49 protein-coding genes and 1 pseudogene are annotated in these 55825 nt (G+C 70.3%); 32 read left to right on the top strand and 18 right to left on the bottom strand.

Annotation, left to right across the window (positions count from 1 at the left end; all coding sequences use genetic code 11):
• The first annotated feature begins 35 nt into the window (after positions 1 to 35).
• Positions 36 to 1736: an NAD(P)/FAD-dependent oxidoreductase gene (locus tag ACFVWD_RS35265; RefSeq protein WP_168509688.1), complete on the top strand. Its 1701-nt coding sequence runs from the start codon at positions 36 to 38 to the stop codon at positions 1734 to 1736.
• 213 nt (positions 1737 to 1949) lie between these two features.
• Positions 1950 to 3461 (top strand): FAD-binding oxidoreductase, encoded by a 1512-nt coding sequence (locus tag ACFVWD_RS35260; RefSeq protein WP_389602052.1) that lies wholly within the window; start codon positions 1950 to 1952, stop codon positions 3459 to 3461.
• 118 nt (positions 3462 to 3579) lie between these two features.
• On the opposite strand, the gene ACFVWD_RS35255 is transcribed toward ACFVWD_RS35260, so the two are convergent.
• The gene (locus ACFVWD_RS35255; RefSeq protein WP_385376464.1) at positions 3580 to 4182 is read right to left on the bottom strand and encodes a TIGR03086 family metal-binding protein; all 603 of its coding nucleotides are present in this window, start codon (positions 4180 to 4182) and stop codon (positions 3580 to 3582) included.
• A gap of 155 nt (positions 4183 to 4337) precedes the next feature.
• Between ACFVWD_RS35255 and ACFVWD_RS35250 the strand changes: the two genes are divergently transcribed.
• Together ACFVWD_RS35250 and ACFVWD_RS35245 are read left to right on the top strand one after the other, a co-directional pair.
• Positions 4338 to 5372: a helix-turn-helix transcriptional regulator gene (locus ACFVWD_RS35250; RefSeq protein ID WP_389602049.1), complete on the top strand. Its 1035-nt coding sequence runs from the start codon at positions 4338 to 4340 to the stop codon at positions 5370 to 5372.
• A 125-nt stretch (positions 5373 to 5497) separates the two neighbouring features.
• Positions 5498 to 6340, top strand: coding sequence for an NAD(P)H-binding protein (locus ACFVWD_RS35245; protein WP_389602047.1), 843 nt, complete (start codon positions 5498 to 5500; stop codon positions 6338 to 6340).
• Between the two features lie 213 nt (positions 6341 to 6553).
• On the opposite strand, the gene ACFVWD_RS35240 is transcribed toward ACFVWD_RS35245, so the two are convergent.
• A complete protein-coding gene (locus tag ACFVWD_RS35240) occupies positions 6554 to 7207 on the bottom strand; it encodes an FMN-dependent NADH-azoreductase (RefSeq protein ID WP_168493642.1) in 654 nt (217 codons plus the stop codon).
• A 104-nt stretch (positions 7208 to 7311) separates the two neighbouring features.
• Here ACFVWD_RS35240 and ACFVWD_RS35235 point away from each other — a divergent pair, with 104 nt between their 5' ends.
• From ACFVWD_RS35235 to ACFVWD_RS35220, 4 genes are all read left to right on the top strand, one after another.
• The gene (locus tag ACFVWD_RS35235; protein ID WP_389602045.1) at positions 7312 to 7683 is read left to right on the top strand and encodes a winged helix-turn-helix transcriptional regulator; all 372 of its coding nucleotides are present in this window, start codon (positions 7312 to 7314) and stop codon (positions 7681 to 7683) included.
• Positions 7684 to 7819: 136 nt separating this feature from the next.
• Positions 7820 to 9322, top strand: coding sequence for a DUF2252 domain-containing protein (locus ACFVWD_RS35230; protein ID WP_389602043.1), 1503 nt, complete (start codon positions 7820 to 7822; stop codon positions 9320 to 9322).
• A gap of 58 nt (positions 9323 to 9380) precedes the next feature.
• Positions 9381 to 10280 (top strand): hypothetical protein, encoded by a 900-nt coding sequence (locus ACFVWD_RS35225; protein ID WP_389602042.1) that lies wholly within the window; start codon positions 9381 to 9383, stop codon positions 10278 to 10280.
• 155 nt (positions 10281 to 10435) lie between these two features.
• Positions 10436 to 10765 carry a rhodanese-like domain-containing protein gene (locus ACFVWD_RS35220; protein ID WP_054237233.1) on the top strand — a complete coding sequence of 110 codons (330 nt, stop codon included), beginning with the start codon at positions 10436 to 10438 and terminating at the stop codon, positions 10763 to 10765.
• A gap of 186 nt (positions 10766 to 10951) precedes the next feature.
• Here ACFVWD_RS35220 and ACFVWD_RS35215 read toward each other — a convergent pair whose 3' ends face one another.
• Positions 10952 to 12085 (bottom strand): acyl-CoA dehydrogenase family protein, encoded by a 1134-nt coding sequence (locus tag ACFVWD_RS35215; protein ID WP_389602040.1) that lies wholly within the window; start codon positions 12083 to 12085, stop codon positions 10952 to 10954.
• 366 nt (positions 12086 to 12451) lie between these two features.
• Between ACFVWD_RS35215 and ACFVWD_RS35210 the strand changes: the two genes are divergently transcribed.
• The 3 genes from ACFVWD_RS35210 to ACFVWD_RS35200 are packed head-to-tail and all read left to right on the top strand — an operon-like array spanning position 12452 to position 15293.
• Positions 12452 to 13327: a DUF5819 family protein gene (locus tag ACFVWD_RS35210; RefSeq protein WP_389602038.1), complete on the top strand. Its 876-nt coding sequence runs from the start codon at positions 12452 to 12454 to the stop codon at positions 13325 to 13327.
• Positions 13324 to 14553, top strand: coding sequence for an HTTM domain-containing protein (locus ACFVWD_RS35205; protein ID WP_389602036.1), 1230 nt, complete (start codon positions 13324 to 13326; stop codon positions 14551 to 14553). The genes ACFVWD_RS35210 and ACFVWD_RS35205 overlap by 4 nt, the downstream gene beginning before the upstream one ends.
• The gene (locus ACFVWD_RS35200) at positions 14550 to 15293 is read left to right on the top strand and encodes a TrmH family RNA methyltransferase (RefSeq protein WP_389602034.1); all 744 of its coding nucleotides are present in this window, start codon (positions 14550 to 14552) and stop codon (positions 15291 to 15293) included. Before ACFVWD_RS35205 ends, ACFVWD_RS35200 begins: the two co-directional genes overlap by 4 nt.
• Positions 15294 to 15315: 22 nt before the next feature.
• On the opposite strand, the gene paaN is transcribed toward ACFVWD_RS35200, so the two are convergent.
• Positions 15316 to 17016: a phenylacetic acid degradation protein PaaN gene (gene paaN, locus ACFVWD_RS35195; protein ID WP_389602032.1), complete on the bottom strand. Its 1701-nt coding sequence runs from the start codon at positions 17014 to 17016 to the stop codon at positions 15316 to 15318.
• 148 nt (positions 17017 to 17164) lie between these two features.
• Here paaN and ACFVWD_RS35190 point away from each other — a divergent pair, with 148 nt between their 5' ends.
• Together ACFVWD_RS35190 and ACFVWD_RS35185 are read left to right on the top strand one after the other, a co-directional pair.
• A complete protein-coding gene (locus ACFVWD_RS35190) occupies positions 17165 to 18679 on the top strand; it encodes a 3-hydroxyacyl-CoA dehydrogenase (protein ID WP_389602030.1) in 1515 nt (504 codons plus the stop codon).
• Entirely contained in the window at positions 18676 to 19266 is a 591-nt protein-coding gene (locus ACFVWD_RS35185; RefSeq protein WP_389602028.1) for a TetR/AcrR family transcriptional regulator, read from the top strand. Before ACFVWD_RS35190 ends, ACFVWD_RS35185 begins: the two co-directional genes overlap by 4 nt.
• A gap of 43 nt (positions 19267 to 19309) precedes the next feature.
• Here the strand turns inward: ACFVWD_RS35185 and ACFVWD_RS35180 are convergent, their stop codons facing one another.
• Positions 19310 to 19810 carry an Lrp/AsnC family transcriptional regulator gene (locus ACFVWD_RS35180; protein WP_373558965.1) on the bottom strand — a complete coding sequence of 167 codons (501 nt, stop codon included), beginning with the start codon at positions 19808 to 19810 and terminating at the stop codon, positions 19310 to 19312.
• 173 nt (positions 19811 to 19983) lie between these two features.
• Between ACFVWD_RS35180 and pdhA (ACFVWD_RS35175) the strand changes: the two genes are divergently transcribed.
• Genes pdhA (ACFVWD_RS35175) through ACFVWD_RS35155 form a run of 5 tightly spaced genes read left to right on the top strand, consistent with a single transcriptional unit; the run spans position 19984 to position 25864 of the window.
• Positions 19984 to 21126, top strand: coding sequence for a pyruvate dehydrogenase (acetyl-transferring) E1 component subunit alpha (pdhA, locus tag ACFVWD_RS35175; RefSeq protein WP_389602026.1), 1143 nt, complete (start codon positions 19984 to 19986; stop codon positions 21124 to 21126).
• A complete protein-coding gene (locus ACFVWD_RS35170) occupies positions 21123 to 22127 on the top strand; it encodes an alpha-ketoacid dehydrogenase subunit beta (RefSeq protein WP_101399209.1) in 1005 nt (334 codons plus the stop codon). The genes pdhA (ACFVWD_RS35175) and ACFVWD_RS35170 overlap by 4 nt, the downstream gene beginning before the upstream one ends.
• On the top strand, positions 22127 to 23512 hold the full coding sequence (locus ACFVWD_RS35165; RefSeq protein ID WP_389602024.1) for a dihydrolipoamide acetyltransferase family protein: 1386 nt from the start codon (positions 22127 to 22129) through the stop codon (positions 23510 to 23512). The genes ACFVWD_RS35170 and ACFVWD_RS35165 overlap by 1 nt, the downstream gene beginning before the upstream one ends.
• A gap of 25 nt (positions 23513 to 23537) precedes the next feature.
• Complete coding sequence (locus ACFVWD_RS35160) at positions 23538 to 24473, top strand: NTP transferase domain-containing protein (RefSeq protein ID WP_389602022.1); 936 nt, start codon at positions 23538 to 23540, stop codon at positions 24471 to 24473.
• Positions 24470 to 25864, top strand: a complete 1395-nt coding sequence (locus ACFVWD_RS35155) for a molybdopterin molybdotransferase MoeA (protein WP_389602020.1) — start codon at positions 24470 to 24472, stop codon at positions 25862 to 25864. The genes ACFVWD_RS35160 and ACFVWD_RS35155 overlap by 4 nt, the downstream gene beginning before the upstream one ends.
• A 59-nt stretch (positions 25865 to 25923) precedes the next feature.
• On the opposite strand, the gene ACFVWD_RS35150 is transcribed toward ACFVWD_RS35155, so the two are convergent.
• Positions 25924 to 26520, bottom strand: coding sequence for a hypothetical protein (locus tag ACFVWD_RS35150; protein WP_389602018.1), 597 nt, complete (start codon positions 26518 to 26520; stop codon positions 25924 to 25926).
• Positions 26521 to 26571: 51 nt separating this feature from the next.
• Positions 26572 to 27564, bottom strand: coding sequence for a potassium channel family protein (locus ACFVWD_RS35145; protein ID WP_389602016.1), 993 nt, complete (start codon positions 27562 to 27564; stop codon positions 26572 to 26574).
• A 455-nt stretch (positions 27565 to 28019) separates the two neighbouring features.
• Here ACFVWD_RS35145 and ACFVWD_RS35140 point away from each other — a divergent pair.
• Positions 28020 to 28709, top strand: a pseudogene (locus ACFVWD_RS35140) (potassium channel family protein); the annotation flags it as partial.
• Positions 28710 to 28869: 160 nt separating this feature from the next.
• Positions 28870 to 29859, top strand: coding sequence for an NAD(P)H-quinone oxidoreductase (locus ACFVWD_RS35135; RefSeq protein WP_389602014.1), 990 nt, complete (start codon positions 28870 to 28872; stop codon positions 29857 to 29859).
• 101 nt (positions 29860 to 29960) lie between these two features.
• Here ACFVWD_RS35135 and ACFVWD_RS35130 read toward each other — a convergent pair whose 3' ends face one another.
• The gene (locus ACFVWD_RS35130; RefSeq protein WP_389602013.1) at positions 29961 to 30440 is read right to left on the bottom strand and encodes a hypothetical protein; all 480 of its coding nucleotides are present in this window, start codon (positions 30438 to 30440) and stop codon (positions 29961 to 29963) included.
• A gap of 156 nt (positions 30441 to 30596) precedes the next feature.
• On the opposite strand from ACFVWD_RS35130, the gene ACFVWD_RS35125 reads away from it, so the two are divergent.
• A complete protein-coding gene (locus ACFVWD_RS35125) occupies positions 30597 to 31139 on the top strand; it encodes a bacterial proteasome activator family protein (protein ID WP_389602011.1) in 543 nt (180 codons plus the stop codon).
• A gap of 117 nt (positions 31140 to 31256) precedes the next feature.
• On the opposite strand, the gene ACFVWD_RS35120 is transcribed toward ACFVWD_RS35125, so the two are convergent.
• The gene (locus ACFVWD_RS35120; RefSeq protein ID WP_389602010.1) at positions 31257 to 32894 is read right to left on the bottom strand and encodes a protein kinase; all 1638 of its coding nucleotides are present in this window, start codon (positions 32892 to 32894) and stop codon (positions 31257 to 31259) included.
• A gap of 457 nt (positions 32895 to 33351) precedes the next feature.
• On the opposite strand from ACFVWD_RS35120, the gene ACFVWD_RS35115 reads away from it, so the two are divergent.
• The gene (locus ACFVWD_RS35115; protein WP_389602009.1) at positions 33352 to 34923 is read left to right on the top strand and encodes a protein kinase; all 1572 of its coding nucleotides are present in this window, start codon (positions 33352 to 33354) and stop codon (positions 34921 to 34923) included.
• Positions 34924 to 35056: 133 nt separating this feature from the next.
• On the opposite strand, the gene ACFVWD_RS35110 is transcribed toward ACFVWD_RS35115, so the two are convergent.
• From ACFVWD_RS35110 to ACFVWD_RS35100, 3 genes are all read right to left on the bottom strand, one after another.
• On the bottom strand, positions 35057 to 36193 hold the full coding sequence (locus ACFVWD_RS35110; RefSeq protein ID WP_389602007.1) for a phosphotransferase: 1137 nt from the start codon (positions 36191 to 36193) through the stop codon (positions 35057 to 35059).
• Positions 36194 to 36296: 103 nt separating this feature from the next.
• On the bottom strand, positions 36297 to 36719 hold the full coding sequence (locus tag ACFVWD_RS35105; protein WP_389602005.1) for a pyridoxamine 5'-phosphate oxidase family protein: 423 nt from the start codon (positions 36717 to 36719) through the stop codon (positions 36297 to 36299).
• A 183-nt stretch (positions 36720 to 36902) separates the two neighbouring features.
• A complete protein-coding gene (locus tag ACFVWD_RS35100; protein WP_389602004.1) occupies positions 36903 to 37571 on the bottom strand; it encodes a response regulator in 669 nt (222 codons plus the stop codon).
• 380 nt (positions 37572 to 37951) lie between these two features.
• Between ACFVWD_RS35100 and pdhA (ACFVWD_RS35095) the strand changes: the two genes are divergently transcribed.
• Genes pdhA (ACFVWD_RS35095) through ACFVWD_RS35085 form a run of 3 tightly spaced genes read left to right on the top strand, consistent with a single transcriptional unit; the run spans position 37952 to position 41653 of the window.
• Entirely contained in the window at positions 37952 to 39202 is a 1251-nt protein-coding gene (pdhA, locus tag ACFVWD_RS35095; RefSeq protein ID WP_389602003.1) for a pyruvate dehydrogenase (acetyl-transferring) E1 component subunit alpha, read from the top strand.
• Between the two features lie 2 nt (positions 39203 to 39204).
• Complete coding sequence (locus ACFVWD_RS35090) at positions 39205 to 40185, top strand: alpha-ketoacid dehydrogenase subunit beta (protein WP_168509709.1); 981 nt, start codon at positions 39205 to 39207, stop codon at positions 40183 to 40185.
• 10 nt (positions 40186 to 40195) lie between these two features.
• Positions 40196 to 41653 (top strand): dihydrolipoamide acetyltransferase family protein, encoded by a 1458-nt coding sequence (locus ACFVWD_RS35085; RefSeq protein ID WP_389602001.1) that lies wholly within the window; start codon positions 40196 to 40198, stop codon positions 41651 to 41653.
• Positions 41654 to 41769: 116 nt separating this feature from the next.
• Here ACFVWD_RS35085 and ACFVWD_RS35080 read toward each other — a convergent pair whose 3' ends face one another.
• On the bottom strand, positions 41770 to 42666 hold the full coding sequence (locus tag ACFVWD_RS35080; RefSeq protein WP_389602000.1) for a D-alanyl-D-alanine carboxypeptidase family protein: 897 nt from the start codon (positions 42664 to 42666) through the stop codon (positions 41770 to 41772).
• 222 nt (positions 42667 to 42888) lie between these two features.
• Here ACFVWD_RS35080 and ACFVWD_RS35075 point away from each other — a divergent pair, with 222 nt between their 5' ends.
• Together ACFVWD_RS35075 and ACFVWD_RS35070 are read left to right on the top strand one after the other, a co-directional pair.
• Positions 42889 to 43563 (top strand): GntR family transcriptional regulator, encoded by a 675-nt coding sequence (locus ACFVWD_RS35075; RefSeq protein WP_099921647.1) that lies wholly within the window; start codon positions 42889 to 42891, stop codon positions 43561 to 43563.
• Positions 43560 to 44864 carry a nitrate/nitrite transporter gene (locus ACFVWD_RS35070; RefSeq protein WP_389601998.1) on the top strand — a complete coding sequence of 435 codons (1305 nt, stop codon included), beginning with the start codon at positions 43560 to 43562 and terminating at the stop codon, positions 44862 to 44864. The genes ACFVWD_RS35075 and ACFVWD_RS35070 overlap by 4 nt, the downstream gene beginning before the upstream one ends.
• An 85-nt stretch (positions 44865 to 44949) precedes the next feature.
• Here ACFVWD_RS35070 and ACFVWD_RS35065 read toward each other — a convergent pair whose 3' ends face one another.
• A complete protein-coding gene (locus ACFVWD_RS35065; protein ID WP_389601996.1) occupies positions 44950 to 45774 on the bottom strand; it encodes a maleylpyruvate isomerase family mycothiol-dependent enzyme in 825 nt (274 codons plus the stop codon).
• Between the two features lie 154 nt (positions 45775 to 45928).
• On the opposite strand from ACFVWD_RS35065, the gene ACFVWD_RS35060 reads away from it, so the two are divergent.
• A complete protein-coding gene (locus tag ACFVWD_RS35060; RefSeq protein ID WP_389601994.1) occupies positions 45929 to 46723 on the top strand; it encodes a carbon-nitrogen family hydrolase in 795 nt (264 codons plus the stop codon).
• A gap of 67 nt (positions 46724 to 46790) precedes the next feature.
• Here ACFVWD_RS35060 and ACFVWD_RS35055 read toward each other — a convergent pair whose 3' ends face one another.
• The gene (locus ACFVWD_RS35055; protein ID WP_389601992.1) at positions 46791 to 47285 is read right to left on the bottom strand and encodes an LURP-one-related/scramblase family protein; all 495 of its coding nucleotides are present in this window, start codon (positions 47283 to 47285) and stop codon (positions 46791 to 46793) included.
• A gap of 178 nt (positions 47286 to 47463) precedes the next feature.
• On the opposite strand from ACFVWD_RS35055, the gene ACFVWD_RS35050 reads away from it, so the two are divergent.
• Both ACFVWD_RS35050 and ACFVWD_RS35045 read left to right on the top strand, forming a co-directional pair.
• Complete coding sequence (locus ACFVWD_RS35050) at positions 47464 to 47931, top strand: hypothetical protein (protein WP_389601990.1); 468 nt, start codon at positions 47464 to 47466, stop codon at positions 47929 to 47931.
• Between the two features lie 195 nt (positions 47932 to 48126).
• Positions 48127 to 49932 (top strand): NHL domain-containing thioredoxin family protein, encoded by a 1806-nt coding sequence (locus tag ACFVWD_RS35045; RefSeq protein WP_389601989.1) that lies wholly within the window; start codon positions 48127 to 48129, stop codon positions 49930 to 49932.
• Positions 49933 to 49988: 56 nt separating this feature from the next.
• Here ACFVWD_RS35045 and ACFVWD_RS35040 read toward each other — a convergent pair whose 3' ends face one another.
• From ACFVWD_RS35040 to ACFVWD_RS35030, 3 genes are all read right to left on the bottom strand, one after another.
• Positions 49989 to 50222, bottom strand: a complete 234-nt coding sequence (locus ACFVWD_RS35040; protein ID WP_095853611.1) for a hypothetical protein — start codon at positions 50220 to 50222, stop codon at positions 49989 to 49991.
• Positions 50223 to 50300: 78 nt separating this feature from the next.
• Entirely contained in the window at positions 50301 to 51671 is a 1371-nt protein-coding gene (locus ACFVWD_RS35035; protein ID WP_389601987.1) for a M18 family aminopeptidase, read from the bottom strand.
• 394 nt (positions 51672 to 52065) lie between these two features.
• Positions 52066 to 53892 carry an acyl-CoA dehydrogenase gene (locus ACFVWD_RS35030; RefSeq protein ID WP_168493702.1) on the bottom strand — a complete coding sequence of 609 codons (1827 nt, stop codon included), beginning with the start codon at positions 53890 to 53892 and terminating at the stop codon, positions 52066 to 52068.
• 143 nt (positions 53893 to 54035) lie between these two features.
• On the opposite strand from ACFVWD_RS35030, the gene ACFVWD_RS35025 reads away from it, so the two are divergent.
• Both ACFVWD_RS35025 and ACFVWD_RS35020 read left to right on the top strand, forming a co-directional pair.
• Positions 54036 to 54500, top strand: coding sequence for an SseB family protein (locus ACFVWD_RS35025; RefSeq protein WP_054234175.1), 465 nt, complete (start codon positions 54036 to 54038; stop codon positions 54498 to 54500).
• Positions 54501 to 54633: 133 nt separating this feature from the next.
• A complete protein-coding gene (locus ACFVWD_RS35020; RefSeq protein ID WP_389601986.1) occupies positions 54634 to 55605 on the top strand; it encodes a pirin family protein in 972 nt (323 codons plus the stop codon).
• Positions 55606 to 55825: the final 220 nt, after the last annotated feature.

Below are 55825 nucleotides of genomic sequence, written 5' to 3'. Positions count from 1 at the left end.
GACCCGTCCGTGAAACGAGAAAGAGGAGTGCGGTCTTGCCCACCAAGGCTGAGGAAGCGAAGAAGGCCGACAAGGCCGCCGAGTGGACCGAATGCGACGTAGCCATCCTGGGGTCGGGCCTCGCGGGCTCGATCATGGGAGCGATCCTGGCCCGTCAGGGCGCGAACGTGGTGCTCATCGACGCCGGTCAGCACCCCAGGTTCGCCGTCGGCGAGTCCCAGAACCCGCAGCTCGTCGAGTGGCTGCACATTCTGGCCGTGCGCTACGACGTCCCCGAGATCAAGCACATGCTGGACGTGAAGGCGGTGACCGAGCACATCGGTCCGACGCACGGCCGCAAGCAGAGCTTCGGCTTCGTCACGCACCGGCCGAACCGCGAGCCGGACCCGCACGAGGCGACGATGTTCGTCATCCCGAAGATGCTCACCGAGGCGGTGCACCTCTTCCGCCAGGACACGGACTCGCACTACCTGAACGTCGCCGCCAAGTACGGCTGCACGCTCCGCCAGAACTGGTTCGCCACCGACCTCGACGTCGACGACGACGGCGTCACGATCACCGGCAGGAACGGCGAGGTCTTCCGGGCCAAGTACCTGATCGACGCGAGCGGTTTCCGCTCCCCACTCGCGCAGAAGTTCGACCTGCGCGAGAACCCGCCCCGGCACAAGCACCACGCGCGCTCACTGTTCACGCACTACGTCGGCATCAAGCCGTACGACGACGTGTGCAACTACCCGGAGGCGCTGCGCCCGCCCGCCGAGTCGCCCTTCCACGGCGGCACCCTGCACCACCTCATCGAGCGGGGCTGGTTCTGGATCATCCCGTTCGACAACTACAAGGACTCCAAGAACCCGGCCTGCAGTGTCGGCCTGACCTTCGACGAGCGGCTGTACCCCAAGCCGAAGGACATGACGCCGGACCAGGAGTTCAACCACTACCTCGACATGTACCCGGCGGTGAAGCGGCAGTTCGAGGGCGCCAAGCGGATCCGCGAGTGGGTCTCCACCGACCGCCTCCAGTACTCCTCCAAGCGCACCATCGGCGCCCGCTGGTGCCTGATGTCGCACGCGGCCGGTTTCATCGACCCGCTGTACTCGCGCGGTCTGTCCAACACCTTCGAGGTCGTCGACGCCCTCGCCTACCGGATCCTGGACGCCCTGCGCGAGAACGACTTCACGGAGGAGCGCTTCGAGTACGTGGAGCGTCTGGAGCAGGGGCTCCTGGAGTACAACGACAAGATCGTCAACAGCTCGTACATCGCCTTCAGCCACTTCCGGCTGTGGAACGCGGTGTTCCGGGTGTGGGCCTGCTTCACCACGCCGGCCACCATGCGCCAGATCATGGCGCGCCAGAACTTCCAGTTCGACGGTGACGACCGGCACTTCAAGGAGATGGAGAAGGCGCCCTACACCGGCCTGTGGTGGCCGGACAGCCACGCCTTCAAGGTCCTCTTCGACACCACCGCCGAGACCTGCGAGCGGTACGAGGCGGGTGAGATCGACGGTGACAAGGCCGCGGACATCGTCTTCGAGGCGATCCGCGACTGCGAGTCCGTCAACACGCCCTTCGGCTGGAAGGGCCCCGAGGACCTCCGGTTCTTCCGGGCCACCACCCCCACGATGATGAAGTTCATGTGGTGGGCCAGCACCTCCGGACCCAAGGAGATGCGCGACCTCGGCCGTTCGATGCTGGCCGGCGTCGTCAAGCAGGGGGTGCGCGGCCGCAAGGTGTCCTGACCTCGGCCCCATCTCGAAGGCACCGCCTCGAAGGCACCCCCTCGAAGGTCCCGCCTCCCGGGCCCGCCTTCACAGAGCCACTTTCCCCCCGGATCCGGCGCCGGGCCCACCTTCCCCCCGTGGGCCCGGCGCCGGCCCCCTTGCTCCTCCCTTTACGTCTCCCCCCACTGACTTCCACCTACATCCACCGTTTCCTAGAACCTTGGGACATCCGTGATCACTCGTAGAGCACTGATCGGTGCGGGAACGGCCGCCGTCGGTCTGGCCGTCCTGCCCAACAGCCCTGTCTCCGCGGGCTCCTCCGCCCCCTGGAGCACCCTCGCCGGCAAGCTCCAGGGACAGCTGGTGCTGCCCACCGACTCCGGCTACGGCGTGGCCAAGCAGCTGGAACTCGGCCAGTTCGACTCGGTCAACCCGCAGGCCGTCGCGTACTGCGTCAGCTCCTCCGACGTCTCCGTCGCGCTGCGCTTCGCCCAGGACAACGCACTGCCGTCCGCGGTCCGCAGTGGCGGCCACAGCTTCGGCGGCTACTCGACCACGCCCGGCCTGATCATCGACGTGTCGCGGCTCAACGCGATCACCGTCGGCAGCGGCACCGTCGACATCGGCCCCGGCGCCAAGAACGTCGAGATACTCAACGCGCTCGCCCCGCACGCCCTGGTGGTCAGCGAGGGCGGCTGCCCCACCGTGTCGGCCGGCGGCTTCCTCCAGGGCGGCGGCTTCGGCTTCCTGACCCGCCCGACCGGTATGGCCTGCGACGCGATCACCTCGGCCGAGGTGGTCCTCGCCGACGGCTGCGTGGTGACCGCCTCGCCGACCAGCCACCCCGACCTCTTCTGGGCGATCCGCGGCGGCGGTGGCGGCAACTTCGGCGTCGTCACCCGCTTCACGGTCACCCCGCACCAGGGCGACCAGATGGCCATCAGCAACCTGATCTTCCCGTACGACCGCGCGGCCGACGTGCTGCACGGCGTGGGCCAGTGGCTGGTGGACGCCCCCCGCACCATCGGCGGCGGCGCCTACCTCGTCCAGGCCGACGCGGCGCCCGGCACCGTACCGGCGCTCAACGTCTTCCTCGCCTCCCGCGGCACCCCGGCCGAACTGGCCTCGGAAGCGGCGAGGCTGCTGTCGCTGACCGGCGCGGTGACGGCCCGCCAGGACGCGGTGATGACGTACCAGCAGGTCATGATGATGATCTTCGGTTGCAGCACTCTGACCCAGGACCAGTGCCAGCGCGCCGGGAAGTCGCCGAGCGGGGTGCTCACCCGGCCGGCCTTCGGTCTGGAGCGGACCCGGCTGGGCAGCGCGCCCTACGCGCAGAGCGACTGGGCGAACGTGGTGACGGCCTTCGACGCCGACCGCAAGGCCGGGCAGGCCCGGTACCTCGACTTTCACTTCTTCGGAGGTGCGGCCAACGACCCGGCCCGCACCGACACGGCGTACGTGCACCGTGACTCGCTCTTCTCCGTCAACTACCGGGTCCTGATCAACGACCCGGCCCAGGTCACCGCCGAGACCAAAGCCGTCGCCACGAGCTGGGTCGACCACGGGTTCGACACCATCGACCCGCTGTCCAACGGCGAGACGTACCAGAACTGGATGGACGCGGAGCTGCCGAACTGGCGGCAGTCGTACTACGCCGAGAACTACGCGCGGCTGAAGGTCGTGAAGGCGAAGTACGACCCGTACCGCTACTTCAAGTTCGCCCAGGGCATCGGAGCCTGACGCTTCGTGAACCCGGATATCTCATGAACCCGGATGACTCATGAACCCGGACATGTGGAAGGGCCGCCGGATCGATGTCCGGCGGCCCGCCCGCTCGATCGTCTGCCGCGTCGCCTCGTCAGGGACGACGTCCGTACCAGCCCACCAGCTTGTCGATGTCGGGAGCGTCCTCGTGCACCTCCACCACCGGGCCGAACGGCACCTGGCCGCCGCGGGGTTCCGCGGGCACGGCCCGGTGCATGTTGGCCAGCGGCGCGGCGAGCATCTCCGGGTCCCACTCGGGGCTCTGACCGGTCGCCTTCGCCAGGTCCCAGGCGTGCAGCACGAACTCGTTGGTGTAGATCACCGAGGCGACCACCCCGGGAACCGGGCCCCAGGGCAGGCCGATCTGGCGGCCCAGTACGGCCGGGTCCGACCACACCGCGTCGAACTCCTTCGTCGCCTCCGCCCATGCCTTGGCCCAGTCGCCGTCGGCGACGTCCTGGGCGAAGTGCGGAACGCTCATGAAGGAGCCGCCCGCGCCCATGACGGCGACCCGGCGCAGCACGGACACCACGTGGTTGGCCATGTCACGGACCGAGTAGTCGGGACACGGGGTGACGGTGTCGTACTGCTCGGGGCGCAGCGCGGCGAGCGTACGTCCGGTGAGCTCGACGGCCTTGAACAGGCCGCCACGGGGGTCGGTGGGCGGGTTGGCGGGGGGATTGGTGCTGTCAGCCATGTCTTGAGTCATGTCTTCATCGTCGACGTCAAACAGGTCATCTTGTGGCCTATTACTGAAGCCTCATCAGATCTTGCTGAAAATAGATGTATTGGCTCAAAGCATCTCAAAATCTCAGATCTCAGATCTCAGAATCTCGGAGGGGGCCGGTTGCTGTGAAGGCTGACCGTCTGGTGGCGACCCTGCTGCTGCTCCAGGCGCGCGGGCGGGTGACCGTGCGCGAGGTGGCCCAGGAACTGGAGGTGTCGGAGCGCACCGCGCGCCGTGACCTGGAGGCCCTCACCACCGCCGGTGTCCCCGTCTACTCGCAGCGCGGCCGGGGTGGCGGCTGGAGCCTGGTCGGCGGCGCCCGCACCGATCTGACCGGTTTCACCTCGCGGGAGATCGGGGCGTTGTTCCTGGCCGCGGGCCCCTTGTCGGCCTCGCCCGAACTGCGTGCCGCGTTACGGAAGTTGATGCGGGCGGTGCCCGCGCCCATGCGGCCGCACGCCGAGGCGGCCGCCAAGGCCATCCTCATCGACGGTGTCGACTGGTCGCGCACGGCGGGCGGCGGCGGCCCCCACCAGCACACCCTGGAGCGGGCGGTGCTCGACGGCGAACAGGTCCGGCTCGGCTACGCCCATCCCGACCGGGCTCCCGGTGAGCGTACGGTGCACCCGCTCGGCCTGGTCTCGAAGGCCGGCCGCTGGTACCTCGTCGCCGGGACCGAGGAGGGACTGCGCACCTTCCGGCTCAGCAGGGTCACCTCCGCGACCCGCACCGGTGAGCCGGTGCGGCGCCCGGAGGGTTTCGACCTCGCCGCCGCCTGGCGGGAGCTGGCCGCCGAGGTGGAGCAGCGGCTGACCGCGGCGACCGTACGGGCGCGGGCCGACCGCGACGCCCTGCCGGTACTGCGGCAACTGCTGGGCGGGCGGTTGCGGACGGGCGAGGCCCAGAACGACGGGCGGGTCGAGTTCACGGCCGACGGTCCGTCGGTGGAGGTGCTCGCCGCACAACTGGCCGGTCTCGGCAGCCGCGTCGAGGTGCTCGATCCGCCGGAGGCGCGGGAGTCGCTCGTACGGCTGGGTCGCTCGCTCACCGCGGTGTACGGCGGCCGCGAGGAAGAGACCCAGTTGGATAGCCACTTTCCTGTAGGTACCTACTATACGGAGGATGTTAGCGTCCCTGTCATGGCCGCCAACCACGGATGACCGGCGGATTTCCCAGACCATCCCCACACCATGCCCCGCGCCATGCGCCATGCCATGCCCCACGCCAATGAAGCCAATGACTGCTGATTACTGGTTCGGTTTAACGCACTAGGGAGTCTTTTCTGATGATTGTCGTCACTGGAGCCACCGGAAATGTCGGCCGTCCGCTGATCGAGGCGCTCGCCGAGGCGGGGGAGCAGGTCGTGGCGGTCTCGCGCCGCCCGCTGCCCTCCCCGGCGGACGGTGTCCGCCACGCCCAGGCCGACCTCGGCAGCGCCGAGAGCATGCGGCCGGTCCTCGAAGGCGCCGACGCCTTCTTCATCCTGCTCGCCGGCGAACTGCTCGGTTACGGCGAGGCCGCAACCGACCTGCTGGCCGCCGCCAGGGACGCCGGCGTCAAGCGGGTGGTCCTGCTCTCCTCGCAGATCAACGCCACCCGCCCCGACTCCGCCTCGCACGGCAGGCTGCGCGAGTTCGAGGAGGCCGTCCGCGGCTCGGGCCTCGACTTCACGATCCTGCACGCGGGTGGATTCGCCTCCAACGCCTTCGCCTGGGCCGAGTCGGTCCGTGCCGACCGCACGGTCTTCGCCCCGTTCGGTGACGTGGCCCTGCCGGTCGTCGACCCCGCGGACATCGCCGCGGTCGCCGCGGTCGTCCTGCGCGAGGACGGCCATGCCGGTCGTACGTACGAGGTGACCGGCCCCGAAGCGGTCAGCCCGCGTGCCCAGGCCGAGGTGATCGCCGAGGCCATCGGTGAGGAAGTGACCTTCGTGGAACTGACCCGCGAGGCCGCCCACACCCACATGGCCCAGTTCATGCCCGAGGACGTCATCCCCGGCACCCTGGACATCCTCGGCGCCCCGCTCCCCGCCGAGCAGCGGGTCAGCCCCGATGTGAAGAAGGTCCTGGGCCGCCCGGCCACCCCCTTCTCCGGCTGGGTGAGCCGCAGCCTTCCGGCGTTCAAGTAGCCCGCACGGCTCGCTCGGCCCGCTTGTCCCCCCGGTACCGCCGCCGGATGCCCGCTGCGATCCATCCCCCGCGGCAGTGGGCATTCGGCGGCCCATACGGCCGCACGACAGTACGGATCGCGACAGTACGGATCGCGACAGTACGTATGGTGCGTCACGTATGGTGCGTCGTCAGGGGCGCACCGGGGCTTGCCCGGCCTTCCCCCAGAGGGGCTACGCGGCGAAGCGCTCGGCGAACTCCTTGGCCTTCGTGACCGCCTCGTCGACGGCCTTGGCGCGGGAGGCCTCGTAAAGGGGGATGAGGTCGGCCATCGCCGGGTTGTGCGGCGCCATCGTGAGCTCCGGGACGATGACGTGGACGTCCAGGGCGAGGGTGTCGCGCAGGATCGCCTCCAGGTAGTTCTGGACGTACTCGTAACCCTCGCGCGGGGTGCCCGGCGCGTAGGAGCCGCCGCGGCTGGCGACGACCGTGACCGGGGTGCCCTTGACCTTCGAGTCCTCGCTCATGGCGGTACGGCCGATGAGGATCACCTGGTCCAGCCAGGCCTTGAGGGTCGAGGGGATCGTGAAGTTGTACATGGGCGCGCCGATCAGGATCGCGTCCGCCTGCTCCAGCTCCTCTATGAACGTCAGGCGCTCGGCGAAGGCGGCGGCCTGCTCGGGGGTGTGCGCGTCCGCGGGGGCGAAACCGGCGGTGTGGGCGTCGGCCGTGATGTGCGGGACCGGGTTCACGGCGAGGTCGCGGTAGATCACGGTGCCCTGCGGGTGCTGCTCCTCCCAGGCCTTGCGGAACGCGTCCGTGACCGTGCGGGAGGCGGAGGCTGCGCCCGGGAAAACGGACGAGTCGACGTGCAGGAGGGTGGCCATGGGGAATCTCCAGGAGAAGGGGGCGAACTTTTTGTACTGGACTAGAGATAACACAGCTACTTACTTTTTTTCATCCCCTCACGGGAACACAGTACCCTGGACCCATGCCAGAGCCGGGGACTCATGACGCAGGGCCGTGCCAGAGGGTCGACGACGGCATGGCCCGCGTCTTCCAACTGCTCGGGAAGCGCTGGACCGGCCTGGTCGTGGCCGTGCTGCTGCCGCACCCCGCGCACTTCTCCGACCTGCGCAGAGCGATCCCCGGCATCAGCGAACGGATGCTCTCCGACCGCCTCACGGAACTCGGCGCGGCGGGGCTGGTCGTCCGCGAGGTCGACGAGGGCCCTCCGCTGCGGGTCGTGTACGGCCTGACGGAGGCGGGCGCCGCACTGCAACCCGCGCTCGTGGAACTCGGAACCTGGGCGGAGAAGCACCTGCCGGGGAGCCCGCCGTGCCCGGGCGAACTCCGCAAGTGACCCTGAACCGGGGCTGATTCGGAGGGGCCGCGTTTTCCACAGGCCGGGAGTTGTCCACAGGGTCTGACGCGTTTCAGCCACCGGCGGTACGGTCATCACGAGTTGATGTTCGTGCGTGACGGGGGAGGCAGTCGGTATGACGGATCTTGGTGCAGCGGATCAGGCGCAGCAGGACCAGCGGAGCCGGCCGGGCGGGCAGGACCATCAGGACGAACAGGACCACCAGAGCGAGCAGGGCCGACAGGCGTCCAGGATCTCCGGGGTCTTCGGAGTGCGCGGATTCGCGGGCCGGCCCGTGCAGGCCGCACCCAAGGAAGCGGGCAAGGCGCTGCGCCGACGGGTGCCGCGCGCCGCGCACGCGGAGCTGACCTTCGACGCCGGCCGCCCGGACGCGGTGACCGCCGTCGAGGAGTCCAACCTCGGCCGGATCCCGGAGCTCACTCCGATACGGGTCGGCAGGATGGCCGCCACCCCCTTCGCCTTCCTGCGCGGTTCGGCCGGCCTTATGGCCTACGACCTCGCGCGCACCCCCACGACCGGCATCGCCGCCCAGATCTGCGGCGACGCCCACGCGGCCAACTTCGGCCTGTACGGAGACGCGCGCGGCGGCCTGGTCATCGATCTGAACGACTTCGACGAGACGGCACACGGCCCCTGGGAGTGGGACCTCAAGCGCCTCGCCACCTCGCTCGTGCTCGCGGGCAGGGAAGCGGGCGCGGACGAGGACGCCTGTCGCAAGGCCGCCCAGGACGCGGTCGGTGCCTACCGACGCACGCTGCGGCTGCTCGCGAAGCTCCCGGTACTGGACGCGTGGAACGCCATCGCGGACGAGGAACTCGTCTCCCACGCCGATGCCCACGACCTGCTCGGCACGCTGGAGCGGGTCATGGAGAAGGCGCGGGCCAACACCAGCGGACGGTTCGCGGCCAAGTCGACCCAGCCGACGGAGGACGGCAGCCACCGCTTCGTGGACGCGCCTCCGGTGCTGCGCCGTGTACCCGACGCGGAGGCGGCGGCGGTCGCGGCCTCGCTGGAGCACTACCTGACCACCGTCTCCGAGGACCGCCTCCCCCTCCTCGCGCGGTACGCGGTGCACGACGTCGCCTTCCGCGTCGTCGGCACGGGCAGCGTCGGCACCCGCTCCTACGTCGTGCTGCTCCTCGACCACCGCGGCGAACCCCTGGTCCTCCAGGTGAAGGAGGCCCGCGCCTCGGCGCTGCTCCCGCACCTGGCGACGGCCGGCCACGCCATACCGGAGGTGCCGCACGAGGGCCGCCGGGTCGTCCTCGGCCAGAAGCGCATGCAGGTCGTCAGCGACATCCTGCTCGGCTGGACCACCGTCGAAGGCCGCCCCTTCCAGGTACGCCAGTTCCGCAACCGCAAGGGCAGCGTCGACCCCGCCGCCCTCGCCGCCGACCAGGTCGACGACTACGCCCGCATGACCGGCGCCCTTCTCGCCCGCGCCCACACCCACACCGCCGACCCCCGGCTCATCGCCGGGTACTGCGGGAAGAGCGAGGAGCTGGACGAGTCCATCGCCTCGTTCGCCGTGGCCTACGCCGACCGTACGGAGGCGGACCACGCGGAGCTGGTCACGGCGGTCAGGGAAGGGCGGGTGGCGGCGGAGCTCGGGGTGTGAGCCGCCCCGGCCGGGGGAAGGCCGCGAGTCGTACGGGGCCGTGGCCTAGTCTGGTCGGGTGACGACCCCGGAAGCCGAGCACAGCGAGTCCGACCGTACCCAGGCCGAGGATGCCCGGCCCCAGGGCGCCGGGGATGCGGATGACCACGACGAGTCCGCGCCGGAGGCGGCGCCCGAGGCGCAGGCCCGGCCCGAGGAGCGGCTTGAGCGGGCCGTGCGGGCGGCCGAGCAGGCGTTGATCGAGTTCGAGATTGCCGTGGAGACCTTCCGCGTCGAGGTCGAGAACTTCTCGCGCCTGCACCACCAGAAGCTCGGCCCGATGTACTCGCGGCTCGACGAGCTGGACGCGCAGATCGCCGAGGCGGTCGCCGCGCGCACCGGGGACGTGGAGGACATACGCAAGGCGGACGAGGCGCGGGCGCGGGTCATGCCGATGCCCGGGGTCGAGGAGCTCTTCCACGGCTGGATGGACTCCGAGGGACTGTTCCCCGAGGCGGTGGCGATGCTGACGGACCAGCCCGTACGCCCCCCGCAGCGCGTGCGCCCCAGCGAGGAGGCTCGTCAGCTCTACCGCGAGCTGGTCCGCAAGGCCCACCCCGACCTGGCCCAGGACGACGACGAGCGCAGGCGGCGCGACGAGTTCATCGCCCGGGTCAACGCCGCGTACAGCCGTGGCGACGAGGCCCTGCTGCGGGAGCTGTCCGAGGAGTGGGCGGCGGGCCCGGTGCCCGAGGAGTGGAAGCCGAGCCGCAGCGAGGAGCTCTACGCCCGCCTCGAGTGGCTCGCCCAGCGCAAGGAACTGCTCGCCCTGGTCGCCCACGAGCTGGAGGAGAGCGCCATCGGCGCCATGCTCAAGCTGGCCCCGGAGGACCCGGACCGGCTGCTGGAAGAGATCGCCGAGCAGCTGCTGGCCCAGGTCGACGAGCGAGAGAAGGAGCTGGCCCGGCTGGTCGGCTAGGGCCTGTCCGGCCGATCAAGTCGCACGAAAGCGACGGGGCCTTGGCCGTGCGCGTCTGCGACATGATCGGCCGGACGCCCTAAGGGCCTGTCCGGTGGGGCTTCGGGTCGCCCGCGCGGTCGGGTAGCGTCGGGGGCATGAGTTTTGGATCTGGTGTGCCCACGGTCGAGGTCGGGGATCTCGCGGACGGAGACTTCCTGCTGGACGTCCGGGAGGACGACGAGTGGCAGGCGGGCCATGCCGCGGGGGCGCTGCACATCCCCATCAGTGAGTTCGTCGCACGCTACGGCGAGCTGACCGAGGCGGCGCCGCAGGACGGCAGGGTCCATGTGATCTGCCGCTCCGGGGGCCGCTCGGCGCAGGTCACGATGTACCTGGTCCAGCAGGGCATCGACGCCGTGAACGTCGACGGTGGCATGCAGGTCTGGGCCGCCGCCGGCCGCCCGGTCGTGGACGACAAGGGCACCCCCGGCTTCGTGCTGTAGCCACCGGCGGGGGTTCACGCCCGCTGGAGCCACCGGCAGGGGTTCACGCCCGCTGGAGCCACCCGCAGGGGTTCACGCCCGCGCCCGCCTTTGCCCAGCGGCGATCATCACGCCGCGCGGCGTCCCACCGCTGCCCGGGGCTCGCCCACGCCCGGAGAGGCGAAGACGCGCTGCGGGCGTGGGGGTTCAGCCCAGGGGATGGGCCGCGAGCAGATCCCCCAGTGCCTCCTCGTGCGCCGCCGCCGGTCCGAGCGACAGTTCAAGCTGCTTGGCCCAGGCGTGGTACCGGTGCAGCGGGTAGTCGACGTCGGCGCCGAACCCCCCGTGCAGATGCTGCGCGGTCTGCACGACCCGCCGTACCCCTTCCGACGCCCAGATCTTGGCGACGGCCACGTCCCCGGAGGCGGGAAGCGCACCCCCCGCCCCCGTACTGATCCGCCACGCGGCCTGCCACAGCGTCGCCTCCATCGCCCGCAGGTCGATATAGCGGTCGGCGGCCTGTACGGCGACGGCCTGGAACGTGGCGACCGGGAACCCGAACTGCTCCCGCTTGCCCGTGTACGCGCTCGTCATCCCGAGCACCCGCTCGCCGAGCCCGAGCGCCAGCGCGCATGTCCCGGTGGCCAACAGCTCCCGCAGCCACTCCCACGCCCCGTCCGCTTCGATGACATCCCGGGCGGTGATCCGCGCGGACTCCAGGCGCAGCTCGCCGAGCCGTTCACCGGTCGTGGAGATCTGCTCACCGAGGACGACCCCCTCATGGACCCGGGGTACCAGCGCGAGGACGGTCCGGCCGCCGCCCGTGTGCGCGGGTACGACGGTGAAGTCGGCGTTCTCCGCCCACGGAACCGCCGTCTGCACCCCGTCCAGCACCCACGCGTCACCGTCCCGCCGTGCGGTCACGGCGAGTTCGGCCGGGTCGTGCCCGGTCCGCCCGTTCGCCGCGACGGTCAGCACGACCTCGCCCCGGCCCGCCCGCGCGAGCAGCTCCGCCTTCAGCTCCTCGCCGCCGTACGCCTGCACGGCCACCGCCGCCGCAGTGTTCTCCAGCAACGGCACCCGCGCCAGCACCTTCGCCGCCTCGCGCAGCACCAGGCACAGCGCGATCGCGTCGAGGCCGGCCCCGCCGTACTCCGCGGCGAGCAACAGACTCAACAGATCCGCATCGGCGAGCCTCGCCCACAGCGCCCGGTCGAAGTCGTCGGCGACGGCGCCCGCGGTGACCGCGGGACTGGGCACTCCGTCCGGCGCGACCCCACCGAACACCGCCTTCGCCGCCTCGACCGCCGCCTGCTGCTCCTCGGTGAAGGTGAAGTCCACGGTCCTGTCCTCCCACGCACCGACCCACCGACCCGGCGGACACCGGATCTGACGGAGCGTCAAGATAGAACAGGTTCTACAAGAAGGGAACGGTTCGACCGCGGAAGCCCCGCCGCCCTGGCCGACCGATCGTTCGGTTTGTCATGTCACGTACCCGGGCGGGCGGCCGTAGGGTGTCCACCGCTGTGGATAACCTCGGGGTCGCTGTTGTGTCGCTGTTGTGCGCACTGTGCCGAATGGGGCTGTGCCTGGCGGTCCGGCGTGAGTACCGTTCCCGTGCGCACGCCGCGGTGTGGTGCGCGCAGGTGTCACGGCGCCGCGCGGCCCGGCGGCGAGAATCGGACCGGGATCGGGAATCGGGGCGGAATGGACGAGTACGACGAGGGCTCGAAGGCCCGGCACCTGCCGGACGGCCCTGACGGCTCCCTGCCCGAGGGCCCCGCCTCCGCCGGTTCCACCCCTGACAGCACCCCCTCCACGGACCAGGAACCCGTCCCCCAGGCATCCGCTGTCGATCCCCCCGCCCCCACCCCCGCCCCCACCCCCGCCCCCACCCCCGCCCCCGTTCCAGTCCCCGCCCCCACCGGCATAGCGTCCCTCCCCCTCCGCTCCCAGGTCGTCGCCGCCCTCGCCCTCGCGGTCGTCGCGGTTGTCGCCTGTGTGCACCTCGGCATGGTGTTCCTGCACGTCGCGCCCTCGAACACGGTCACCAAGCAGCACGGCCGGGCGATCGACGACTGGATCTACCCGGAGTTCGAGCAGAACTGGAAGCTCTTCGCCCCCAACCCGCTGCAGCAGAACATCGACGTCCAGGTCCGTGCCCGGGTCCGCGGCGCGGACGGTGGCAGCACCGAGACCGGCTGGTACGACCTGTCCGGGCTGGACGGCGCGGCGATCGACGGCAATCCGCTGCCGAGCCACACCCAGCAGAACGAACTGCGCCGGGCCTGGGACTTCTACACCGGCACGCACGACAACCAGAACCGCCCGGTGGGCCTGCGCGGCGACCTCTCCCAGCGTTATCTGCGCCGGGTCGTCGTGCTGCGTCTCGACCGTGAGGGGGCCGGCGGCAAAGGCGCGGTCGTCGAAAGCGTCCAGGTCCGTTCCCGTACCACCAACGTGCCGCCCCCGAAATGGAGCGAGGAGCAGGTGTCCGACACGCCCGTCCTGCGCGAGCTGCCCTGGTGGACCGTTCCCGAGGAGGACGTGACGGACGCGCGGACGGAGGCGAGCGCCCGATGAACCGCATCGCAGTGTCGATCTCGCGCGGTATCGCCCGGGTCACCGACGCCGCCCTCGGCCCGTACCAGACGGCCGTGATCCGCATCGGCTTCGCCGCCACCTGGCTGCTCTTCCTACTGCGCGAGTTTCCGCACCGCCAGGAGATGTACGGCCCCGACGGACCGTGGAAGTGGGACCTCGCCCAGCGGCTCGTCGCGGACAACCACGCCTTCACGATCCTGATGTGGTCCGACAGCCAGGTGTGGTTCGAGATCGTCTACACCCTGGCCGTCCTCTCCGCTCTCCTGCTGCTGGTGGGCTGGCGGACCCGCACGATGTCCGTGCTCTTCATGGTCGGCGTGCTCTCGCTGCAGAACCGCAGCATCTTCATGGGGGACGGCGGCGACAACGTCATCCACCTGATGGCGATCTATCTGGTGTTCACGCGCTGTGGACAGGTGTGGTCGCTGGACGCCCGGCGGGCCCGGCTCGCGCGGGAGGCACGCGCGCGTGGGGACCTCCCGCGGGCCGGGGCCCGGGACCGGGTCGGTCTCGTCCTGTGGGCGGCGCTCGGCCTGCTGCTGGCCGCGGCGACGGGCGTGGGACGGCTCAGCCCCGGCTGGCTGCTGGTCTTCTGGGGGCTGTGGGCGGTCCAGGCGCTGTGGTGGGCCGTCGGCCGCCAGGCGCGCGCCGCGGAGCCTCGGATCCTGCTCGATGTGATCGCCAACGCCGTGCACAACGCGGCTCTGCTCGTGATCATGGCCGAGGCGTGTCTGATCTACGCGACCGCCGGCTGGTACAAGATCCAGGGCTCGCGCTGGCAGGACGGCACCGCCGTCTACTACCCGCTCCACCTGGACTACTTCTCCCCCTGGCCCGCGCTGTCCGACCTGCTGGCCTCACACGGCACGATCGTGATGCTGGTGACCTACGGGACGGTCGCCGTGCAGGTCGCCTTCCCCTTCACTCTGATCAACCGGCGCGTCAAGAACGTCCTGCTGGCCGCCATGATGACCGAGCACGCCGTGATCGCCGTGGTCCTCGGGCTGCCGTTCTTCTCGCTCGCGATGATCGCCGCCGACGCGGTGTTCCTGCCGACGTCGTTCCTGCGGCGCCTCGGCGGATGGGCGGCACGCGCGCGTGGACGACTGTTCCCGCCCGGCGCCCGCAGGCTGCCGGGTCAGCGCGCTCAGGAGCCGCGCACCCCGGAGCCGGCCGAGGACCCGCACGTAGGCTTCACCGCATGAAGGACCCCGTGAGCGCCTGGCGCCGCCTCGCCGACACCTCCGTCCTGCTCGACGGCTTCCACGCCCTCAAGCACGCCGTGCGCTTCCGGGCCGAGGTCCTGGTGGCGGTCACCGGCGACCGGCAGGCGGCGCTCGCCCTCACCGACGAGCTGGCCCCGGACGTACGGGACACCCTGGACGCTCTCCTGGTGGAGGTCCCGGAGGCCACGTACCGCTCCCTCGTCCCGCGTCCGCACCCGACCGCGGTGGCCGCGTTGGCGGTACGTCCCTCCCGCGAGGCCAATCTGCGGGCGCTGGCCCACACGCCCCGCACCGCCCCCGTGGTCGTCCTCGACCAACCGCGCAACCTCGGGAACGCCGGTGCCGTGATCCGCCTCGCGGCCGGCTTCGGCGCCACCGGCGTCGTCACCACCGGCACCCTCGACCCCTGGCACCCCACAGTGGTGCGGGGCGGGGCGGGCCTGCACTTCGCGACCGCCGTGGAGCGGCTGACGGTGGCCGAGCTGCCGTCCGGGCCGGTGTTCGCCCTCGACCCGGACGGCGAGGACATCCGGGGAATGAAGCTCCCGGACGACGCCGTGCTCGCGTTCGGCTCCGAGCGCAGCGGCCTTTCCACCGACCTGCGCGCTCGTGCCGATCACTTGGTGTCGCTCCCGATGCGCCCCCAGGTCTCCAGCTACAACCTGGCGACGAGCGTGGCCATGACGCTGTTCCACTGGAGCGCCTCGCAGGGGCAGTAGGGCCTGTCCTGCGGATCGGGTCCTAACGCCGGACCTCCACCACCCGGAACCGGTTGGCCACGAAGCCCCCGTCGCACAGCGCGGCGTTCGCCGCCGGGTTGCCCCCCGACCCGTGGAAGTCCGAGAACGCCGCCGTCTGATTGACGAACACGCCGCCCGTCAGATTCAGGGACAGCTGGGCGCACTCCTCCAGACAGGCCTCCTGCACGGCCTCCTCGACGACCTCGTCGGTGGTGTACGCCCCGACGGTCATCGCCCCCTTCTCCCGGACGGTCCGCCGCAGCAGCTCCACCGCGTCCCCCGCCGAGTCGACCGCGACCGCGAAGGACACCGGTCCGAAGCACTCGTTCATGTAGGCGGCCTCGTCGTCGGCACCCTCCCAGTACTTCCGCGCGCCGTCGAGCTTGACGATCACCGGGGTGCGGACGACCGCGTCCGGGAACTCCGGGTTGGCGATCTCCCGTGAGGCGAGGGCGACCTCGCCGAGCCCCGCCGCGGCCTCCAGGCGTGCCTTGACGTCCGGGTTCACGATCGCGCCCAGCAGCCCGTTGGCACGCGCGTCGTCCCCGAGGAGTCCGTCGACCGACCGGGCGAGGTCGGCGACCACCTCGTCGTACGACTTGGAGCCCTCCTCCGTACGGATGCCGTCGCGGGGGATGAGGAGGTTCTGCGGGGTCGTGCACATCTGGCCGCTGTACAGGGACAAGGAGAAGGCCAGGTTGGACAGCATCCCCTTGTAGTCGTCGGTCGACTCCACGATCACCGTGTTGACGCCGGCCTTCTCCGTGTAGACCTGCGCCTGGCGGGCGTGGGTCTCCAGCCAGTCGCCGAACGCCGTCGACCCGGTGTAGTCGATGATCCGGATCTCGGGGCGCACGGCCAGGGTCTTGGCGATGCCCTCCCCGGGCCGCTCGGCGGCCAGCGCCACCAGGTTCGGGTCGAAGCCCGCCTCGGCGAGCACCTCGCGCGCGACCTGGACGGTGAGCGCGAGCGGCAGCACCGCGCGCGGGTGCGGCTTGACGAGCACGGCGTTGCCGGTGGCCAGGGAGGCGAACAGGCCCGGATAGCCGTTCCACGTCGGGAAGGTGTTGCAGCCGATCACCAGCGCGATGCCGCGCGGCACCGGCGTGAACCGCTTGGTCATCGCGAGCGGGTCGCGCTTGCCCTGGGGCTTGGTCCACTCCGCGGTGTCGGGGGTGCGGACCTGCTCCACATACGCGTACGCCACCGCCTCCAGGCCGCGGTCCTGCGCGTGCGGGCCGCCCGCCTGGAACGCCATCATGAAGGCCTGGCCGCTGGTGTGCATGACCGCGTGCGCGAACTCGTGCGTGCGGTCGGCGATCCGCTTGAGGATCTCCAGACAGACCATCGCGCGCATCTCCGCGCCCGCGTCGCGCCAGGCCCGCTGTCCGGCCCGCATGGCGGGCAGCAGCACGTCGACGTCTGCGTGCGGGTAGGTGACGCCCAGCTCGATGCCGTACGGGGAGATCTCGTCGCCCACCCAGTCGTCGGTGCCGGGCTGGCCGAGGTCGAGGCGGCTGCCGAGGAGGGCGTCGAAGGCGGCCTTGCCCTCGGGCATGCTCAGGCTGCCGTTCTCCCCGTAGGCCTTCGGGTGCTCGGGGTGCGGGGACCAGTACGCGCGCGTACGGATCGCTTCCAGTGCCTGGTCGAGCGTGGGCCGGTGCTGGGCGGTCAGCTCGTGCGCGGTCAGTTCGGCGGCCATGCGGGACCATCTCCTCGTCTCAAGAACTCTTCGCTGAGCTCATGACCTGGGCAGAAATAGCCGGACAGAGTTAGAGTAACCGAACGATCGGTCGGGACAAGGGGGTCCGCCGCATCTGTGGAAAACCCCGTGCGGGAGGATCGCGCACATGACAGCACTCGACCTCAACAGCCCCGTGGCCGTCGTCGGCACCGGCACCATGGGCCAGGGCATCGCCCAGGTCGCGCTCGTCGCGGGCCACCCCGTGCGGCTCTTCGACACGGTTCCCGGGCGTGCCGACGCGGCGGCCGAAGCGATCGGCGCGCGTCTCGACCGGCTCGTCGAGAAGGACCGGCTCGTCGCCGCCGACCGGGACGCGGCACGCGCCCGGCTGCACCCCGCGCACAGCCTCGCCGAGCTGGCGGACTGCGCGCTCGTCATCGAGGCGGTGCTCGAACAACTCGAGGCGAAACAGCAGTTGTTCCGCGAGCTCGAGGACATCGTCGAGCACGACTGTCTGCTCGCCACCAACACCTCGTCCCTGTCCGTCACGGCCATCGGCGGCGCCCTGCGCAACCCCGGCCGTCTGGTCGGACTGCACTTCTTCAACCCGGCGCCGCTGCTGCCGCTGGTGGAGGTCGTCTCCGGGTACGCGAGCGACTTCTCGTCGGCCACGCGCGCGTACGAGACGGCACGCGCCTGGGGGAAGACACCGGTCGCCTGCGCCGACACCCCCGGCTTCATCGTCAACCGCATCGCCCGGCCCTTCTACGCCGAGGCCTTCGCGGTGTACGAGGCGCAGGCCGCCGACCCCGCGACGATCGACGCCGTCCTGCGCGAGTCCGGCGGTTTCCGGATGGGGGCCTTCGAGCTGACCGACCTGATCGGCCAGGACGTCAACGAGTCCGTGACGCACTCCGTGTGGCAGTCCTTCTTCCAGGACGTGCGCTTCACGCCCTCGCTCGCCCAGCGGCGGCTCGTCGAGTCCGGCCGGCTCGGCCGCAAGACGGGGCACGGCTGGTACGACCACGGGGCCGACGCCGAGCGTCCCGAGCCGCACACCGCGGAGCAGGCGCAGGCGCCCGCGTACGTCGTCGCCGAGGGCGATCTGGGTCCGGCCTCCGAACTGCTCACGCTGATCCGCGAGGCGGGAATCCAGGTTCGCGAGGACGAGGAGGACCACGGGACCCGGCTGGTGCTGCCCAGCGGCGGCCAGCTGGTCCTCGCCGACGGCCAGACGTCGGTCGAGTTCCGCGACGTCGTCTACTTCGACCTGGCGCTCGACTACCGCCGGGCGACCAGGATCGCCCTTTCGGCCTCCCAGGACACCGCCCCGCAGACCCTCTCCGAGGCCGTCGGCCTCTTCCAGGCGCTGGGCAAGACCGTCAGCGTCATCGGGGACGTTCCCGGCATGATCGTCGCCCGGACGGTGGCGAGGATCGTCGATCTTGCGCACGACGCCGTCGCCAAGGGCGTCGCCACCGAGGAGGACATCGACACCGCGATGCGGCTGGGGGTCAACTACCCCCTGGGCCCCTTCGAATGGAGCCGCAGGCTCGGCCGGAGCTGGGCCTGCTCCCTTCTGGACGACCTGCACCAGCGCGATCCCTCCGGGCGCTACGCGCCCTCTCTCGCGCTCTACCGCCACGCGTACGCCACCGAGAAGCGCGAGGGAACCTCATGACCACCGCCAAGCGCGACACGTACACCCCTGAGAGCCTGCTCTCCGTCGCCGTCCAGGTCTTCAACGAACGCGGCTACGACGGCACCTCCATGGAGCACCTCTCCAAGGCGGCCGGCATCTCCAAGTCGTCGATATACCACCACGTCACGGGCAAGGAGGAGCTGCTGCGCCGCGCCGTCAGCCGGGCCCTGGACGGCCTCTTCGCCATCCTCGACGAGGAGCACGCGCGCGTGGGGCGTGCGGTGGAGCGCCTGGAGTACGTCGTACGGCGCATGGTCGAGGTACTCACCGCGGAACTGCCGTACGTGACCCTGCTGCTGCGCGTGCGCGGCAACACGGGCACCGAGCGCTGGGCCCTGGAGCGGCGCCGCGAGTTCGACCACCAGGTGGCCGAACTCCTGAAGGCCGCGGCCGCCGACGGGGACGTACGCGGCGACATCGAGGTCCGCCTCGCGACCCGACTGGTCTTCGGAATGATCAACTCGCTCGTCGAGTGGTACCGGCCCGACAGCCGGGGCATGGACGAACGCGAGATCGCCGACGCGGTGGCGCAGCTGGTCTTCGGAGGGCTCCGGAACGAGGCGTGACGCTTCGGCCGCCCCCGGCACGGAGGTCACCCCTCGGGCTCGGTCACCCCTCCGGCTCCAGGTCCTCCTCCTCGAAGACCAGGAGTGTTCGGGTGCTGAGGACCTCGGGGATGGCCTGGAGGCGGGTGAGGACCAGTTCGCGGAGGGCTCTGTTGTCGGGGGTGTGCACCAGGAGCAGGACATCGAAGTCGCCGCCCACGAGGGCGATGTGGGAGGCGCCGGGCAGCACCCTGAGCTGCTCACGGACTGTGCGCCAGGAGTTCTGCACGATCTTGAGGGTGATGTACGCGGACGTGCCCTGCCCGGCGCGTTCGTGGTCGACGCGCGCCCCGAAGCCGCGGATCACGCCGTCCTCGATGAGCCGGTTGATCCGCGCGTAGGCGTTGGCGCGGGACACATGGACCCGTTCGGCCACGGAGCGTATCGAGGCGCGGCCGTCCGCCTGGAGCATCTGCAGGATGTCCTGATCGATGGCGTCGAGCGGACGGGCGGGCGGCGGGACGGGGCCGGCCTCCGGCGGCTCGGCCATTTGTTCAGGTGCCATGTCCCCCCGCCTCCCTACCATGGACGTACTGCGTCCATCTCAGGCTGTGCAGAACCGTTTGTCCACAGCCTGGCGGTGCCTGTAGCCAAAATGTGCCGACGACCGAACAATCGGTAGGTGAGGCGCCTCACACCCGTGCAGCGCCCAAGCCGCTCCCACGAGGAGGTGCCGTCATGACGGTCATGGAGCAGCGAGGCGCTTACCGGCCCACGCCGCCGCCCGCCTGGCAGCCCCGCACCGACCCCGCGCCGCTGCTGCCCGACGCGCTGCCCCACCGCGTCCTCGGCACCGAAGCCGCCGCGCAGGTCGACCCGGGCCTGCTGCGCCGCCTGTACGCGGAACTGGTGCGCGGCCGTCGCTACAACGCGCAGGCCACCGCCCTCACCAAGCAGGGCCGCCTCGCCGTCTACCCCTCCAGCACCGGCCAGGAGGCCTGCGAGGTCGCCGCCGCACTCGTCCTGGAGGAGCGAGACTGGCTCTTCCCGAGCTACCGCGACACCCTCGCCGCCGTCGCCCGCGGCCTCGACCCCGTCCAGGCCCTCACCCTCCTGCGCGGCGACTGGCACACCGGCTACGACCCCCACGAGCACCGCATCGCACCCCTGTGCACCCCCCTCGCCACCCAGCTCCCGCACGCCGTGGGCCTCGCGCACGCCGCCCGCCTCAAGGGCGACGACGTGGTCGCGCTCGCCCTGGTCGGCGACGGCGGCACCAGCGAGGGCGACTTCCACGAGGCGCTGAACTTCGCGGCGGTCTGGCAGGCCCCGGTCGTCTTCCTCGTCCAGAACAACGGCTTCGCCATCTCCGTCCCGCTCGCCAAGCAGACCGCAGCCCCCTCCCTGGCCCACAAGGCCGTCGGTTACGGAATGCCCGGCCGGCTGGTCGACGGCAACGACGCGGCGGCCGTGCACGAGGTCCTGAGCGACGCCGTGCGCCACGCGCGCGCGGGAGGCGGTCCGACGCTGGTCGAGGCCGTGACGTACCGCATGGAGGCCCACACGAACGCCGACGACGCCACCCGCTACCGCGGCGACGCCGAGGTCGAGACCTGGCGGGCGCACGACCCGATCGCCCTCCTGGAGCACGAGTTGACCGAGCGCGGCCTGCTCGACGACGACGGCATACGGGAGGCCCGCGAGGCCGCCGAGACCATGGCCGCCGACCTGCGCGCCCGCATGAACCAGGACCCGGTGCTCGACCCCATGGACCTCTTCGCCCACGTGTACGCCGAGCCCACACCTCAACTGCGTGAGCAGGAGGCGCAGTTGCGCGCCGAGCTCGCGGCCGAGGCCGAGGCCGAGGGTACGGCCCGATGACCACTGTCGCGCTCAAACCCGCCACCATGGCGCAGGCCCTCACGCGCGGGCTCCGCGACGCCATGGCCGCCGACCCGACCGTCCACGTCATGGGCGAGGACGTCGGCACCCTGGGCGGCGTCTTCCGTGTCACCGACGGGCTCGCCAAGGAGTTCGGCGAGGACCGCTGCACGGACACCCCGCTCGCCGAGGCGGGCATCCTGGGGACAGCCGTCGGCATGGCCATGTACGGGCTCAGGCCGGTCGTGGAGATGCAGTTCGACGCGTTCGCCTACCCGGCGTTCGAGCAGTTGATCTCCCACGTGGCACGGATGCGCAACCGCACCCGCGGCGCCATGCCGCTCCCGATCACCATCCGTGTCCCGTACGGCGGCGGCATCGGCGGCGTCGAGCACCACAGCGACTCCTCCGAGGCGTACTACATGGCGACCCCCGGGCTCCATGTCGTCACCCCCGCGACCGTCGCCGACGCCTACGGGCTGCTGCGCGCCGCCATCGCCTCCGACGACCCGGTCGTCTTCCTGGAGCCCAAGCGCCTGTACTGGTCGAAGGACTCCTGGAACCCCGACGAGCCACCGGCCGTTGAACCGATAGGCCGCGCGGTGGTGCGACGCCCGGGCCGCAGCGCCACGCTCATCACGTACGGGCCGTCCGTGCCCGTGTGCCTGGAGGCGGCCGAGGCGGCGCGGGCCGAGGGCTGGGACCTCGAAGTCGTCGACCTGCGCTCGCTCGTGCCCTTCGACGACGAGACCGTGGCGGCATCGGTACGGCGGACCGGACGCGCGGTCGTCGTGCACGAGGCCGGCGGTTACGGCGGCCCGGGCGGCGAGATCGCGGCCCGCGTCACCGAGCGCTGCTTCCACCACCTGGAGGCGCCGGTGCTGCGCGTCGCCGGTTTCGACATCCCGTACCCGCCGCCGATGCTGGAGCGGCACCACCTGCCCGGCGTCGACCGGATCCTGGACGCCGTGGGGCGTCTGCAATGGGAGGCGGACAGCTGATGGCCCAGGTGCTCGAGTTCAAGCTCCCCGACCTCGGTGAGGGCCTCACCGAGGCGGAGATCGTCCGCTGGCTGGTGGAGGTCGGCGACGTCGTAGCCGTCGACCAGCCCGTCGTCGAGGTCGAGACGGCCAAGGCGATGGTCGAGGTCCCCTGCCCCTACGGAGGCGTGGTCACCGCACGCTTCGGCGAGGAGGGCACGGAACTGCCCGTGGGCTCCCCCCTGTTGACCGTCGCGGTCGGCGCGCCGTCCTCCGGCGAAGAGACCGAGGGCTCCGGCAACGTGCTGGTGGGGTACGGCACCGGGGCGCCACCGGCGCGACGCAGAAGGGTACGCCCGCCCGCCGGGACGACCACTCCGCCCGGGGCGCACACGCAGACCCGGCCCGCGCACCACTCCGCCGCCGACAACCACCCGGGCGCCCCGGCGCGGGAGCCCGGGCCGGCCCATGACCACATCGCGACGACGGCACGCGCCGAGGGCCCCGTGCCGGTGATCTCCCCGCTCGTCCGCAGGCTCGCCCGGGAAAGCGGCCTGGACCTGCGGACCTTGGTGGGCTCCGGCCCCGACGGGCTGATCCTGCGGTCGGACGTGGAGCACGCGTTGCGTTCGGCCGGCACCCCGGTCCTGGAGCCGGAAACCCCGCTCGCCCCGCACACCCCCGAACCCGCCCCCGCCGCCCCGGCGCCTGCCACGGCCGGCACCCGCATCCCCCTCCGCGGCATCCGCGGCACGGTCGCCGACAAACTCTCCCGCAGCCGTCGCGAGATCCCCGACGCGACCTGCTGGGTGGACGCCGACGCGACCGAACTCCTGCAAGCGCGCAGGGCGATGAACGCCACCGGCGGTCCCAAGATCTCCCTGCTGGCTCTGCTCGCCCGCATCTGCACCGCCGCACTGGCCCGCTACCCGGAGCTCAACTCCACGGTCGACACGGAAGCCCGCGAGATCGTCCGCCTCGACCACGTCCACCTGGGCTTCGCGGCACAGACCGAGCGCGGTCTCGTCGTCCCCGTCGTCCGGGACGCCCACACGCGCGACGCGGAATCGCTGAGCGCGGAGTTCGCCCGGCTGACCGAGGCCGCACGCACGGGCACGCTGACGCCCGCGGACCTCACGGGCGGCACCTTCACGTTGAACAACTACGGGGTGTTCGGCGTCGACGGCTCCACGCCGATCATCAACCACCCCGAGGCCGCCATGCTCGGCGTCGGTCGGATCGTCCCCAAGCCCTGGGTGTACGAGGGCGAGCTGGCCGTGCGCCAGGTCGTCCAGCTCTCGCTCACCTTCGACCACCGGGTGTGTGACGGCGGCACGGCGGGCGGCTTCCTGCGTCATGTGGCCGACTGCGTCGAACAGCCGGCGGTGCTCCTGCGTTCCCTGTGATCGCGGCGGCACGCATACTCGGGGGATGACCGCGTCCGAGCCACCGGGGACCCCCGGCCCCGCCGCCCCGTACGACGCCGTCGTCCTCGCGGGCGGCGCAGCCCGCCGGCTCGGCGGCGCGGACAAGCCCGGTCTGCGCGTGGGCGGGCGCCCGCTCCTCGACCGGGTGCTCGCCGCCTGCGCCACCGCCACCACCACGGTGGTCGTCGCCGAGCCCAGAGAGACCGCATGGCCCGTGGAGTGGGCGCGCGAGGACCCGCCCGGCGGGGGACCGCTCGCAGCGCTCGACGCCGGCCTGCGTCACACCTCGGCGGAACACGTCGTGGTGCTCTCCGCGGACCTGCCGTTCCTGGACCGGGCGACGGTAGGGCGCCTGCTGGACGCCCTGCGGACGGGCGACGCCCCCAAGGGCCCGGCGCAACCCGACGGCGTGCTGCTCACCGACCCCGACGGCCGCGACCAGCCGCTCGTGGCCGCCTACCGCGCGGACGCCCTGCGCCGGGAGCTGGCCGCGCTCACCGCCGCCCACGGTGGAGTCACCGGGCTGCCGCTGCGGCGGCTCACCGCCGCGCTCGACCTCACCCGCATCTCCGACCCCGTCGCGTCCTTCGACTGCGACACCTGGGACGACATCGCCGCGGCCCGGGCCCGCATCAGGGAGCATGGGAACGTGTTGAATGAATGGATTTCCGCAGTCAAGGACGAGCTGGGCATCGACCTGGACGTCGACACCGGCCTCCTGCTCGACGTGGCCCGCGACGCCGCGCACGGTGTGGCCCGGCCCGCGGCGCCGCTGACCACGTTCCTCGTGGGGTACGCCGCCGCACAGGCCGGGGGAGGCCCCGAGGCCGTCGCGGAGGCATCCCGCAAGGCCGCCGCGCTCGCGCTCCGCTGGGCCGCCGAGGACACCCCCGACGCCAAGCCGACCTCAGACGCCAAGCCGACCCCCGACGCCGGATGAACGCGCCCCGCGCCAGGCCCCTCGGCCAGGACGCCGACGACCTCGACGTGGAGGAGGCCCTGGCCTTGGTCAAGGACCCCCGAGGCGCGTCCGACCCCCGGCACGGCCACGGCACCCCCGCGGTCCCCGCGCCCACATCGGAGGGTGAGAACCGCACCCACGCCCCCGCCGGCGCCAAGGGCAAGGGCGACGGGCACAAGGCCACCCCTTGGCCCCAGGCCCGTACGACCGCCGAGCGGGCCGCCCGTTCCGTCCCGCGGCGCGCCCCCGTCTCCGTGTCCCTGGACGCGGCCCTGGGCCTGGTCCTCGCCGCCCCGCTCGCCGCGCTCACCGACCTCCCCTCCTTCGACACCTCCGCGATGGACGGCTATGCGGTCGCCGGACCCGGCCCCTGGGACCTCCGCGAGGAGCGGGTACTCGCGGGCCACGCGAAGCCGGAGCCGCTCATCGACGGAGAGGCGGTGCGGATCGCCACCGGCGCGCGCATCCCGCAGGACGCCACCGCCGTGCTGCGCAGCGAGCACGGGCGCCTCGACGACAAGGGGCGGCTGCACGCCACCCGGGAGACCGTGCACGGGCAGGACATCCGGCCCCGTGGCCAGGAGTGCCGCAGCGGCGACCAGCTCCTGCCGGCCGGCGCCCTGGTCACCCCCGCCGTGCTGGGCCTCGCCGCGGCCGCCGGATACGACACGCTCACCGCGGTCCCCCGTCCCCGCGCCGAAGTCCTCGTCCTCGGTGATGAATTGCTCACCGAGGGGCTCCCCCAGGAGGGCCTGATCCGGGACGCGCTCGGCCCGATGCTGCCGCCCTGGCTGCGCGCGCTCGGTGCCGAGGTCCTCGCGGTACGCAGGCTGGGCGACGACGCCAAAGCCCTGCACAAGGCGATCACCCGCTCCGACGCCGACCTGATCGTCACGACCGGGGGCACCGCCTCGGGCCCCGTCGACCACGTCCACCCCACCCTGAGCCGGATCGGCGCCCAACTCCTCGTGGACGGTGTCAAGGTCCGCCCGGGTCACCCCATGGTCCTGGCCCGCACCAAGGAGAACCAGCACCTCGTCGGCCTGCCGGGCAACCCCCTGGCGGCCGTCTCCGGCCTGCTGACGCTCGCCGAGCCGCTCCTGCGCATCCTGGCAGGCCGGGTGGCCCCGGAGCCGTACACGCTGCCCCTCGGGGAAGCGGTCCACGGTCACCCGTACGACACCCGGCTCATCCCCGTCGTGGTGCGTGCCGACCGGGCCATGCCGCTGCACTACAACGGTCCGGCCATGCTGCGGGGCATCGCGGCTTCCGACGCCCTCGCGGTCGTACCGCCCGGCGGCGCCCGTCCGGGTCAGGAGCTGGAACTCCTCGATCTGCCCTGGGCATGGGCCGGTATGGGGAATGCCTGAGACGAGTGGGGCATGAACCGGACGGTGAGCCGGATCGGGGAGTGTTTCACGTGAAACTTTCACGCCGAGCCGTCGGCATCCTCGTGTTTTGGAGGGTGCGGGTCCCAGCCTGCCGCGAATGACCACTTGATGGCCATCGAGGAGACGGTGAACTGGAGGTATGCGCTCTTGTGCCTCTCGGGCAGCTCGATCTCGTTGAAGATGGGACTGACTTTCCCGTCCTCGCATTGCAGCGGGAAGCTGAATCCTGTCGGCTTCAGGGTCACCGTCAGGGTCCCCTTGCCTTCACAGTTCACTGCGGTAGCAAGGGTTTTGCCCGCTAGGACTCCGCCCTTGAGGGGATATGCGGCGCTGCCTGTGACGGAGGCGGCGGACGCCACGGTCTTGATGTCGTCCTGAGCGAGATTCGGCGCTTTGGAAACCGTGTCCGCGGGGACAGTGGCCGGATGCGTGGTCTCCGCCGTCGTTGGGGTGGGGGCGCTGGTGTGAGCGGGTGCGCTCGACTTGCCCTGTCCGGACGCGGTGGTGTGGCTGCTCGTGCACCCTGCGACCGCGGTGGCGGAGAGCACGGCGACGCATGCCAGGCGGCCGGTCCGGCTGGTAAAGGTCATCAGAGCTTGGTCTCCCAGAACTTTGGCCGTGAATGTTGACGTCATGACGAGCCGACACTTGCACGCAGCACAACGCCACGGTCACGTTTTGCCTGATCAGCTGCTGGATACTGACTGCCTGATCGAGATCACACGGTCTCCGGCCTGGAGGGTCGCGGCCTGCGGCTCGGAGTAGTCGAAGACTGCGTTCCCGCGTACGACGGCCACGATCAGATCCGTGCACTCCCGAGGCGATCGACCAACCTCGTCCTTGGTCACCGGTCGCTCCGCGAGATCCAGTCCACTTCCGGAGGTCATCAGGTCCTCCAAAGCGTCTGCGGCATGAGGGCTGGCCATGGACACACCGAGGAGACGTCCTGCGGAGCTGGAGCTGGTAACGACCGTATCGGCGCCGCTCTGCCTCAACAGCGGTACGTTCTCGTCTTCCCGCACCGCGGCGACGATGGTCGCGCGCTTGTTGAGCTGGCGCGCGGTGAGGGTGACCAATGCCGCGGTGTCGTCGCGCTCAGGGGCAACGATCACCTGGGCGGCACTCTGCAACTCGGCCTTTCGAAGGGTGTCGGAGCGGGTGGCATCTCCGAGTACCGAAACCAGCCCGTCGGTGCCGGCGGCCTCCACGATCTTCCGCTGCGGGTCGACAACAACGATCTTGTCCTTGGGGATGCCCTGCCCCAGAAGCGTCTCGATGGCGTGCCGGCCTTTGGTCCCGTAGCCGACGACGACCACGTGATCCCGCATGCGGGAGCGCCAGCGATGCACCCGCACCTGTTGGCGGGTGCGCTCGGTGAGCACTTCGAGCGTGGTCCCGACCAGGATGATCAGAAAGAGGACGCGCAGCGGGGTGATGACCAGGATGTTGGTGAGCCGGGCAGCGTCGCTGACCGGGGTGATGTCGCCGTACCCGGTGGTCGAGAGGGTGACGGTCGCGTAGTACGCGGCATCGAGGAAGTCGACGCTGCCGTCCGAGTTGTCGTTGTAGCCGTCCCGGTCGAACCAGACGAGAAACGTAGTGACGGCCAGCACCAACAGGGCCATGGCCAAGCGCCGTAGAACCTGCTGGAGAGGCGGCACGCCGCTCTCGATGGGCATGGTGATCGAACGTCCGGCCTCGGCATCGTCCAGAGCCTCGGCCCGTGACCGGTACCAGAGAGACCGGAGAATCGAGAACCTCCCGGTCCTGGAGGGTGGTTGCTTCTCGTCGTTCATCGCTTGCCCCCTGCGACGGTGATCCAGCCGGCCGGCGTGGTGACCATGGTCTCGGACGATGCTGCACCGGTGTTGAACCACAGAACCCGGCACGCCCCTCTGCTGGGTGGCTTCGGGCGTATGCCGGGTGAGGTTCTGTTCGATGAAGATTAGCCAAAGCCTCACAGGGCGGTTCGGTGGTGCGGCGGCTGAGGGCGCGTCGACCGAGGGGATCGCGCGGCGCCGACCGGATACGGTCGACGGTTGAGGACAGAGGGCAGAGCAATGAGCTCCACCGGTGTGTGGGTCGTCGGTGCCGGCTGGACGGGCCTGCTCATAAGGTGCTTTCGGGAAACTGATGGAGGGCGACTTTGCGCGACCACACCGTCGTTGTCGGGTTCGGTACCAAGGGGCGGTCGGCGGTGCGGACCGTTTGTGCGACCGGGCTGAAGAAGGAGCAGGTCGTGGTCGTCGACCCCAGCGCCAAGGCGGTCGACGCGGCGACGGCCGAGGGGTATGCCGGGGTCGTCGGGGACGCGACCCGCAGTGATGTGCTGATGCGGGCCGAGGTTCACAAGGCGCGGCAGATCATCATCGCGACCCAGCGCGACGACACGGCCGTGCTGGTCACGCTGACCGCACGCCAGCTCAACCGGGAGGCGAAGATCGTCGCCGCGGTGCGTGAGGAGGAGAACGCGCCACTGCTCAAGCAGTCCGGCGCCGACGCCGTCATCACCAGTGCCAGCGCGGCCGGACGACTCCTCGGGCTCTCCGTGCTCAGCCCCAGCGCCGGCATGGTCATGGAAGACCTCATCCAGCAGGGCAGCGGGCTCGACATCGTGGAACGGCCGGTCGTCAAGGCCGAGGTGGGCAAGGGCGTACGCGAGACGGACGACCTGGTGGTCAGTGTCGTACGGGGGCATCGCGTGCTCGGCTACGACGATCCGGCCATCGGGAAGCTCCAGTTGACGGACCGGCTCATCACCATCGTGCGGGTCACGCGCGGCACCCAGGTGGCACCGCACAGCCGACCGCTGCCACAGGACTGAATCCTCGGGGCTGAATCCTCGGACTTCCGCGGACACCCACCCAGCGTGCCGGGACCATGCGACCACCCTCGTCGTCGTCCGCCGGGCCGAGCGCCGTGGCAGCGCGCCGCGGACGGTGCCCGCGGGCTTCTCACCGTGTGACAGGGGTAGCGTCAGCTTCATGAAGGCAGTGACGATCACCCAGCCCGGCGGCCCCGAAGTGCTCACGTGGACGGATGTGCCGGACCCCGTTCCCGGTCACGGGGAAGTTCTCGTCGAAGTAGTGGCCAGCGCCGTCAACCGCGCCGATCTGATGCAACGGCAGGGCTTCTACAACCCGCCGCCCGGCGCCTCCGCGTACCCCGGACTCGAATGCTCGGGCCGGATCGTCGAGATCGGCCCCGGAGTCTCCGGATGGGCCGTCGGCGACGAGGTCTGCGCGCTGCTCGCGGGCGGCGGATACGGCGAGAAGGTCGCCGTCCCGGCCGGACAGCTGCTGCCCGTTCCCGAGGGCCTGGACCTCAGGCAGGCGGCCGCGCTGCCCGAGGTGACCTGCACCGTCTGGTCCAACGTCTTCATGGTCTCCCACCTGCGCCCGGGCGAGACCCTGCTCGTGCACGGCGGCTCCAGCGGCATCGGCACCATGGCGATCCAGCTGGCGAAGGCCGTCGGTGCGAAGGTCGCCGTCACGGCCGGTACCAAGGAGAAGCTCGACTTCTGCGCCGAGCTCGGTGCGGACATCCTCATCAACTACCGCGAGCAGGACTTCGTCGAGGAGATCGAGCGGGCCACGGACGGCTCGGGCGTCGACGTCATCCTCGACAACATGGGCGCCAAGTACCTCGACCGGAACGTGCGGGCCCTCGCGGTCAACGGACGGCTCGCGATCATCGGTCTGCAGGGCGGCGCCAAGGGGGAGCTGAACATCGGCGCGCTCCTCACGAAGCGTGCCGCGATCAGCGCCACCTCGCTGCGCGCCCGCCCGCTCGGCGAGAAGGCGGCGATCGTCGCGGCGGTGCGCGAGCACGTGTGGCCGCTGATCGCCTCCGGCCATGTACGGCCGGTCGTCGACCGCGAGCTGCCGATGAGCGAGGCGGCGACGGCGCACCAGGTCCTGGAGGAGAGCGGCCACATCGGCAAGGTCCTCCTCGTCGTCCCCGGCAAGGACTAGGCAAGGACTGGGAAGGGACTGGAAGGGGACGAGGAGCCGTCCCCGGCAACGACCGCGACACCGAACCCCGGCGACCCGGTCCGGGTGCCCGGGCGATCCGCTCAGCCGCGTCGCAGGCGCAGGGCGAGGAAGGCGAGGCCCAGGCCGAGGCCGATGAGGATCAGCCCGCCGCCGAGGGGCAGGATCTTGAGGACCGGTTCGGGGGCGGTCGCCGGGCCGACCTCGTCGTGCTGGACGGGCACGGCCGCGGGCCGCGACGGCTCGGGTGCACCGGTCGCCTCCGGGCGGTCCGACGCGGCGTTCTCCCCGGCGGGGTCGCGGTCCGTGTACGTCGGCACGGTGTCCTCGCGGCTCCCGCTCCCGTCCTCGTCCGGCGCCGAGGGATCCTCGCGCCCCGGACGCGTACGGCCCTGGCCCGCGCTGCTCCCCGCGCGGGATGCGCCGGCGCTCGGAGCGGGATCGGCGGCGTACGACACCGCGTACGGGACGGCGCGTGAGACGGCGTACGAAGGGGATACCGCGCCGGTCGTCAGGACGAGCAGCAGTCCGGGCACACGGAGCGCGGTGAGCCGTGGAGTCACGTGGGTGACCCCCTCCCGGTGAGGAGTCCCATGATCAATGGGGCAAGCCTCACATGACCCCTCCTTCCCGGCATCTCGGCGGTCACCTGGACGGTGGATCACGCTTCATGGGGGGCACCACCGTGATGGGGTGGAGGTGTGCGAGAGAATGGCGGCATGGAGATGCCGAGGAACGAAAGGTCGCCGGAGAACCCCCAGATTCTGGTCGTGGGCCAGGACGGGATGGCTCTCGGCGGCACCGGAGACGAGGGCTCCCGCGAGGTCCCGGTGACAGAGATGGTCGAACAGCCCGCCAAGGTCATGCGTATCGGGAGCATGATCAAGCAACTTCTCGAAGAGGTGCGCGCCGCGCCTCTGGACGAGGCGAGCCGGGTCCGGCTCAAGGAGATCCACGCCAGCTCCGTGAAGGAGCTGGAGGACGGCCTGGCGCCCGAGCTGGTCGAGGAGCTGGAGCGGCTCTCGCTGCCCTTCACGCACGACGCGACCCCCAGTGACGCCGAGCTGCGCATCGCGCAGGCCCAGCTGGTGGGCTGGCTCGAGGGCCTCTTCCACGGGATCCAGACGACTCTGTTCGCCCAGCAGATGGCGGCCAGGGCCCAACTGGAGCAGATGCGCCGCGCGCTCCCGCCGGGTGTCGGCGGCCTGGACGGTGACGAGGACCCGCGCGCGGGCGGCCGCTCCGGCGGACCGTACCTGTAGCCCTGGGCGACCCCTTCTCACGAAACGGGCCCGGCACGTGAAGTGCCGGGCCCGCCTTATGGGAACTTGTGCGCGCTATGGGCGCTCATAAGTGTTATGGGGCTTATGTGTGGCGGTTCAGGACGGATTGCCCGTGGAGACGCTCAGCTCGATCTCCGGCATCTTCTTGGGATCGACGTCCTCGTCCGCGGACGGGAACTGATCCATGATCGTGTCCTGGCCGTAGGTGTTCTCGTCGACGTGCTTGATCTTCATCTGCCAGCCCGCGGCCTGGAAGCAGGACTTCACGGACGACAGGTTCTTGTACTGGAAGTCCGGGATCTTGATCTTGTTCGGGTCGTTGTACGACTCCTGAGGAGACGTGCACTTCTCCTTGTCGATCGTCTTCGACGTGTCCGGACCCTTGTGCCCCGCCACCACGGACGGCGAGGGGCTGCTGCCGCCGCCTCCCTGGTCGCCGCCGCCGTTGTTGTTCAGCGCGAGGGCGGTGATCAGACCGCCGATCGCGACGAGCGCGACCACGATCGAGCCGACGACGACCGCCTTGTTGCCCTTGCGGCCACCGGAACCGCCCGGGCCGCCCGGGACGGAGGTCTGGGCCTGGGGCGTGAGGTGGTACGGCGGCGGGGTCGACATGCCCTGCTGGGGGGCGTACGCCGGGACCCCCGGCGTCGGGTAGCCCCCCTGCTGCGGATACCCGTACGCCTGGGACGGCGCGGGCGGCGGGGTCGGCGCGCCATAGGGATTGGGCTGGTACGGCGTCTGCACGGGACCCGGGGCCGGCATCGCCTGGTCCACGGGCGGGAAGACGGCCGAGCCGACGCCCGCGCCGCTCGACGTCCTGGCCCCCGGCACGATGCTCGGCGCGGCGGCCTGCAGCGACTGGGACACCCGCAGACACTCGTCGCGCATGGTCTCGGCGCTCGGGAAGCGCTCGTTCGGGTTCTTCTTCAGCGCGCGGGCGATCAGCGCGTCCACCGCCGGGGGCAGCGAGCGGTTGATCGAGGAGGGCGTGACCGGCGCCTCCTGGACATGCGCGTACGCGATGGCCAGCGGTGAGTCGGCCTCGAACGGCAGCCGCCCGGTGACCAGTTGGAACAGCATGATGCCGACGGAGTAGAGGTCGGACCGGGCGTCCACGCCCCGGCCGAGCGCCTGCTCCGGGGAGAGGTACTGAGGGGTGCCGACGACCATGCCGGTCTGCGTCATCGAGGTGACGCCGGACTGCATGGCGCGGGCGATGCCGAAGTCCATCACCTTGACGACGTTGCGCTTCGTCATCATCACGTTGCCCGGCTTGATGTCCCGGTGGACCAGGCCCATCTCGTGGCTGATCTCCAGGGCCGCCAGGACGTCCGCGGTGATCTTCAGGGCTTTGTCGGCGGGCATGGCGCCGTACTGCGCGATGTCCTGGTCGAGCACGGAGCCGAGCGGGCGGCCCTCGACGTACTCCATGACGATGTACGGCGTCGTCATGCCGCCCAGTTCGTCCTCGCCGGTGTCGAAGACCGAGACGATGTTCGTGTGCGTGAGTTTCGCCACCGCCTGGGCCTCGCGGCGGAAGCGCTCGCGGAAGGCCTGCTCGCGGCCGAGCTCGGTGTGCAGTGTCTTGATCGCGACCTGGCGGTCGAGCACCGAGTCGTAGGCGAGGTGCACCGAGGCCATGCCGCCCTCGCCGAGCAGATCACGCAGCTGGTAGCGGCCGCCGGCGACCGCGCGTCCCGCGTACCGGCCCTGTGCGCCGTCCTGGCTCATGTTCTGCGTCCCCCATTGGCGCGGATTGTTCTGCCTGTGCTGCGAGCTGTCCTGCGCGCGCTCCGCGCGGTCGTGTGGTGATCCGCACGGTGAACTGCGCGGTGAACTGCGCCGTGATCCGTACTGAATCCGTCTGAATCCGTCTGAGTCCGTGCTGTGATCGATCTGTGTCTCGTTGATCGATTGGCTGATTCCCGGCCAAGTCTGCCGTAGGGCACTGACACGTCAAGCGCGGTGCCCGTTCCGTGACCGTCTGCGAAGGAAGCGTCGCGGAAGCGTTACAGGTGCCGTGCGAGCGGTACACAGAATTTGCACGCCGACACCCTGGACAGGTTTCATGGCCGGTCCATCTCACTTCCATCTCGGGCCGGAGCCTTGCGCGAAGCCTGTAGCGTGGCCCGACGGAGACCGTAACAACCACCGCGCAGACCGCGGGCAGAAACGACGGCGAGGACTGATGGCACAGCAGCAGCGCGCTCAGGGCCCGTCCGACCCCGAGGCGACTGGCGGCGGTATGTCAGATGCGCCGGAGATGTGGGGTAATGGCGGACTTGTGGGGGACGGCCGATACCGGCTGACCCACAGACTAGGCCGGGGCGGCATGGCCGAGGTGTTTGCGGCCGAGGACGTGCGCCTCGGGCGCACCGTCGCGGTCAAGTTGCTCCGCTCCGACCTGGCCGAGGACCCGGTGTCCAAGGCCCGCTTCACGCGTGAGGCGCAGTCGGTGGCCGGACTCAACCACCACGCAGTCGTCGCCGTGTACGACTCGGGCGAGGACGTCGTCGGCCACGCGACCGTGCCGTACATCGTGATGGAGCTCGTCGAGGGCCGCACGATCCGCGACCTGCTGATCAACGCCGAGGCCCCCGGGCCCGAGCAGGCGCTGATCATCGTGTCCGGTGTCCTGGAGGCGCTCGCCTACTCGCACCAGCACGGCATCGTGCACCGCGACATCAAGCCGGCGAACGTGATCATCACGAACACCGGTGCGGTGAAGGTGATGGACTTCGGCATCGCGCGCGCCCTGCACGGCGCGCAGTCCACGATGACCCAGACCGGCATGGTCATGGGCACACCGCAGTACCTCTCCCCGGAGCAGGCTCTCGGCAAGGCCGTCGACCACCGCTCCGACCTGTACGCGACCGGCTGTCTGCTGTACGAACTGCTCGCGCTGCGGCCCCCGTTCACCGGCGAGACGCCGCTGTCGGTGGTCTACCAGCACGTCCAGGACATCCCGGTACCCCCGTCCGAGGTCGCGCAGGGGGCGCCGCCGGAGCTCGACGGGCTCGTCATGCGCTCTCTCGCGAAGGAGCCGGACGACCGGTTCCAGACCGCCGAGGAGATGCGCGGCCTTGTCCAGTACGGGCTGCAGATGCTGTACGACCAGGGCGGGCACACCGGCACCTGGAACACCGGCCCGGTCGCCATGCACGAGGGGTTCCACACGTCGGCGTCCGGCTTCGCGGGTACGACCGCGCTGCCGCATCCCGGTGAGTCCGGTACCACGCAGATCCCGGCGCCGATCATCCCGCCGTACGGCAGCGGCGGGGACGACGGCGGCTTCGAGGGGCACGGCAACCACGGCAGCGGTCGCGGCAAGCTGTGGATCCTCGCGGTCCTCGCGGTGATCGCGATCGCGGCGGGTGTCGCGCTCGCGCTCCACAAGACCGGTGACACCGGTGGCGGCGGGAGCGGTACGACCCACTCGCCGACCACCACGCCGTCCGCCAAGGACAACGAGACCAGCGCGAGTCCCAGCGACAGCCCCACGGACACCGCGACGGACAATTCCACGGACGACAACACCAGCTCGGGCGGCGGTTCGGACTACACGCCGTCCTACACGCCGTCCCCGAGCTACAGCAGCCAGCCCTCGAACCAGCCGTCGGACACGGCCACGGACACGACGCCGACGGACACGACGCCTTCGGACCCGGCGACCGAGAGCCAGGCTCCGACGACGCCGGCCGATCCGACGGACGGCGTCATCGGCGGCGGCGACAGCCAGGGCAGCTCGCAGAACCCCTGAGGGACACCGACGGAAACGCCCTCCACGCGCGCGTGAAGCCCGAAACGGGCGCCACGCGCGCGTGGTGTTTCCCTCCCCCCGGTCGCGGCGTTCGCGCCCCGGCCGCCGTGTCTCCCCCGACCGGTGCCGGCGATCAGCCCGCGAACGCCTCGCACACCGCGTCGTACTCCCGTGTCCACCACACCGCCAGCGCCGAGGCCGCCGGGAACTGCGGATCGGCGCGGGTGTCGCCGCGCTCGTAGTGCCAGCGCAGCATCCAGAAGTCGTTGAGGCGCTCCCACCACACCCGGTGCACGGCGGCCGCCAGCTCGGCGGGGCCCGCGCCCGCGGTACGCCGGTACGCGCGCGCGTAGGCCCGCACCTTCGCCAGGTCCAGGGCGCCGACGGGACGTACGAAGAAGATCACCGCGGCGCGTACGGCCTCCTCGGCGCGGGGATGGACGCCCAGCCGGTCCCAGTCGACGATCGCGGCCGGTTCGCCGTCGCGGTAGAGCAGGTTGAAGGGGTGGAAGTCGCCGTGCACCCAGCCCACCGAGCCGCCCTGCGGGGGCCGTCGGTCGGCATGCCGCTCCAAGAGGGCGCGCCGCTCCAATAGCCGGTGCCGGGCCAGCTCGTCGAAGGCGTCGTACGGGCGGTGGCGGCGCACCTGGGCGAGCAGGCGGTCGATGAGCGCGAAGGTGTCGGCGGGGTCGGCTCCCCGGGCCGGATCCACCCCTTCCGCCGCCGCTGAGCCTCCCGATCCGGTCCTCGCTGAGCCTCCGGTCCTCGCTGAGCCTCCGGCCCTCGCCGAGCCTCCCGCGCCCGCCGATCCTTCCGTCGCCCCGGTGACGCCGGTCGGTCTCGCCGCGGCGCGGCCCTCCGTCGGCATCACCCGCTCCAGGCTCGCGTGGACGACGCCCAGGAGCGCCCCCAGCCGCGCGCACTGCTCCGTGGTGAGCTGGCCGCCGTGCCGGTGCCGGCCGTCGATCCAGGGGTGCAGCGCGTACGCGTGGCCCCCGATGACGGCGACGGTGCGCCCGTCGGTGCCGGTCAGCGGCGGGGCGACGGGGACGCCGAGGTCCGCGAGACGCTGGGTCGCCCGGTGCTGGCGGGCGATCGCGACCGGGTTGGCGGTCTCGGGGTCGAAATGGTGCTTGAGGAAGTAGCGGCCGCGGGTGGTGCGGAGCCGGTATCCGCGGTTGAGCAGCCCCTGTTCGACGGGGTCGCAGGTCAGCGCGGACCCGGCGGCGTACTGGCGGAGGAGGGCGCCCAGAGGGGGCGCGTGAGACACCGGGGGTGGTGCAGATAGGCGCGGCACGCGCCAGATGTTAGGGCACGAGACAGGCCTCTGACCTCGGGTTTGTCACAGACAGTCGTCTTCGATCACGGGACAGTCACAGGGTGCTCCGGAACTGGCGTTCCATGGCATCGTCCGCAGAATGGACGGTGGAGAACTGGGGCGCGATGCTCAGATGGACCGGGTCGAAGGGCTCGCCGTCCATGAACCGCGGCGCGGGCCCGAACAGCTCCCGGTGGGCCTCGGTCGGCTCCACGGCCTCGCACCGGCCCACGATCTGCACGGACCACACGCTCTCGCCGAGCCCTGCCGAAGCCAGGTTGTCGGTGCCGTAGGCGACGACGCTCCCGAGGCAGGCCCGGTGGTACCCGCAGCCCCGGTGCAGGCGCAACAGGACGCGGCCGTCCACCACGACGTGGCGGGCGAGGGCGAGGAAGGGCATGGCGCGCAGGCTGGCGGCCAACCGGCCATGGTCGGTACGGCGGAGGAGTTCCACGGCGAGCTCTTCGTCGATGGGCATGCCCCCAATTTCCGGCACCCTGAAGGCCCCGAAAAAGAGGCACCCGCCCCCTGAAGAGGGGCCAAAGGTCCCGAAAAACAAGTAGGGCGTACCGGCGGCGCCACACCCGGTGACCCGGGCTCAGCCGCACCCGGTGACCCGGGTTCAGCCGCACCGAGCGACCCGTGTTCATTGGTGCCGCACTCAGTGGTGCTGCTTCTCCGCCTGGATGCGCGCCACATAGGCGGCGGCCTGGGAGCGCCGTTCCATGCCCAGTTTGGACAGCAGGCTCGACACGTAATTCTTGATCGTCTTTTCGGCGAGATGCAGCCGCTCGCCGATGGAGCGGTTGGTGAGCCCCTCGCCGATCAGGTCGAGGATCTTGCGCTCCTGTTCGGTGAGGTGCCCGAGCTTGTCGTCGTTCTTGGCACCGCCGCCGCCGTGCCGCAGCCGCTTGAGGACCTGCGCGGTGGCCACGGGGTCGAGCAGCGACTTGCCGGCCGCGACATCGTGTACGGCCGAGAGCAGTTCAGCGCCGCGGATCGCCTTCAGCACATAGCCCGACGCGCCCGCCATGATCGCGTCGAAAAGCGCCTCGTCGTCGGCGAAGGAGGTCAGCATCAGGCACTTGATGTCCTCGTTCCGCGACCGGATCTCGCGGCAGACCTCCACTCCGCTGCCGTCCGGGAGCCGTACGTCCAGGATCGCGACGTCCGGGGCCGTGGCCGGGATGCGCACCAGCGCGTCGGCCGCCGTACCGGCCTCGCCGACGACCTCGATGCCGTCCTCCCCCGAAAGCAACTCATGGACACCGCGTCGTACCACCTCGTGATCGTCGAGGAGAAATACGGTAATTTTTCCGCTTTCGGGCACAAAGTCAGTGTCACACGCCACCCTTGGCCCTGCCCGGGGTGAACTCTTCCCGTGCCTGGGGTGGCCGGGATAACGTGCCCGTGTTCCGGCCCCCTGCGAGGCTGTGACCAGTGCTGTGACCAGCGACTGTTCCCGACCTGCGTGCATTACTTGGAAATCCGACTAATAAATAGTGGGAAGTCCAAGCAAAAACGCAGGTCAGGAGGGGTTTCACAGAATTGTGGAGCACTGGGTAACGTGGCCGTTGCAGGGCGCTCGCCGGGGCACCTGTCACGCCTGTTCCCGGCCGAGTGCACCCACCCCGTGCACGGGTACTTGGAGCAGGCGAGCCGCACTGGCCACCCGGCAACCCCGGGGGCCGGACCGACGGAGGAGCACACGTGACCGTGGAGAGCACTGCCGCGCGCAAGCCGCGACGCAGCGCCGGTACGACCGCTGCGAAAAGCGGCGCCGGTACGACCGGTACGAAGAGCGCCGCGAGCAAGCGCACCAGCGCGGCCGGCAAGAAGTCACCGGGCGTACCCGGCGCACCTGGCGCATCGGGCCCCGGTCCCGAGCTCGTCCAGCTGCTGACGCCGGAGGGCGAGCGGGTCAAGGACACCACGTACGACCCGTACGTCGCCGACATCACCCCCGAAGATCTGCGCGGTCTGTACCGGGACATGGTGCTGACCCGCCGCTTCGACGCCGAGGCCACCTCCCTGCAACGCCAGGGCGAGCTGGGCCTGTGGGCCTCGCTGCTCGGCCAGGAGGCCGCCCAGATCGGCTCCGGGCGGGCCACCCGTGAGGACGACTACGTCTTCCCGACCTACCGTGAGCACGGCGTCGCCTGGTGCCGCGGGGTCGACCCGACCAACCTGCTCGGCATGTTCCGGGGTGTGAACAACGGCGGCTGGGACCCGAACAGCAACAACTTCCACCTGTACACGATCGTCATCGGCTCGCAGACGCTGCACGCCACCGGCTATGCCATGGGCATCGCCAAGGACGGCGCGGACTCGGCCGTGATCGCGTACTTCGGGGACGGCGCCTCCAGCCAGGGCGACGTCGCCGAATCGTTCACCTTCTCCGCGGTCTACAACGCCCCGGTCGTGTTCTTCTGCCAGAACAACCAGTGGGCGATCTCCGAGCCGACCGAGAAGCAGACCCGCGTCCCGCTCTACCAGCGCGCGCAGGGCTACGGCTTCCCGGGCGTCCGGGTCGACGGAAACGACGTCCTGGCCTGCCTGGCGGTCACCAAGTGGGCGCTGGAGCGGGCCCGCCGCGGCGAGGGACCCACCCTCGTGGAGGCGTACACCTACCGCATGGGCGCGCACACCACCTCGGACGACCCGACCAAGTACCGGGCCGACGAGGAGCGCGAGTCGTGGGAGGCGAAGGACCCGATCCTGCGCCTGCGCACGTACCTGGAGGCTTCAAACCACGCGGACGAGGGATTCTTCGCGGAACTTGAGGCCGAGAGCGAGGCGTTGGGCAAACGAGTACGCGAAGTCGTCCGCGCCATGCCGGACCCGGACCACTTCGCCATCTTCGAGAACGTGTACGCCGACGGGCACGCGCTCGTCGACGAGGAGCGGGCCCAGTTCGCCGCCTACCAGGCGTCGTTCGCGGATGAAGGGGAGGGCAAGTAGCGATGGCTGCGGAAAAGATGGCGCTGGCCAAGGCGATCAACGAGTCGCTGCGCACGGCCCTCGACGCCGACCCCAAGGTCCTGATCATGGGTGAGGACGTCGGCAAGCTGGGCGGTGTCTTCCGGGTCACCGACGGGCTCCAGAAGGACTTCGGCGAGGACCGGGTCATCGACACCCCGCTCGCCGAGTCGGGCATCGTCGGTACGGCGATCGGTCTCGCGCTGCGCGGCTACCGGCCGGTGGTGGAGATCCAGTTCGACGGTTTCGTCTTCCCGGCGTACGACCAGATCGTCACGCAGCTCGCGAAGATGCACGCGCGGGCGCTCGGCAAGATCAAGCTTCCCGTCGTGATCCGGATTCCGTACGGCGGTGGCATCGGCGCGGTCGAGCACCACTCCGAGTCCCCCGAGGCGCTGTTCGCGCACGTGGCGGGCCTGAAGGTGGTCTCCCCGTCGAACGCGTCGGACGCCTACTGGATGATGCAGCAGGCCATCCAGAGCGACGACCCGGTGATCTTCTTCGAGCCGAAGCGGCGCTACTGGGACAAGGGCGAGGTCACCAAGGACGCGATTCCCGGACCGCTGCACAAGGCGGTCGTGGCGCGCGAGGGCAGCGATCTGACGCTCGCCGCCTACGGTCCGATGGTGAAGGTCTGCCTGGAGGCCGCCGCGGCCGCCCAGGAGGAGGGCAAGTCGATCGAGGTCCTGGACCTGCGCTCGATGTCCCCGATCGACTTCGACTCCGTCCAGGCCTCGGTGGAGAAGACCCGCCGCCTGGTCGTGGTGCACGAGGCCCCGGTCTTCCTCGGTACGGGCGCGGAGATCGCCGCTCGCATCACGGAGCGGTGCTTCTACCACCTGGAGGCACCCGTCCTGCGGGTGGGCGGCTATCACGCCCCCTATCCGCCGGCGCGCCTGGAAGAGGAGTACCTTCCGGGCCTGGACCGGGTGCTCGACGCCGTCGACCGCTCGCTGGCGTACTGAGGAGAGGGTCGTGACGACGATGACTGAGAACGCGTCGGGGCTCCGCGAGTTCAAGATGCCCGACGTGGGCGAGGGACTCACCGAGGCGGAGATCCTCAAGTGGTACGTCCAGCCCGGTGACACGGTCACCGACGGCCAGGTCGTCTGCGAGGTCGAGACCGCCAAGGCCGCCGTGGAACTTCCCATCCCCTACGACGGCGTGGTGCGCGAACTCCACTTCCCCGAGGGGACCACGGTGGACGTGGGCCAGGTGATCATCGCGGTGGACGTGGCCGGCGGATCGGCGCCGACGGGGCAGGCCCCCGTCGCCGTGGAAGCCCCGGTGGCCGAGGCGCCCACCGCCCCCACCAGCCAGGCACCGGTCGCCGAGGAACCCAAACCCGAGGGCCGCACCCCGGTCCTCGTCGGGTACGGGGTGGCCGAGGCCTCCACGAAGCGCCGCCCCCGCAAGGGCACCGAGGTCCCGGCCCGGCAGCCCGAGACGTTCCTGACGGCCACCGCGATCCAGGGCGAGCTCAACGGCCATGGACACGGAGCCGCGCCGGGCGGGCAGCGCCCCCTCGCCAAGCCCCCGGTCCGCAAGCTCGCCAAGGACCTCGGCGTCGACCTGGCCACGATCACGCCTTCGGGTCCGGACGGCATCATCACGCGCGAGGACGTGCACGCGGCGGTCGCACCGGCTCCGGCCGCGGAGCAGCCGGCGGTGACGGCGCCTCCGGTTCCCGCCCAGGCTCAGGCTCCCGCTCCGGTCGTCGTGTACGACTCGGCGCGTGAGACCCGTATCCCGGTCAAGGGGGTCCGCAAGGCCACGGCCGCCGCGATGGTCGGCTCGGCGTTCACCGCGCCGCACGTCACCGAGTTCGTGACGGTCGACGTGACGCGCACGATGAAGCTCGTCGAGGAGCTCAAGCAGGACAAGGAGATGCAGGGCCTGCGGGTCAATCCGCTCCTGCTCATCGCCAAGGCCCTGCTGGTCGCCATCAAGCGCAACCCGGACGTCAACGCGTCCTGGGACGAGGCGGCCCAGGAGATCGTGCTCAAGCACTACGTGAACCTGGGCATCGCGGCTGCCACCCCGCGTGGTCTGATCGTCCCGAACATCAAGGACGCCCACACCAAGACCCTCCCCCAACTCGCCGGGTTCCTGGGCGAGCTGGTGGCCACGGCCCGCGAGGGCAAGACCTCACCCGCCGCGATGCAGGGCGGCACGGTCACGATCACGAACGTCGGCGTCTTCGGCGTCGACACCGGCACGCCGATCCTCAACCCCGGCGAGTCGGCGATCCTCGCGATCGGCGCGATCAAGCTCCAGCCGTGGGTCCACAAGGGCAAGGTCAAGCCCCGCCAGGTGACGACACTCGCGCTGAGCTTCGACCACCGCCTGGTCGACGGCGAACTGGGCTCCAAGGTCCTGGCCGACGTGGCGGCGATCCTGGAACAGCCGAAGCGGCTGATCACCTGGGCGTGAGCGCGTGAGCGCGTGAGCGAAGACGGAGCCGCGCGTCCCTAGGGGCGCGCGGCCCAGTACGACGAAGGGGGCCCGTCGCGATGAGCGACGGGCCCCCTTCGGCGGTGTCGGGGAAACTACTTGGCGAAGCCGTAGTTCAGGAGCTTGGTGGCGTCCGTGGCGCGCTGGGTGATCGAGGTCGACGCGAGGACCGTGCCGATGATCGTCTTGCCGTTGCGGGTGGCGGCGAAGACGAGGCAGTACTTGGCCTCGGGGCCGGAGCCGGTCTTCACGCCGATGGCGCCGCTGTAGCTGCTGAGCAGCGTGTTCGTGTTGGTCCACGCCGCCATGGTGCGGGTGCTGCCGGTCTTCGTCACGGTCTTCGCCGTGTACGACTTGGTCTTCACGACCGTGCGGAACGTGGCGCTCTTCATCGCGCTGCTGGCGAGCTTCGTCAGGTCGCGCGGCGTCGAGTAGTTGTTGCCGTTGCCGATGCCGTCGAACGAGTCGAACTTCGTCTTCGTCATGCCGAGGCTCTTCGCCGTGGTGTTCATCTTGCCGATGAACGACTTCACACGGGCGGCACGGGTGGTGCCCGAGCCGAACTTGTCGGCGAGCGCGTAGGCGGCGTCACAGCCGGACGGCAGCATCAGACCGTAGAGGAGCTGACGGACGGTGACCTTGTCACCGACGATCAGGTGGGCGGAGGAAGCGGTGTTGGCGACGATGTAGTCGCTGTAGGCCTTCTGGATCGTGACCTTGGCGTCGAGGTTGAGGTTCGGCTGCGCGAGCACGACCTTGGCGGTCATGATCTTGGTGGTGGAACCGGTGGAACGCTGGGTGTCCGCAGCCTTGGTGTACAAGGTCTTGGCCGTGCCGTTGTTCATCACGTAGCCGCCGGCGGCGGCGATCGTGGGCGTCGTGACGGCCCCTGCGGGGGCGGCCCCGAAAGCTCCGGCCGCCAGCACGGCGCCGGTGGTGACGGTGACAGCGGCGGCTCGGCGGAAACGCGTGCCCTTAATGCCGGTAATCAAAATGAACGCTCCGAATGCGCGAAATGCCCCTGGGAGAACGGCACATGGCAGTGCCGTCTTACGTACGGACTCGTGGGGGACCCAAAGGGATGCACGGAAGATGGGGTGGAATTGTGTGACGTGGATTACGCCGAGGGGCGGGTGTTGACCGCGTGAAAGGTTACCGGTCCGCATCCTGGACGACGCACGACCATGCGTACGTGTTGTATCTATGATGTGCGCATGCCTGCCGCGCCGTCCGTGTCCGCTCCGCCCGCCACCAAGCAACCCCCCGCCGCCGACCGCGTCTACGCCCACGTCAAGCGGGGCGTCCTGGAACGTCGTTACGAGGGTGGGACGCTGCTCACCGAGGGCGAGCTCGCCGAGGCCGTGGGGGTCTCGCGCACGCCGGTGCGCGAGGCGTTGCTCCGGCTCGAGGTCGAGGGCCTGATCAAGCTCTACCCGAAGAAGGGCGCGCTCGTCCTGCCCGTCTCCGCGCAGGAGATCGCGGACGTGGTCGAGACACGGCAACTCGTGGAGGAACACTCGGTCCGCAAGGCCGTACCCGCGTCGCCGCATCTCATCGCGCGCCTGGAGGAACTCCTCGCACAGCAGAAGGAGCAGGCCGCCGCGGGAGACCTGGCCGGCGCCGCCGTCACCGACCGCTGCTTCCACGCCGAGATCGTCCGCAGCGGCGGCAACGAGATCCTCTCCCGGCTCTACGACCAGTTGCGCGACCGGCAGTTGCGGATGGGCGTCGCCGTCATGCACGCGCATCCGGACCGGATCACCAAGACGCTCACCGAGCACGAGGCGATCCTCGAAGCGCTGCGGTCCGGCGACGCGGAGGCGGCGGTCGATATCGTCCACGGTCACGTCAGCTGGTTCTCGAACCTGGCGCGGGGAGAGGTCCGATGAGCTCCCACTCGGCCGTCTCGCTCCCCGGAGACCCGCCCGGCGGCCGCCGGGCGATCGGCGTCTGGGGCATCGGCGTCTCCGTCTACTTCGTCGCCGTCATCTTCCGTACGTCGCTGGGAGTGGCCGGGCTCGACGCCGCGGACCGCTTCCATGTGAACGCCTCCGCGCTCTCCACCTTCTCGATCCTCCAACTCCTCGTCTACGCGGGCATGCAGATACCCGTGGGACTGCTGGTCGACGGGCTCGGCACCAAGAAGGTGCTGACCATCGGTGTACTGCTCTTCACCGCGGGCCAGTTGGGCTTCGCGTTCTCCTCCACGTACGGGATGGCGCTGGCCTCGCGCGCGCTGCTGGGCTGCGGGGACGCGATGACGTTCATCAGCGTGCTGCGCCTGGGCACGCGATGGTTCCCGGCGCGGCGGGGGCCGTTGGTCGCGCAGCTCGCCGGTCTTGTGGGCATGGCGGGCAACCTGGTCTCCACCCTTGTCATCGCGCGGTTGCTGCACGGGGTGGGGTGGACGACGGCGTTCGCGGGCAGCGCGTTCGCCGGGGTCGTCGTCCTCGTGCTCCTGCTTCTCTTCCTGAAGGACCACCCCGAGGGGCACGAGCCGGAACCGTTCCCGCACCAGGGGGCCGCGTATGTGCGCCGGCAGATCGCGGCGTCGTGGCGGGAACCCGGTACGCGGCTGGGGATGTGGGTGCACTTCACGACACAGTTCCCGGCGATGGTCTTCCTGCTCCTGTGGGGTATGCCGTTCCTGGTCCAGGCGCAGGGGCTGTCGCGGGCGACGGCCGGTGAACTGCTCACCCTCGTGGTGCTGTCCAACATGTTCGTGGGTCTTGTCTACGGACAGATCGTCGCCCGGCATCACGCGGCGCGGCTGCCGCTGGCGCTCGGGACGGTGACGGCGACGGCGGTGGTCTGGGCGAGTGCGCTGGCGTATCCCGGTGACCGGGATCCCATGTGGCTGCTGGTCGTGCTGTGCGCGGTGCTCGGGGCGTGCGGGCCGGCTTCCATGATCGGGTTCGACTTCGCGCGGCCCGCGAATCCGCCGGAGCGACAGGGGACCGCGTCCGGGATCACCAACATGGGTGGTTTCGTCGCCTCCATGACGACGTTGTTCGCGATCGGCGTGCTGCTGGACGCGACCGGGGACAACTATCGCGTCGCCTTCTCCGCCGTGTTCGTTCTTCAGGCGCTGGGGCTGAGCCAGATCTTCCGGTTGCGGAAGCAGACGGCGCGCAGGGAGCGTGAGCGGTTGGTGGCCAGCCGCGTGGAGACGGTACACGTCCCCGCGTAGCGCCCCTTCAGGAGCGCGGGGAACTGCCTGACCAGCCCCCGCCCACCCGCAGGCTCCGATTCACCCGCAGTCGAAGAGCCCCGCGCTACGGCGTGACCGCGAAGTTCCTCAGGATGGCTGTGGTCAGTTCCGGGTCGCCCTCCGTCTTGATGCGGTCGGAGACGGCCTCGGCCGTGACGCGGCCGCAGGCGAGGCGGAAGTACGTCTCCCAGTCGAGGGTGAGGGTGGCGGCCGGGCCGAGAGAGGGGGCGCCGTCTATCGAGCCGCGCCCGTCCGCATCGACCCGCACCGTCCGCAGGAACTCCATCGGTCCGTGGATGTCGAAGACGACCGCCGAGTTCGCGGGCGCCCCCGCGTCCTTGGCGACGACCTTCGGCAGGGCCCCGAGGAGTTTGTCGCGGACGATGTGTGCGCCGGGAGAGTCGAGATTGCCGGGGACGCCGAGCGCGGTCCGCAGGTCCTGTTCGTGTACCCATACGTCGAAGGCGCGCCTCTGCATCGCCTGTTCGAGGGTGATCTCGGTCCCGAGCGGGCCACGCACCTTGGCGTCCGGCTGCCGCGACTCGTTCCGCAGCTGACGGTTGCGGCGGATGATCGTGTACTCCAGCTCGGAGGTCATCTCCGGTGCCGTGTGGTGGCGGCGCACGTCGACCTGCATCTCCATGTACCGCTGGTGCTCGTTCGTCACGTGGAACAGGTCGCGGGGGAGCGTGTGGATCGGCCGCGGGTCGCCCAGCATCTCGCAGTCGAGCCCGATGACATGCGAGACGAGATCACGTACCGACCAGCCGGGGCAGGGCGTGCGCCGGTTCCATTCACCTTCCACCAGCGGCGACACCAACTCGGATATCGCATCGACGGAGTGGGTCCAGGCGTCGGCGTAGGACTGAAGGCTGGGATGCAGACTCACGGAACGGGACCCCTCGGGCGGTTGGACGCGGGCAGTGCACAGGCAGCGGGTGTCTTGGGACGCTAAGTTACGCTGCTGTGAGGCACCCCGGCAGTGCTTTGGTGTGACGATCGTAGGCCTGTATGGACGGCTCGAATGCCAGGACGGTGGTACTGTGCGCGCCTCTCTCCTCCAGATCGATGTAAACGACGGCGAATCGGTCGATTCGCGTCGGCGTCGTGTGGCGGCTCTGGTACGAGAACAAGCCGGAGTCGATCTGGTCGTGCTGCCGGAACTGTGGACCACCGGGGCGTTCGCCTACGAGTCGTTCGGCACGGAGGCGGAGTCCCTCGAAGGGCCGACGTTCGAGGTCATGGCGAAGGCGGCGAGCGACGCGGGCATCTGGCTGCACGCCGGGTCGATCCCCGAGCGGGACGCCGACGGCACGCTCTACAACACCTCCCTCGTCTTCACCCCCTCCGGCGACCTGGCCGCCGCCTACCGCAAGATCCACCGCTTCGGCTTCGACAAGGGCGAGGCCGTACTGATGGGCGCGGGCGGCGAACTGGTGACGGTCCGTCTGCCGGAGACCACCCTCGGCATCGCCACCTGCTACGACCTCCGCTTCCCCGAGCTCTTCCGCGGGCTCGTCGACGCCGGCGCCGAGACCGTCGTCCTCTCGGCCGGTTGGCCCGAGCGGCGCCGCTCCCACTGGACGCTGCTCGCCCAGGCCCGCGCGGTCGAGAACCAGGCGTTCGTTCTCGCCTGTGGAACGGCCGGCACGCACGCGGGCGTTCCCCAGGCCGGTCACTCGATCGTGGTCGATCCGTGGGGGGAGGTCCTGGCGGAGGCCGGGGCAGGGGAGCAGGTGCTCACGGTGGACTTCGACCCCGGGAAGGTCGCGACCACGCGGGAGCAGTTCCCGGCGCTGAAGGACCGGATGCTGGGACTGACGGCACCGCGTCGCTGAGGCAGTCCTTTTTCCGGTCTTCTGGCCGCTCCACTCCTCTGGCCCCTCCTCGCCTCGGTCCGTCGAGTCAGTCCTCGCCCCGCTCCTTCTCCGCCAGGTGGATCACGCACACCGCCACCGCGATCAGCAGCGCGGGGTCCGCGTCCTCGCGGACGACGTCGACGCCGTACGTCTCCCGTACGTGCAGCCAACGGCGCGAGATCACCGCCAGCAGCTCACCCTCGTACTCGACGGCGAACTCGCGGTCGAGGATCTTGCCGCTGACGTCGAGTTCCGTACCGTCCACCAGGGACACCCGGTAGTGGTTGCGCAGCAGGGACAGCCGCTTGCGTCTGATCGTCGCCAGCGGTTCCCCGTCCCGCCCGATCACCATCGTGTCCCGCAGGGCGAACATCTTCTGGTGGATGTCGATGAGGACACGCCCGCGGGTGTCCTTCAGCTCGAAGGTGTCCCGCAGTCGCATCGCCTTGCCGTCGACGAGGAACACCTTGTCGCCGTGGTCGTCCTCGATCCAGTAGTCGTCACCGAAGCCGAGGAGCCGGTCGCGTACGAGGAATCTCATACCGGTACCGGTTCCCGGGATTCACTAGATCATCACGCGTTCACCCCCTCCGAAGGCGGGGGCGAGGGGGAGGAAATCGCTGGTGCGAGGTCTGGTGCGAGGTCTGGTGCGAGGTCTGGTGCGAGGTCTGGTCCGAGGTCAAGGGCGAGCGATCACGGAAAGATGTGCCCTCGTCGGCGTGGCCGCCCTGCTCGCGGCCACGTCCGGGTGCTCCCAGGCGGAGGTCTGCGCCGGCGTGGGCACCGTCTCCGGTGTCGGCGTGCTGTTCGTCCACCAGGGGTACGGCGACCTGGGGGGCGCCTCCTTCGAGCTGTGCGCGCGGGGCAGGTGCACGAAGGGTGAGCTGCCGCAGGAGGGCGTCACGCGCGTGAGTCTTCCGTTGCCGCACGACGTGGACCCCGACTCCGGCCCGATCCGCTTCCGGGTCACCCGCAAGGAGGCCACCCACCCCGTGATCGACACGTCCGCCGACGTGAAGCTCACGTTCCGGTCCGACAACTGTGGCGGTGGCGACTACGGCCGGGGGCTCGCCTTCACCAAAGAAGGGGGTCTGACGGCGAAGATCCCGGAGGCGGTGTCGGAGGCCTGGTTCAAGCAGATCAGATCCTGGGCCACTTCAGAACCCGATCCCGCCCCGTCCTCCTGATCCCGGAACACCCGCGCCCGGCTCCTTCCTCGCGAAGGGGCCGGGTGTCACCGCTTCTCCAGGGCCCGGCCCGAACCGTCTCCGGTACGCCGACGGGCTCAGCCCCGCTCTGGAGTCCAGGACCCGACTGCGGATCGTCTGGGCCGCGGAAGGCCGGGCGAAACAGGGCTCAGCGGGGTGTGGTTGGCTTGATCCATGGCAAAGCGAGCACGTGTCCGGGCCCCCGAACTGACAGGTAAGGGTGGCTGGATCAACACAGTCGGTGGACAGCTCGGCCTCACTGAACTCCGAGGCCGCATCGTAATTGTTGATTTTTGGACATTTTGTTGCGTGAACTGTCTGCATGTCCTGGACGAGCTGCGGGAGCTGGAGGAGAAGCACCGGGACACGGTGGTGATCATCGGCGTGCACTCGCCGAAGTTCGCGCACGAGGCCGAGCACCAGGCGGTCGTGGACGCGGTGGAGCGGTACGGGGTCGAGCACCCGGTGCTCGACGATCCCGAGCTCGCGACCTGGAAGCAGTACGCCGTGCGCGCCTGGCCGACGCTCGTCGTGATCGACCCCGAAGGGTACGTGGTCGCGCAGCACGCCGGTGAGGGGCACGCGCACGCGATCGCCCGCCTGGTGGAGGAGCTGGAGGCCGAGCACGCGGCCAAGGGGACGCTGCGCCGCGGCGACGGGCCGTACGTGGCACCCGAGCCCGAGCCCACGGCGCTCCGCTTCCCCGGCAAGGCGCTCGCCCTGCCGAGCGGGAACCTCCTGGTCAGCGACACGACCCGGCACCAGCTCGTCGAACTGGAGGGCGACGGGGAGAGCGTCGTGCGGCGGATCGGCTCCGGGGTGAGGGGGTTCGTGGACGGGTCGGCCGAGGAGGCCGCGTTCAGCGAGCCACAGGGGCTGGCGCTGCTCGACGACGGCTCGGTCGTCGTCGCGGACACCGTGAACCACGCGCTGCGCCGCCTCGACCTCGCGACCGGCGGGGTCACCACCTTCGCGGGGACGGGGCGCCAGTGGTGGCAGGGCTCGCCGACGTCCGGCCCGGCGCGCGAGGTGGACCTGTCCTCGCCGTGGGACGTGGCGCTGTTCGGCGGGAAGATCTGGATCGCCATGGCCGGAGTGCACCAGCTGTGGGCGTACGACCCTGAGGGCGGCACCGTCGGGGTCGCCGCCGGTACGACGAACGAGGGGCTCGTGGACGGGCCGGGGGCCGAGGCCTGGTTCGCGCAGCCGTCCGGGCTCGCCGCCACCGCCGACCGGCTCTGGCTCGCCGACTCCGAGACGAGCGCCCTGCGCTGGGTGGATCTCGACGGGGCCGTGCACACCGCCGTCGGCACCGGTCTGTTCGACTTCGGGCACCGGGACGGGGCCGCCGAACAGGCCCTGTTCCAGCACCCGTTGGGCGTCACGGCCCTCCCCGACGGCTCGGTCGCGGTCAGCGACACGTACAACCACGCACTGCGCCGCTACGACCCCGCGACGGGCGAGGTGACCACGCTGGCGACCGACTTGAGGGAGCCCAGCGACGCGGTTCTCGTCGGGGACGACATCGTGGTCGTGGAGTCGGGGCGACATCGGCTGACCCGGCTGCGGCTCCCCGAGGAGGCCGTGCGGGTGGAGTCGGTCGCCCACCGCACCCAGCGCGCGGCGACCGAAGTCGCCCCGGGTGGGCTCCGGCTGGACGTCGTCTTCCAGGCCCCGACGGGCCAGAAGCTGGACACACGCTATGGGCCGTCCACCCGGCTGCTCGTCTCCTCGACTCCGCCCGGGCTGCTGCTCACGGGTGAGGGCGCGGGAACCGATCTCTTCCGCGCGCTGGAGCTGAACCCGGCCGTCACGGAGGGTGTCCTGCATGTCTCCGCGATGGCCGCGTCCTGCGACGACGATCCCGCGAACGCGTACCCGGCCTGCCATGTCCACCAGCAGGACTGGGGCGTGCCGGTCCGCCTCACCGAGGGCGGCGCGGACCGGCTGCCGCTGGTGCTGGCGGGCATGGCCGACTGACCCGTACATCTACAGCTGTAACTGGGCCTGCGGGCAATGTCTGTTCAGACGTACGCCTACACGCCGTAGCCGCCCCGGTGGTGCCGCTCCTCCTCGATCACCGGGGTGCTGGGCGGCATGACCACCCGGCGCCTCCTGGCGATGCTGCTGAACGTCACGACCCCGATCAGTCCGACGATCATGAAGATGAGGCCGACCAGGTCGAGGTTGACCCCCTTCATGTGCCAGTCGGTCGCGAATGTGAGGACCGCCCCCGCTGCGATCAGGATGATGCATCCGCCCAGGCTCATGGGTGTCGCCTCCTTGTAACCAACTCGGCTTCTCTCAGGCCCGGTCCGGGTACCCGGCGGCGCGCCGGGCATGCGGAACTAACCCTCCAGGAATGCCACCAGCGCGTTGGCCAGCAGGAACGGGTCGTCGGCGCCGCAGAGTTCGCGGGCGCTGTGCATCGAGAGGATGGCCACGCCGATGTCGACGGTCCTGATGCCGTGGCGGGCCGCGGTGATCGGGCCGATGGTGGTGCCGCAGGGCATCGAGTTGTTGGAGACGAAGGACTGGAAGGGCACGCCGGCCTTCGCGCAGGCGGCGGCGAAGACCGCACGGCCCGAACCGTCCGTGGCGTAGCGGTTGTTGACGTTCACCTTGAGGATGGGGCCGCCGCCCGCGCGCGGGTGGTGCGTCGGGTCGTGCCGCTCCGCGTAGTTGGGGTGGACGGCGTGGCCGGTGTCGGAGGAGAGGCAGATCGTGCCCGCGAAGGCGCGCGCCCGGTCCTCGTACGAGCCGCCGCGCGCGAACACCGAGCGTTCGAGCACGCCGCCGAGCAGCGGACCGTCGGCGCCGGTGTCGCTCTGCGAGCCGTTCTCCTCGTGGTCGAAGGCCGCGAGGACGGGGATGTACGAGAGCCCCGAACCCGAACCGGAGCCCGAACCGGAACCACTACCGGAATCTGAACCGGAGCCGGAGCCGGAGCCGGAAGGAGAGCCCTCGCCCGTCGCCGCCGCGATCAGCGCCGCCGTACCCGCGTGCAGGGACAGCAGGTTGTCCATGCGCGGTCCGGCCACCAGCTCCCTGTCGCGGCCCAGGTAGGAGGGCCGCTCGACGGAGTGGGTCATCAGGTCCCAGCCGGTGACCTCGCCCGCCGGCAGCCCCGACTCCTCCTCCAGGAAGGCGATCAGATCGCCCTCGCCGGGGTCGCCCAGACCCCAGACGGGCTGCAGATGACGCTGCTTGTCGAGCTTGAGGCCGTCGGTGGAGACGGAACGGTCGAGATGGATGGCGAGCTGGGGCACGCGCAGCAGGGGTCGGTCGATGTTCACCAGACGCGAGGAGCCGTCCTTCAGCGTCAGCCGTCCCGCCAGCCCCAGATCCCGGTCCAGCCAGGAGTTCAGCAGCGGGCCGCCGTAGATCTCCACGGCGACCTGGCGCCAGCCGTGCGCCCCGCTGTCCGGCTGCGGCTTCACCCGCAGATTGGGGGAGTCGGTGTGCGCGCCCACGATACGGAACGGGGTGTGCGGCTCGGCACCCTCGGGCACGTACCAGGCGACGATCGCGCCGCCGCGCAGCACGTACTTGCCGCCGCTCGTCCCCTCCCAGGCATCGGTCTCGGCTACCTGACGGAATCCGGCCTTCTCCAGCCGCTCGGCGGCGTTCGCCACGGCGTGGTACGGCGTGGGGCTCGCCGCCAGAAAGGTCATGAGGTCGTCGGTGTGGCCGCGGTCGAAGCGGGCGCTTGTGCTCATGGGGTTCACCTTAACGACGCCCGAGGGCCCGCTCCCGGCGATGGGGACGGCCCTTCGTAAGGGGGATGTGAAGGACGGACATCCGGCTGGAGGGGCAGGTTCCGGTCCGGTCTCCGTGCCCGTGGTCCTCGAATCCACGGGGGAAATCTGTGTGAGTCCCTGCGGGTCCACGGGGGAAATCCGTGTGAGTCCCTGCGGGTCCACGGGGGAAATCCATGTGGGTCCCTGCGGGTCCACGCGGGAAATCCATGCGGGTCCCTGGCGGGTCCATGCGGGAATTTCATGCGAGGAGCGGGCTGCCGCGTGCCCCCTGTGGGCGCATACGGCGGCGGCCCGCCCCCGGAGATTCGTCCGGGAACGGGCCGCCGTCGGCGATGCCCTCAGGCCGCGGGGATCAGAACGCCGCCTCGTCCAGCTCCATCAGGTCCAGGTCCACGACCTCGGCGAGCTTGCGGGCGCCGGTGACGCCGGGCAGGACGTTGGCGGCGAAGAACTTCGCCGCGGCGATCTTGCCGGTGTAGAAGGGCTTGTCCTTCGCCGAGGCCGTCTCCAGCTTCTCGGCGGCCACGGCGGCACCGCGCAGCAGCAGGTAGCCGACGACCACGTCGCCGGAGGCCAGCAGCAGGCGGGTGGTGTTGAGGCCGACCTTGTAGATGTTCTTGACGTCCTGCTCGGTGGCCGCCAGGTCCGTGAGCATGAGGCCGACTATGGCCTCCAGCTCGACGGCCGCCTTGGCGAGCTGCTCGCGGGCCGCGGACAGGTCCTCGCCGCCCGTGCCGAGCGCCAGGAACTTCTTGATGTCCTCGGCGAGGGAGTTCAGCGCCGCGCCCTGGTTGCGGACGATCTTCCGGAAGAAGAAGTCCTGGCCCTGGATCGCGGTCGTGCCCTCGTACAGGGTGTCGATCTTGGCGTCGCGGATGTACTGCTCGATCGGGTACTCCTGCAGGAAGCCGGAGCCGCCGAAGGTCTGCAGCGACTGGGCGAGCTGCTCGTAGCCCTTCTCGGAGCCGTAGCCCTTCACGATCGGCAGGAGCAGGTCGTTGAGGGCCTCCAGGGCGGCGGTGTCCTCGCCGGCGGCCTCCTTGACCTGGATCTCGTCCTGGATCGCGGCGGTGTGCAGCACCAGGGCGCGCATGCCCTCGGCGTACGCCTTCTGCGTCATCAGCGAGCGGCGCACGTCGGGGTGGTGCGTGATGGTGACCTTGGGCGCGGTCTTGTCCATGAAGTTCGCGAGGTCGGGACCCTGGACGCGCTCCTTGGCGTACTCCAGCGCGTTCAGGTAGCCGGTCGAGAGCGTGGAGATCGCCTTCGTGCCGACCATCATGCGGGCGAACTCGATGATCCGGAACATCTGGCGGATGCCGTCGTGCTTGTCGCCGATCAGCCAGCCCTTGGCGGGGTGGCGGTCGCCGAAGGTCATCTCGCAGGTGTTGGACGCCTTGAGGCCCATCTTGTGCTCGACGTTCGTCGCGTACGCGCCGTTGCGCTCGCCCAGCTCGCCGGTCTCGAAGTCGAACTCGTACTTCGGGACGAGGAAGAGGGACAGGCCCTTGGTGCCGGGGCCGGCGCCCTCGGGGCGGGCGAGGACGTAGTGGAGGATGTTCTCCTCCATGTCGTGCTCACCCGAGGTGATGAAGCGCTTCACGCCCTCGATGTGCCAGGAGCCGTCCTCCTGCTGGACCGCCTTGGTGCGGCCCGCGCCCACGTCCGAGCCGGCGTCCGGCTCGGTGAGCACCATGGTGGAGCCCCACTGCTTCTCGACGGCGATCTTCGCGATGTGCTTCTGGACCTCGGTGCCCTCCTCGAAGAGGATGCCCGCGAAGGCGGGGCCGGACGAGTACATCCAGACCGCCGGGTTCGCGCCGAGGATCAGCTCCGCGTACGCCCAGATCAGGGAGCGGGGCGAGGTGGTGCCGCCGAGCTCCTCGGGCAGGCCCAGACGCCAGTACTCGGAGTCCATGAAGGCCTTGTACGACTTCTTGAAGGATGCCGGTACGGGAGCCGTGTTGGTCTCCGGGTCGAAGACCGGCGGGTTGCGGTCGGCGTCCGCGAAGGACTCCGCCAGCTCGTTCTCCGAGAGACGGGTCAGCTCGTCGAGAACGCTCTTCGCGGTGTCGACGTCCATCTCCGCGAACGGTCCGGTGCCGTACACCTTGTCGCGCCCGAGCACCTCGAAGAGGTTGAACTCGATGTCGCGGAGATTCGACTTGTAGTGCCCCATGGCGACGGCTCCGTAAGGGATTGGGGAGGCGGAGGTACTCGCAGCCTCGTTACACGTACCGGCAAGTAGCTACGATGATGCTACCCGTCGGTAATAAGAATCAACCCCTGGTGGCCCATATGTGGCCGACTACTCTTTGACGCATGTACGGCTACGACCAGAATGCGGGCGCCCAGCAGCAGTACGCCCCGCCGCAGCAGCAGATGCCCGGCGGTTACGGCCAGCAGCCGCCGCTCTACCCCGAGCCGTCCCCGCCCTCGCTGGCGGACGCGGTGCGGGCGTTCACCACGGGATCGATGTCCGCGGAGGACTTCCAGCAGGTCTTCGCGACGTCGAAGGTCTACTGTCCGCGCGGCGACAACCCCGGATTCCTGGCGCTGCACAACACCCAGCAGCCGGTCATCCCGATGTTCACCTCGCTCAAGGAGCTGCGCCGGTACGCCGGCAAGGAGTCCAAGTACTTCGTGATCACCGGCGCCGAGGTGATCGACCTGCTCCCCACCGGCTACGGCTTCGTCCTCGACATGGAGGGGGAGCACCGTATGGTCTTCGACGCGAAGGCCGTGGAGCAGATGGTGGACTTCGCCATGCGCCGTATGTACGGGTAGCGCCCGCTACGGGTAGTGCTCACTCCCCTACGACAGTCCGGACGCCCGGAGGGAATGCCCTCCGGGCGTCCGTCGTTGTGGGTGGCAGAAAGTTCAACAATCAACTAAACTCGAAGCACAAGGAGGTACCGACATGCCTGCAGTGACCGTCGAGAACCCGCTGACCCTTCCCCGTGTGGTCGCGCCGGCCGACGCCGTGGACCGTCCCGTGCTCACCGTGACGACCGCGCCCAGCGGCTTCGAGGGCGAGGGTTTCCCGGTCCGCCGTGCGTTCGCCGGGATCAACTACCGCCACCTCGACCCGTTCATCATGATGGACCAGATGGGCGAGGTGGAGTACGCGCCGGGCGAGCCCAAGGGCACCCCCTGGCACCCCCACCGCGGCTTCGAGACCGTGACCTACATCATCGACGGCGTCTTCGACCACCAGGACTCCAACGGTGGTGGCGGCACCATCACCAACGGTGACACCCAGTGGATGACCGCGGGCGCAGGCCTCCTGCACATCGAGGCCCCGCCGGAGTCGCTCGTCATGTCCGGCGGCCTCTTCCACGGCCTCCAGCTGTGGGTGAACCTCCCGGCCAAGGACAAGATGATGGCCCCCCGGTACCAGGACATCCGCGGCGGTTCGGTCCAGCTGCTGAGCACCCCCGACGGCGGCGCGCTGCTGCGCGTCATCGCCGGTGAGCTCGACGGCCACGAGGGCCCCGGCATCACGCACACGCCGATCACCATGGTCCACGCGACCCTGGCGCCCGGCGCCGAGATGACGCTCCCGTGGCGCGAGGACTTCAACGGTCTCGCGTACGTCCTCGCCGGACGCGGCAGCGTCGGTACGGGCCGTCGCCGGGTCCACACCGGCCAGACCGCCGTCTTCGGCGCGGGCGGCTCGCTGACCGTCCGCGCGGACGAGAAGCAGGACGCGAACACGCCGGACCTCGAGGTCGTCCTCCTCGGCGGACAGCCGATCCGCGAGCCCATGGCCCACTACGGCCCCTTCGTGATGAACACCCGCGAGGAGCTGCAGCAGGCCTTCGAGGACTTCCAGAAGGGCCGCCTGGGCACCGTCCCGGCGGTGCACGGAATGTCCGAGGGCGGGATATAACCCCCTTCCGCCCGACCACGAAAGGCCCCGTCCGTACGCCGGACGGGGCCTTTCGCCCGTCGGACGGGGCCCTTCGCACTGACGCCGTTGTCACCCGGCCGGGGCCGCCCGGCGGGGCGGCCCCGCCCCCCCCGGGTAGGGTGGTGGCTGGCTCTTAAAAAAAAAAAAACCAACCCACGCATCTAAAAATTTTTATAAATGTGGTGGGGGGGTGGATAAA

Origin of the sequence: Streptomyces sp. NPDC058086 (genome assembly GCF_042885015.1) — a bacterium.
Lineage (GTDB): Bacteria > Actinomycetota > Actinomycetes > Streptomycetales > Streptomycetaceae > Streptomyces.
Note: the sequence above shows the minus strand (reverse complement) of the source record. Positions and strands in the feature narration are given on the sequence as shown.

What these genes read in the sequence shown, in the direction of transcription:
- ACFVWD_RS35120 (WP_389602010.1), bottom strand. Translation starts at nt 32,894, where the DNA reads ATGAGCCAGGACGGCGCACAGGGCCGGTACGCGGGACGCGCGGTCGCC.
- ACFVWD_RS35055 (WP_389601992.1), bottom strand. Translation starts at nt 47,285, where the DNA reads ATGAGATTCCTCGTACGCGACCGGCTCCTCGGCTTCGGTGACGACTAC.
- ACFVWD_RS35160 (WP_389602022.1), top strand. Translation starts at nt 23,538, where the DNA reads ATGACCGCGTCCGAGCCACCGGGGACCCCCGGCCCCGCCGCCCCGTAC.
- ACFVWD_RS35205 (WP_389602036.1), top strand. Translation starts at nt 13,324, where the DNA reads ATGAACCGCATCGCAGTGTCGATCTCGCGCGGTATCGCCCGGGTCACC.
- ACFVWD_RS35070 (WP_389601998.1), top strand. Translation starts at nt 43,560, where the DNA reads ATGAGCTCCCACTCGGCCGTCTCGCTCCCCGGAGACCCGCCCGGCGGC.
- ACFVWD_RS35135 (WP_389602014.1), top strand. Translation starts at nt 28,870, where the DNA reads ATGAAGGCAGTGACGATCACCCAGCCCGGCGGCCCCGAAGTGCTCACG.
- paaN (WP_389602032.1), bottom strand. Translation starts at nt 17,016, where the DNA reads ATGGCCGCCGAACTGACCGCGCACGAGCTGACCGCCCAGCACCGGCCC.
- ACFVWD_RS35165 (WP_389602024.1), top strand. Translation starts at nt 22,127, where the DNA reads ATGGCCCAGGTGCTCGAGTTCAAGCTCCCCGACCTCGGTGAGGGCCTC.
- ACFVWD_RS35255 (WP_385376464.1), bottom strand. Translation starts at nt 4,182, where the DNA reads ATGGCTGACAGCACCAATCCCCCCGCCAACCCGCCCACCGACCCCCGT.
- ACFVWD_RS35180 (WP_373558965.1), bottom strand. Translation starts at nt 19,810, where the DNA reads ATGGCACCTGAACAAATGGCCGAGCCGCCGGAGGCCGGCCCCGTCCCG.
- ACFVWD_RS35040 (WP_095853611.1), bottom strand. Translation starts at nt 50,222, where the DNA reads ATGAGCCTGGGCGGATGCATCATCCTGATCGCAGCGGGGGCGGTCCTC.
- ACFVWD_RS35155 (WP_389602020.1), top strand. Translation starts at nt 24,470, where the DNA reads ATGAACGCGCCCCGCGCCAGGCCCCTCGGCCAGGACGCCGACGACCTC.
- ACFVWD_RS35035 (WP_389601987.1), bottom strand. Translation starts at nt 51,671, where the DNA reads ATGAGCACAAGCGCCCGCTTCGACCGCGGCCACACCGACGACCTCATG.
- ACFVWD_RS35115 (WP_389602009.1), top strand. Translation starts at nt 33,352, where the DNA reads ATGGCACAGCAGCAGCGCGCTCAGGGCCCGTCCGACCCCGAGGCGACT.
- ACFVWD_RS35105 (WP_389602005.1), bottom strand. Translation starts at nt 36,719, where the DNA reads ATGCCCATCGACGAAGAGCTCGCCGTGGAACTCCTCCGCCGTACCGAC.
- ACFVWD_RS35045 (WP_389601989.1), top strand. Translation starts at nt 48,127, where the DNA reads ATGGCAAAGCGAGCACGTGTCCGGGCCCCCGAACTGACAGGTAAGGGT.
- ACFVWD_RS35150 (WP_389602018.1), bottom strand. Translation starts at nt 26,520, where the DNA reads ATGACGTCAACATTCACGGCCAAAGTTCTGGGAGACCAAGCTCTGATG.
- ACFVWD_RS35125 (WP_389602011.1), top strand. Translation starts at nt 30,597, where the DNA reads ATGGAGATGCCGAGGAACGAAAGGTCGCCGGAGAACCCCCAGATTCTG.
- ACFVWD_RS35090 (WP_168509709.1), top strand. Translation starts at nt 39,205, where the DNA reads ATGGCTGCGGAAAAGATGGCGCTGGCCAAGGCGATCAACGAGTCGCTG.
- ACFVWD_RS35240 (WP_168493642.1), bottom strand. Translation starts at nt 7,207, where the DNA reads ATGGCCACCCTCCTGCACGTCGACTCGTCCGTTTTCCCGGGCGCAGCC.
- ACFVWD_RS35020 (WP_389601986.1), top strand. Translation starts at nt 54,634, where the DNA reads ATGCCTGCAGTGACCGTCGAGAACCCGCTGACCCTTCCCCGTGTGGTC.
- ACFVWD_RS35075 (WP_099921647.1), top strand. Translation starts at nt 42,889, where the DNA reads ATGCCTGCCGCGCCGTCCGTGTCCGCTCCGCCCGCCACCAAGCAACCC.
- pdhA (WP_389602026.1), top strand. Translation starts at nt 19,984, where the DNA reads ATGACGGTCATGGAGCAGCGAGGCGCTTACCGGCCCACGCCGCCGCCC.
- ACFVWD_RS35190 (WP_389602030.1), top strand. Translation starts at nt 17,165, where the DNA reads ATGACAGCACTCGACCTCAACAGCCCCGTGGCCGTCGTCGGCACCGGC.
- ACFVWD_RS35170 (WP_101399209.1), top strand. Translation starts at nt 21,123, where the DNA reads ATGACCACTGTCGCGCTCAAACCCGCCACCATGGCGCAGGCCCTCACG.
- ACFVWD_RS35025 (WP_054234175.1), top strand. Translation starts at nt 54,036, where the DNA reads ATGTACGGCTACGACCAGAATGCGGGCGCCCAGCAGCAGTACGCCCCG.
- ACFVWD_RS35230 (WP_389602043.1), top strand. Translation starts at nt 7,820, where the DNA reads ATGACGGATCTTGGTGCAGCGGATCAGGCGCAGCAGGACCAGCGGAGC.
- ACFVWD_RS35245 (WP_389602047.1), top strand. Translation starts at nt 5,498, where the DNA reads ATGATTGTCGTCACTGGAGCCACCGGAAATGTCGGCCGTCCGCTGATC.
- ACFVWD_RS35235 (WP_389602045.1), top strand. Translation starts at nt 7,312, where the DNA reads ATGCCAGAGCCGGGGACTCATGACGCAGGGCCGTGCCAGAGGGTCGAC.
- ACFVWD_RS35145 (WP_389602016.1), bottom strand. Translation starts at nt 27,564, where the DNA reads ATGCCCATCGAGAGCGGCGTGCCGCCTCTCCAGCAGGTTCTACGGCGC.
- ACFVWD_RS35185 (WP_389602028.1), top strand. Translation starts at nt 18,676, where the DNA reads ATGACCACCGCCAAGCGCGACACGTACACCCCTGAGAGCCTGCTCTCC.
- ACFVWD_RS35210 (WP_389602038.1), top strand. Translation starts at nt 12,452, where the DNA reads ATGGACGAGTACGACGAGGGCTCGAAGGCCCGGCACCTGCCGGACGGC.
- ACFVWD_RS35030 (WP_168493702.1), bottom strand. Translation starts at nt 53,892, where the DNA reads ATGGGGCACTACAAGTCGAATCTCCGCGACATCGAGTTCAACCTCTTC.
- ACFVWD_RS35200 (WP_389602034.1), top strand. Translation starts at nt 14,550, where the DNA reads ATGAAGGACCCCGTGAGCGCCTGGCGCCGCCTCGCCGACACCTCCGTC.